52 protein-coding genes and 4 tRNA genes (2 of these 56 cut by a window edge) are annotated in these 57,671 nt (G+C 41.6%); 38 read left to right on the top strand and 18 right to left on the bottom strand.

Going from position 1 to position 57,671, the window contains the following annotated elements:
- Positions 1 to 247, top strand: the 3' portion of a protein-coding gene (gene cutA, locus ACOSVQ_RS11275; protein WP_491982659.1) for a divalent-cation tolerance protein CutA. Its footprint begins 71 nt before the window's first position; 247 of the gene's 318 nt are visible here — the last part of the coding sequence; the start codon falls outside the window, past its left edge; its stop codon occupies positions 245 to 247.
- Positions 248 to 261: 14 nt separating this feature from the next.
- Here cutA and ACOSVQ_RS11270 read toward each other — a convergent pair whose 3' ends face one another.
- Complete coding sequence (locus ACOSVQ_RS11270) at positions 262 to 867, bottom strand: DUF2238 domain-containing protein (RefSeq protein WP_491982658.1); 606 nt, start codon at positions 865 to 867, stop codon at positions 262 to 264.
- A 236-nt stretch (positions 868 to 1,103) separates the two neighbouring features.
- On the opposite strand from ACOSVQ_RS11270, the gene ACOSVQ_RS11265 reads away from it, so the two are divergent.
- Positions 1,104 to 1,724 (top strand): DNA-J related domain-containing protein, encoded by a 621-nt coding sequence (locus ACOSVQ_RS11265; protein WP_491982657.1) that lies wholly within the window; start codon positions 1,104 to 1,106, stop codon positions 1,722 to 1,724.
- A gap of 63 nt (positions 1,725 to 1,787) precedes the next feature.
- On the opposite strand, the gene ACOSVQ_RS11260 is transcribed toward ACOSVQ_RS11265, so the two are convergent.
- The 3 genes from ACOSVQ_RS11260 to tesA form a co-directional block, all read right to left on the bottom strand.
- Entirely contained in the window at positions 1,788 to 3,437 is a 1,650-nt protein-coding gene (locus tag ACOSVQ_RS11260) for a P-loop domain-containing protein (protein WP_491982715.1), read from the bottom strand.
- 211 nt (positions 3,438 to 3,648) lie between these two features.
- The gene (fabV, locus tag ACOSVQ_RS11255) at positions 3,649 to 4,854 is read right to left on the bottom strand and encodes an enoyl-ACP reductase FabV (RefSeq protein WP_491982656.1); all 1,206 of its coding nucleotides are present in this window, start codon (positions 4,852 to 4,854) and stop codon (positions 3,649 to 3,651) included.
- Positions 4,855 to 4,965: 111 nt separating this feature from the next.
- Positions 4,966 to 5,565, bottom strand: a complete 600-nt coding sequence (gene tesA / locus ACOSVQ_RS11250; protein ID WP_463597574.1) for a multifunctional acyl-CoA thioesterase I/protease I/lysophospholipase L1 — start codon at positions 5,563 to 5,565, stop codon at positions 4,966 to 4,968.
- Here tesA and ACOSVQ_RS11245 point away from each other — a divergent pair.
- From ACOSVQ_RS11245 to ACOSVQ_RS11235, 3 genes are all read left to right on the top strand, one after another.
- Positions 5,564 to 6,241, top strand: a complete 678-nt coding sequence (locus tag ACOSVQ_RS11245) for an ABC transporter ATP-binding protein (RefSeq protein ID WP_491982655.1) — start codon at positions 5,564 to 5,566, stop codon at positions 6,239 to 6,241. The genes tesA and ACOSVQ_RS11245 overlap by 2 nt on opposite strands.
- Positions 6,238 to 8,673 carry an ABC transporter permease gene (locus tag ACOSVQ_RS11240; RefSeq protein ID WP_491982654.1) on the top strand — a complete coding sequence of 812 codons (2,436 nt, stop codon included), beginning with the start codon at positions 6,238 to 6,240 and terminating at the stop codon, positions 8,671 to 8,673. Before ACOSVQ_RS11245 ends, ACOSVQ_RS11240 begins: the two co-directional genes overlap by 4 nt.
- A gap of 280 nt (positions 8,674 to 8,953) precedes the next feature.
- Complete coding sequence (locus ACOSVQ_RS11235; protein ID WP_491982653.1) at positions 8,954 to 10,417, top strand: FAD-dependent oxidoreductase; 1,464 nt, start codon at positions 8,954 to 8,956, stop codon at positions 10,415 to 10,417.
- Positions 10,418 to 10,471: 54 nt separating this feature from the next.
- Here ACOSVQ_RS11235 and ACOSVQ_RS11230 read toward each other — a convergent pair whose 3' ends face one another.
- Positions 10,472 to 11,212, bottom strand: coding sequence for a 5-oxoprolinase subunit PxpA (locus tag ACOSVQ_RS11230; RefSeq protein WP_491982652.1), 741 nt, complete (start codon positions 11,210 to 11,212; stop codon positions 10,472 to 10,474).
- Between the two features lie 156 nt (positions 11,213 to 11,368).
- On the opposite strand from ACOSVQ_RS11230, the gene ACOSVQ_RS11225 reads away from it, so the two are divergent.
- From ACOSVQ_RS11225 to galE, 4 genes are all read left to right on the top strand, one after another.
- Positions 11,369 to 13,387, top strand: coding sequence for a TonB-dependent receptor plug domain-containing protein (locus tag ACOSVQ_RS11225; RefSeq protein ID WP_491982651.1), 2,019 nt, complete (start codon positions 11,369 to 11,371; stop codon positions 13,385 to 13,387).
- Positions 13,377 to 13,874 (top strand): YfiR family protein, encoded by a 498-nt coding sequence (locus ACOSVQ_RS11220; protein ID WP_491982650.1) that lies wholly within the window; start codon positions 13,377 to 13,379, stop codon positions 13,872 to 13,874. Before ACOSVQ_RS11225 ends, ACOSVQ_RS11220 begins: the two co-directional genes overlap by 11 nt.
- Complete coding sequence (locus ACOSVQ_RS11215; RefSeq protein WP_491982649.1) at positions 13,871 to 15,847, top strand: sensor domain-containing diguanylate cyclase; 1,977 nt, start codon at positions 13,871 to 13,873, stop codon at positions 15,845 to 15,847. Before ACOSVQ_RS11220 ends, ACOSVQ_RS11215 begins: the two co-directional genes overlap by 4 nt.
- A gap of 72 nt (positions 15,848 to 15,919) precedes the next feature.
- Positions 15,920 to 16,936 (top strand): UDP-glucose 4-epimerase GalE, encoded by a 1,017-nt coding sequence (galE, locus tag ACOSVQ_RS11210; RefSeq protein WP_491982648.1) that lies wholly within the window; start codon positions 15,920 to 15,922, stop codon positions 16,934 to 16,936.
- A gap of 59 nt (positions 16,937 to 16,995) precedes the next feature.
- Here the strand turns inward: galE and ACOSVQ_RS11205 are convergent, their stop codons facing one another.
- Together ACOSVQ_RS11205 and ACOSVQ_RS11200 are read right to left on the bottom strand one after the other, a co-directional pair.
- Positions 16,996 to 18,420 carry a methyl-accepting chemotaxis protein gene (locus ACOSVQ_RS11205; RefSeq protein ID WP_491982647.1) on the bottom strand — a complete coding sequence of 475 codons (1,425 nt, stop codon included), beginning with the start codon at positions 18,418 to 18,420 and terminating at the stop codon, positions 16,996 to 16,998.
- A 233-nt stretch (positions 18,421 to 18,653) separates the two neighbouring features.
- The gene (locus tag ACOSVQ_RS11200; RefSeq protein ID WP_491982646.1) at positions 18,654 to 19,856 is read right to left on the bottom strand and encodes an aromatic amino acid transport family protein; all 1,203 of its coding nucleotides are present in this window, start codon (positions 19,854 to 19,856) and stop codon (positions 18,654 to 18,656) included.
- Positions 19,857 to 20,135: 279 nt separating this feature from the next.
- Between ACOSVQ_RS11200 and ACOSVQ_RS11195 the strand changes: the two genes are divergently transcribed.
- Together ACOSVQ_RS11195 and ACOSVQ_RS11190 are read left to right on the top strand one after the other, a co-directional pair.
- Complete coding sequence (locus ACOSVQ_RS11195; RefSeq protein WP_491982645.1) at positions 20,136 to 20,717, top strand: acyl carrier protein phosphodiesterase; 582 nt, start codon at positions 20,136 to 20,138, stop codon at positions 20,715 to 20,717.
- A gap of 101 nt (positions 20,718 to 20,818) precedes the next feature.
- Positions 20,819 to 22,087: a DEAD/DEAH box helicase gene (locus ACOSVQ_RS11190; protein ID WP_491982644.1), complete on the top strand. Its 1,269-nt coding sequence runs from the start codon at positions 20,819 to 20,821 to the stop codon at positions 22,085 to 22,087.
- Positions 22,088 to 22,149: 62 nt separating this feature from the next.
- On the opposite strand, the gene ACOSVQ_RS11185 is transcribed toward ACOSVQ_RS11190, so the two are convergent.
- The 3 genes from ACOSVQ_RS11185 to ACOSVQ_RS11175 form a co-directional block, all read right to left on the bottom strand.
- The gene (locus ACOSVQ_RS11185; RefSeq protein WP_491982643.1) at positions 22,150 to 22,893 is read right to left on the bottom strand and encodes a TetR/AcrR family transcriptional regulator; all 744 of its coding nucleotides are present in this window, start codon (positions 22,891 to 22,893) and stop codon (positions 22,150 to 22,152) included.
- A gap of 130 nt (positions 22,894 to 23,023) precedes the next feature.
- Complete coding sequence (gene ltaE / locus ACOSVQ_RS11180; protein WP_491982642.1) at positions 23,024 to 24,028, bottom strand: low-specificity L-threonine aldolase; 1,005 nt, start codon at positions 24,026 to 24,028, stop codon at positions 23,024 to 23,026.
- A gap of 26 nt (positions 24,029 to 24,054) precedes the next feature.
- Positions 24,055 to 24,570, bottom strand: coding sequence for an NUDIX hydrolase (locus ACOSVQ_RS11175; protein WP_491982641.1), 516 nt, complete (start codon positions 24,568 to 24,570; stop codon positions 24,055 to 24,057).
- A gap of 284 nt (positions 24,571 to 24,854) precedes the next feature.
- Here ACOSVQ_RS11175 and ACOSVQ_RS11170 point away from each other — a divergent pair, with 284 nt between their 5' ends.
- Together ACOSVQ_RS11170 and viaA are read left to right on the top strand one after the other, a co-directional pair.
- Entirely contained in the window at positions 24,855 to 26,519 is a 1,665-nt protein-coding gene (locus ACOSVQ_RS11170) for an ATPase RavA domain-containing protein (protein ID WP_491982640.1), read from the top strand.
- Between the two features lie 8 nt (positions 26,520 to 26,527).
- Positions 26,528 to 27,973, top strand: a complete 1,446-nt coding sequence (gene viaA / locus ACOSVQ_RS11165) for an ATPase RavA stimulator ViaA (protein ID WP_491982639.1) — start codon at positions 26,528 to 26,530, stop codon at positions 27,971 to 27,973.
- 92 nt (positions 27,974 to 28,065) lie between these two features.
- Here viaA and ACOSVQ_RS11160 read toward each other — a convergent pair whose 3' ends face one another.
- Positions 28,066 to 29,052, bottom strand: a complete 987-nt coding sequence (locus tag ACOSVQ_RS11160; protein WP_491982638.1) for an LLM class flavin-dependent oxidoreductase — start codon at positions 29,050 to 29,052, stop codon at positions 28,066 to 28,068.
- A 136-nt stretch (positions 29,053 to 29,188) separates the two neighbouring features.
- The gene (locus ACOSVQ_RS11155; protein WP_491982637.1) at positions 29,189 to 31,111 is read right to left on the bottom strand and encodes a methyl-accepting chemotaxis protein; all 1,923 of its coding nucleotides are present in this window, start codon (positions 31,109 to 31,111) and stop codon (positions 29,189 to 29,191) included.
- A 369-nt stretch (positions 31,112 to 31,480) separates the two neighbouring features.
- Here ACOSVQ_RS11155 and ACOSVQ_RS11150 point away from each other — a divergent pair.
- The 7 genes from ACOSVQ_RS11150 (at position 31,481) to ACOSVQ_RS11120 (ending at position 34,942) form a co-directional block, all read left to right on the top strand.
- A tRNA-Leu gene (locus tag ACOSVQ_RS11150) sits at positions 31,481 to 31,567 on the top strand.
- Between the two features lie 16 nt (positions 31,568 to 31,583).
- Positions 31,584 to 31,657: transfer RNA gene (locus ACOSVQ_RS11145), tRNA-Cys, on the top strand.
- 224 nt (positions 31,658 to 31,881) lie between these two features.
- Positions 31,882 to 32,406 carry a PAS domain-containing protein gene (locus ACOSVQ_RS11140; RefSeq protein WP_491982636.1) on the top strand — a complete coding sequence of 175 codons (525 nt, stop codon included), beginning with the start codon at positions 31,882 to 31,884 and terminating at the stop codon, positions 32,404 to 32,406.
- Positions 32,407 to 32,417: 11 nt separating this feature from the next.
- A complete protein-coding gene (locus tag ACOSVQ_RS11135) occupies positions 32,418 to 33,893 on the top strand; it encodes a methyl-accepting chemotaxis protein (RefSeq protein ID WP_491982635.1) in 1,476 nt (491 codons plus the stop codon).
- Positions 33,894 to 34,076: 183 nt separating this feature from the next.
- Positions 34,077 to 34,163: transfer RNA gene (locus tag ACOSVQ_RS11130), tRNA-Leu, on the top strand.
- A 16-nt stretch (positions 34,164 to 34,179) separates the two neighbouring features.
- Positions 34,180 to 34,253, top strand: a tRNA-Cys gene (locus tag ACOSVQ_RS11125).
- Between the two features lie 212 nt (positions 34,254 to 34,465).
- Positions 34,466 to 34,942 carry a LabA-like NYN domain-containing protein gene (locus tag ACOSVQ_RS11120; protein ID WP_491982634.1) on the top strand — a complete coding sequence of 159 codons (477 nt, stop codon included), beginning with the start codon at positions 34,466 to 34,468 and terminating at the stop codon, positions 34,940 to 34,942.
- Here ACOSVQ_RS11120 and ACOSVQ_RS11115 read toward each other — a convergent pair.
- Positions 34,931 to 35,104, bottom strand: coding sequence for a DUF2986 domain-containing protein (locus tag ACOSVQ_RS11115; RefSeq protein WP_491982633.1), 174 nt, complete (start codon positions 35,102 to 35,104; stop codon positions 34,931 to 34,933). The two genes, ACOSVQ_RS11120 and ACOSVQ_RS11115, sit on opposite strands and share 12 nt — an antisense overlap.
- A 107-nt stretch (positions 35,105 to 35,211) precedes the next feature.
- Here ACOSVQ_RS11115 and ACOSVQ_RS11110 point away from each other — a divergent pair, with 107 nt between their 5' ends.
- Positions 35,212 to 35,601: a nitrous oxide-stimulated promoter family protein gene (locus ACOSVQ_RS11110; RefSeq protein WP_491982632.1), complete on the top strand. Its 390-nt coding sequence runs from the start codon at positions 35,212 to 35,214 to the stop codon at positions 35,599 to 35,601.
- Between the two features lie 36 nt (positions 35,602 to 35,637).
- Here ACOSVQ_RS11110 and ACOSVQ_RS11105 read toward each other — a convergent pair whose 3' ends face one another.
- Both ACOSVQ_RS11105 and trxC read right to left on the bottom strand, forming a co-directional pair.
- Positions 35,638 to 36,798: an MFS transporter gene (locus tag ACOSVQ_RS11105; protein WP_491982631.1), complete on the bottom strand. Its 1,161-nt coding sequence runs from the start codon at positions 36,796 to 36,798 to the stop codon at positions 35,638 to 35,640.
- A gap of 196 nt (positions 36,799 to 36,994) precedes the next feature.
- Complete coding sequence (gene trxC / locus ACOSVQ_RS11100; RefSeq protein ID WP_491982630.1) at positions 36,995 to 37,429, bottom strand: thioredoxin TrxC; 435 nt, start codon at positions 37,427 to 37,429, stop codon at positions 36,995 to 36,997.
- Positions 37,430 to 37,625: 196 nt separating this feature from the next.
- Between trxC and ACOSVQ_RS11095 the strand changes: the two genes are divergently transcribed.
- The 12 genes from ACOSVQ_RS11095 to ACOSVQ_RS11040 all read left to right on the top strand — a co-directional run bounded on the left by ACOSVQ_RS11095 (position 37,626) and on the right by ACOSVQ_RS11040 (position 52,507).
- Positions 37,626 to 38,711, top strand: a complete 1,086-nt coding sequence (locus ACOSVQ_RS11095; RefSeq protein ID WP_491982629.1) for a ketoacyl-ACP synthase III — start codon at positions 37,626 to 37,628, stop codon at positions 38,709 to 38,711.
- Positions 38,712 to 39,163: 452 nt separating this feature from the next.
- On the top strand, positions 39,164 to 40,579 hold the full coding sequence (locus ACOSVQ_RS11090) for an undecaprenyl-phosphate glucose phosphotransferase (protein WP_491982628.1): 1,416 nt from the start codon (positions 39,164 to 39,166) through the stop codon (positions 40,577 to 40,579).
- A complete protein-coding gene (locus ACOSVQ_RS11085; RefSeq protein ID WP_491982627.1) occupies positions 40,563 to 41,858 on the top strand; it encodes an outer membrane beta-barrel protein in 1,296 nt (431 codons plus the stop codon). Before ACOSVQ_RS11090 ends, ACOSVQ_RS11085 begins: the two co-directional genes overlap by 17 nt.
- Positions 41,859 to 42,458, top strand: a complete 600-nt coding sequence (locus tag ACOSVQ_RS11080; protein WP_491982626.1) for a polysaccharide biosynthesis/export family protein — start codon at positions 41,859 to 41,861, stop codon at positions 42,456 to 42,458.
- A 1-nt stretch (position 42,459) separates the two neighbouring features.
- Entirely contained in the window at positions 42,460 to 44,634 is a 2,175-nt protein-coding gene (locus ACOSVQ_RS11075) for a GumC family protein (protein ID WP_491982625.1), read from the top strand.
- A 4-nt stretch (positions 44,635 to 44,638) separates the two neighbouring features.
- Positions 44,639 to 45,865, top strand: a complete 1,227-nt coding sequence (locus tag ACOSVQ_RS11070) for a lipopolysaccharide biosynthesis protein (protein WP_491982624.1) — start codon at positions 44,639 to 44,641, stop codon at positions 45,863 to 45,865.
- On the top strand, positions 45,862 to 47,253 hold the full coding sequence (locus ACOSVQ_RS11065) for a capsular biosynthesis protein (protein WP_491982623.1): 1,392 nt from the start codon (positions 45,862 to 45,864) through the stop codon (positions 47,251 to 47,253). Before ACOSVQ_RS11070 ends, ACOSVQ_RS11065 begins: the two co-directional genes overlap by 4 nt.
- Positions 47,246 to 48,244, top strand: a complete 999-nt coding sequence (locus ACOSVQ_RS11060) for a glycosyltransferase family 2 protein (RefSeq protein WP_491982622.1) — start codon at positions 47,246 to 47,248, stop codon at positions 48,242 to 48,244. The genes ACOSVQ_RS11065 and ACOSVQ_RS11060 overlap by 8 nt, the downstream gene beginning before the upstream one ends.
- Positions 48,241 to 49,452, top strand: a complete 1,212-nt coding sequence (locus tag ACOSVQ_RS11055) for a glycosyltransferase family 4 protein (protein WP_491982621.1) — start codon at positions 48,241 to 48,243, stop codon at positions 49,450 to 49,452. Before ACOSVQ_RS11060 ends, ACOSVQ_RS11055 begins: the two co-directional genes overlap by 4 nt.
- A gap of 1 nt (position 49,453) precedes the next feature.
- Positions 49,454 to 50,563, top strand: coding sequence for a glycosyltransferase family 4 protein (locus tag ACOSVQ_RS11050; protein ID WP_491982620.1), 1,110 nt, complete (start codon positions 49,454 to 49,456; stop codon positions 50,561 to 50,563).
- An 18-nt stretch (positions 50,564 to 50,581) separates the two neighbouring features.
- On the top strand, positions 50,582 to 50,986 hold the full coding sequence (locus tag ACOSVQ_RS11045) for a hypothetical protein (protein WP_491982619.1): 405 nt from the start codon (positions 50,582 to 50,584) through the stop codon (positions 50,984 to 50,986).
- 18 nt (positions 50,987 to 51,004) lie between these two features.
- A complete protein-coding gene (locus ACOSVQ_RS11040; protein ID WP_491982618.1) occupies positions 51,005 to 52,507 on the top strand; it encodes a DUF4832 domain-containing protein in 1,503 nt (500 codons plus the stop codon).
- 116 nt (positions 52,508 to 52,623) lie between these two features.
- Here the strand turns inward: ACOSVQ_RS11040 and ACOSVQ_RS11035 are convergent, their stop codons facing one another.
- The 3 genes from ACOSVQ_RS11035 to ACOSVQ_RS11025 all read right to left on the bottom strand — a co-directional run bounded on the left by ACOSVQ_RS11035 (position 52,624) and on the right by ACOSVQ_RS11025 (position 54,087).
- Complete coding sequence (locus ACOSVQ_RS11035) at positions 52,624 to 52,884, bottom strand: YgjV family protein (RefSeq protein WP_491982617.1); 261 nt, start codon at positions 52,882 to 52,884, stop codon at positions 52,624 to 52,626.
- Between the two features lie 315 nt (positions 52,885 to 53,199).
- Positions 53,200 to 53,616: a VOC family protein gene (locus tag ACOSVQ_RS11030; RefSeq protein WP_491982616.1), complete on the bottom strand. Its 417-nt coding sequence runs from the start codon at positions 53,614 to 53,616 to the stop codon at positions 53,200 to 53,202.
- A gap of 153 nt (positions 53,617 to 53,769) precedes the next feature.
- On the bottom strand, positions 53,770 to 54,087 hold the full coding sequence (locus ACOSVQ_RS11025) for a DUF496 family protein (protein ID WP_491982615.1): 318 nt from the start codon (positions 54,085 to 54,087) through the stop codon (positions 53,770 to 53,772).
- A 187-nt stretch (positions 54,088 to 54,274) separates the two neighbouring features.
- Here ACOSVQ_RS11025 and ACOSVQ_RS11020 point away from each other — a divergent pair, with 187 nt between their 5' ends.
- The 5 genes from ACOSVQ_RS11020 to ACOSVQ_RS11000 form a co-directional block, all read left to right on the top strand.
- Positions 54,275 to 54,472 carry a hypothetical protein gene (locus tag ACOSVQ_RS11020; RefSeq protein ID WP_491982614.1) on the top strand — a complete coding sequence of 66 codons (198 nt, stop codon included), beginning with the start codon at positions 54,275 to 54,277 and terminating at the stop codon, positions 54,470 to 54,472.
- 45 nt (positions 54,473 to 54,517) lie between these two features.
- Complete coding sequence (locus ACOSVQ_RS11015) at positions 54,518 to 55,168, top strand: YceH family protein (RefSeq protein ID WP_491982613.1); 651 nt, start codon at positions 54,518 to 54,520, stop codon at positions 55,166 to 55,168.
- Positions 55,168 to 55,470, top strand: coding sequence for a GIY-YIG nuclease family protein (locus ACOSVQ_RS11010; RefSeq protein ID WP_491982612.1), 303 nt, complete (start codon positions 55,168 to 55,170; stop codon positions 55,468 to 55,470). Before ACOSVQ_RS11015 ends, ACOSVQ_RS11010 begins: the two co-directional genes overlap by 1 nt.
- 128 nt (positions 55,471 to 55,598) lie before the next feature.
- Positions 55,599 to 56,750: a conjugal transfer protein TraF gene (locus ACOSVQ_RS11005; protein WP_491982611.1), complete on the top strand. Its 1,152-nt coding sequence runs from the start codon at positions 55,599 to 55,601 to the stop codon at positions 56,748 to 56,750.
- A gap of 290 nt (positions 56,751 to 57,040) precedes the next feature.
- On the top strand, positions 57,041 to 57,671 hold the 5' portion of the coding sequence (locus ACOSVQ_RS11000; protein ID WP_491982610.1) for an autoinducer 2-binding periplasmic protein LuxP. 458 nt of this gene lie beyond the right edge of the window; the window shows 631 of its 1,089 coding nt (coding positions 1-631); it begins with the start codon at positions 57,041 to 57,043; its stop codon lies beyond the right edge, outside the window.

The following is a 57,671-nucleotide window of genomic DNA, read 5'->3' as shown; positions in this document are numbered from 1 at the left end:
CTTACTATCTAATCAATTAGCAGCATGTATTCAAACTTTGCCAATCAGTAGCCACTACATATGGGAAGGCGAGGTGTGTAACGATGAAGAGATTTTGCTGGTTATCAAAACTCAGTCCAAGTTGTTTACACAAATAACAGAAGCGATCCAACAGTTTCATAATTATGAAGTGCCACAATTAGTACAGGTGCCGATTACTGACGGCTTCAACCCATATTTAGAGTGGATTGAAGCCAATACTCTCTAGGCTAAGTGTAGAATTTAGGCATTAAAACGATGGGGATTGATACGACATTGCACACTCAGCAAGATTAGAGAGGCTAGCGCACCTAACGTATCGCAAAGCATATCTTTTTGTGCGTCCCAAATATCGCCTTGAGATCCCAAGAAAGCGATTCCTTCATCCCCCCCAGCTAGAGCGGCATACCACCATTCGACAATCTCATAACCTGCTGCAATGCTCATAATACAAAAAAGAGCATAGCTTGAAGCCAGCCAAGGTTTTGCTTTTTGCTTTCGTATTAGTAGTTCGGCAATAGGATATGCATACAAGCCGATTGAGAAATGGGCTACGCGATCAAAATTATTACGTTCAGAACCGATGAGACTGTTAAACCAGTCGAACGGGACTTCTGCAAAAGTATACTTTGCACCTATCGTATGAAGCGTAAGCCAGATAAAGAACAGAATATAAGAAGTGGTGCTTAATGTTTGTTTTAAAGAGACCAACCATACAAGGGAAAGTATAAGCATTGCTGGAATGATTTCAGCAATCCATACGGCGCGTGAGGATGGATTTATCGCGGAAAACACAAATATGACAGCGTAAAGCAGACTCATCAACGATAGGCTTTTTGGGGCATTCATAGATCACTAATCCTTTACTCAATTTTTGTATCTATGGTTACATCATTAGAAACAGTGTTCAATTATGTTTTGGTAAAAATCGAGTAGATTAATCTTAGACGCGTTTAGAACTTAGCACTGTCTGAGCACTAAAAAATTGAATAAAGGTCAAAGCCTTAATAGTTTCGTCTTATTCTTACTCGACAAAAAGATGCTCATGGCTTTGAATAAAGAAAGGGAAGAATGAGAGAAAGACTATGACTGAAGCACAGCAATTGTCCGCATCGTTTCAAAACTATGTTGAAAATCCTTTATTGTGGCCAATTTTGGAAGTGTTAAAACGTCAACCATCTGGTTGGAAAGTGCATACGTTAGCTGCACATTTAAGTGAGTTGGAGCTAATGCCTGTTTTGGACGAAGCTCCAGAGAAAGACCTGTTCAAGCGTAACTTTCTCATGATGAATGCGCTATATCAGCTACAAGAAACCTTGTATCCCAAACAATGGCTGCAAGTCGAAGCAATGGACATCATTCTTATGCCTATGTTTCGCAATGCATCACATTACATCGATGTGGAAGATCCATTACGTGAATACTATTGTCAGTGGGAACATTACGAAGCGAGTGAAGGGGAAGTGAAGCGCTTGCTCAATGAGTTCTGGACTCGATATCGCAAGTTTGTGGGTGGCAGTAGTAAAGATCTCAATCGACAGCAAGCACTCAGACTGTTTGAGTTGAATGACAATGCCACGCATTTTGAGATTCGTAAAACATGGCGAAAGCTAGCGCTCAGATGGCACCCAGACCGAGATAACGGTAATGCTGAGAAGTTTAGGATTCTATGTGAAGCATGGAATATCCTTCGCCAAGAAGCTTAGGAAACGTAAGATGAAAAAACAGCGCGATTATTGCGCTGTTTTTGTTTGAAGCGTAATGAACTATCAGTTCTTGAACTTAGCTTTACGGAAACGGTTAAGAGCTGCCATAGTATCTAAGACTCGTGGTTTAGCAAGGTCGCCATGGTTTGGCATATTCTCATGCCAATTATCTCCAAGCATTGCTACTAAATCTTGCGCTGGATTCTTTGACCATCCTGGTGTTTGTGCCAGTTGGAACCACAGCCAGCCGATAGCATTGATTTCAGACGGTGACTCAATCTGCTCTAAGGCTGATAAGTCTGTAAACTCTTTACCAAAACGCAGTGAATCGGTGCCTTTTGCTGAAACTCGAAACTTACCCTCTGCCAGTATTGCTTGTAGAGCTATGCAATTTAATGAGCGAGGAGTAATGGTCTCCAGTGGCCTTTCACATTCATTTTTGCGCTCAGTAGGGTGAAGAGCAATAACTTGCTGCGCTTTCTCTGTTACATCGATAGCTTGGAAATCATGCATTTGAATCACGGTGTCTGCGACATCCAGATAATCACCTGAACCTCCCATAACCACTAAACTTGAGATACCCATTTCATCGCGTAGTTGTCCAATACGATCAACTAAAGGTGTAATTGGCTCATCCCCTTTGCTGACCAGTGCTTGCATACGTTCGTCACGAATCATAAAGTTTGTTGCTGATGTATCTTCATCTATAAGCAGAGTTGTTACGCCTGCTTCAATAGATTCTTGAAGCCAAGCCGCTTGAGAGGTTGAACCGGATGCATCTTGAGTGCTGAAATCACGGGTGTCTCTGCCTAATGGTAGATGGTTGATGTAGTTTGCGAGATTAAGGTTATGAACACAGCGTCCATCTTCGGCGCGAATTTTCATAGAATTGTAGTCTGAGACAATCCCTTCACGGCCATCGCCTGGAATATGGTTGTAGATCGAACGTTCTATTGCCGTCAATAATGTGGATTTACCATGAAAACCGCCACCAACGATCAATGTAATCCCTTTAGGAATGCCAAGACCGCGAACTTTTCCTTTATTAGGAGCAACCAACACTGTTTCCAATTCTTTTGGTGATTGGAATGCAACAGCCTCTTTCATTGGTAAATCACAGTTACCTGCAATACGCGGTAACACACTACCATTAGCAATAAAGGCAACTAAATTTTTATCTGCCAACTGTGAACGTAATGCTTCTTGATCTTCCACAACTTCACAGTGATGCTTTAGAGCTTCGATATCGAGCTCTCGTGAGCTTGTTGCTTTGCGAATGAACTTTGGCATGTGAAAAGTCAGTGTGTTCAATGCTTTTTTAGCCAGAATGTCGCGGCCTTCAGCTGGGAGTGACATACGAAAACGTAGTTCAATACCGTGCTCAGTAAATAGTACCGAAGTACTATCCATAACAGTTTGACCGGTAACGTGGATAGTCACAGAGTTTTCTTGCTTAGCAAACTCAGCAAATGATCGTGCGATAAAGTCTCTCGCGGCCATTTGATAGGCAGCAGACTTGTCTTTCAGCCATGCTAGACCAGTTAGTGACCAGGCTCTTGTTGCGCGTAAGCGTGAAGCAGACGCGAACGGATCTGACTGAACATAATCGATATACAGATTGTAATCACCGAAGTCATATTCGCCTTTGATTTGCTGATATGCGCGATAATTCTGCTTCTCGAGTTTTTTCAGTTTTGCTGTTAATACATCCATCACGACTGCTCTTGGAATAATAAAAAGGGGGCGATTATAGGTAGCCCTATCAAGGGAGTAAAGCCATGTGTTGCTTAATCCTTGTAGGATAAACAAAAACTGTACTCTATTTAGGAGTACAGTTTTAGTGTGAGTAGGGTATTTGTCAACACAGACGGTCTGTCTGATAGTGTCTTAAAGACGAATGTCCTTTAAGTTCCGACTTCTATTATCAGTTATCTTCAGTGACGAATTGTGTGAGATCAACCTGTTTGGAATAGTCGATAACTTCAAAACCAAAGCCGTTCAAATTTAGGAACTCTTGTTTGAATCCTTGGTAATCACCCAACTGCTTGAAATTGGTTTCGTTCATTTCTTTTAGAAGTAATGACACTTTTGCTTGAGTCTCTTCATTTAGCTCTAAGTCATCCATGCGAATTAGGCGTTCGTTATCTACAGGTGTAGTAACGTCCTCTCCTAGATAGAGTTTCTCGCTGAATAAACGCTGCATTTGCTCAATGCACCCTTCATGCGTTCCTTTCTCTTTCATCACTTGATATAGAGCTAAAATGTATGGACTTAACCCTGGAATAAATACGCTTGCTTTGGTTACCAAAGCTTTACATACAGAGGCGAATGCGCCGCCATTGTAATTAGCCAATTTCAGGTTCAGTGAATGGCTAGTCTGGTGAAGATCTACTTTTGCGTAACCCAGAGTGCCATCTAGATAGATAGGATGTGTGATTTCAGGACCTATGTACGAGAAAGCCACAGTTTTACAGCCTTCAGCGATAGAATCAGCATTGATCAGAGTATCAATCCAGTTTTCCCAATCTTCACCGCCCATTACTTTGATCGTGCTGGTGATTTCTTCGTCCGTTGCAGGTTCAAGCGTACTGTTTACCCAGCTATCGTTTTCGAGCAGGATCGTGGATCCTGATACAGCTTCACCGATAGGCCTAATAGCTGAACGCCAAAACTCGTTGCTGTCACCTTTACGTCTCATGCCGCTTGCAATGCTGTATACGACCAGATCTACTTCGCCTTCGAAGTAGGTTTCGATCGCTTCAATCACTTGATCGCGGATTTCCTTTGAAAAGACATCGCCATCAATATTTACCGCAACATTGCCGTTTTTTTCGGCATGCTTTTTAAAGAAATGGTTGTTGTAGTAACCAGCGCTGCCTACACCTTTTTCAGATGGACCTCGTTCCATAGAAACGCCGATAGTATCTGCGTTTGCTCCGCCGAATGTTAATGCGATACGTGCAGCTAACCCAAAGCCGGATGATGAGCCAAGAATCAAAACACGTTTGGGGCCGTGTTCAATTGGTTTTGCTGATTTAACGTATTGAATTTGTTTTAAAATGGCTTGTTCGCAACCGAAAGGGTGTGCGGTACGTGCAACCACACCCTGTATTACGGGTTCTATGAGCATTATTGGTACCTTTTGGTGCTAGGGGGCAGTAACAATATCGTAAAGCTAAGTAAAGTTTATTGAGCTGAGGCAACAGACCTACATATTTTTAGTCATAATGTAGGAAATGCTTTAAAGCAAAGGTTCTAACTGTTCCGCCATAAAGTCTGCTATCCAAGGTTGAGCATCAGGTTTTGGGTGAAGCCCGTCTTGCATCATCCATTCTGGTTTGACGATGACCTGTTCTAGGAAAAATGGAATGAGAGGAACCGATTTTTCACTGGCGATGGTTGGATAAAGTTGTGAAAACGCTTCGCTATAACGTTTCCCGTAATTTGGCGGAATGCGAATTTGCATCAGAATGACTTGGCTATTTTGTGCTTGTATGGTGTCGATCATCGTTTTCAGGTTGTTTTCAACCAATTTTGGAGGAAATCCGCGTAGACCGTCATTAGCACCAAGTTCAATTAAAACGGAGTCAGGATTGTGTTGTTTTAGCAAAGAAGGTAAGCGTGAAAGGCCGTTGCCTGTAGTATCACCAGAGATACTTCCGTTAATTACTGTTACAGATTTACCTTTGTTTTTTAAAGCATCCCCAAGCAAATTAGGCCAAGCTTGTTCAATGGACATGTTATAGCCGGCGCTCAAACTATCACCCAACACTAAGAGTGTGTTACTACTAGCGTTGGCCGAGAAAAGTACAACAAGAAGCAAGGAAAGTAGTTTAGTCATGCAATCATCCGTTATTTCAGCTCAATCTTTATCAAAAGTAGTCTCCACCAATCAGGAGCAATTAACAATCCTCAAAGAAGTGAATCTTGATATTCACCAAGGTGAAAGTGTCGCTATCGTAGGAACATCCGGAGCTGGCAAATCTACCTTGATGACACTTCTTGCCGGTTTGGACACTCCAACCAGTGGAGAAGTTCATCTTTTGGGCAAATCACTGACTGAGTTAGATGATGAGGCGAGAGCTGCTATTAGAAGTCAGTCTGTTGGGTTTGTATTTCAAAGTTTCTTACTGATTCCAAGTTTATCCGCGTTAGAAAACGTTACATTACCGTGTCTATTAAAAGGTGAACCTGAAGACAAGCAGCGGGCTGAAGCACTGTTAACGTCGGTTGGTTTGGAGCATCGAATTCATCATTCACCAAGTCAGCTGTCTGGTGGGGAACAGCAGCGTGTCGCTTTAGCGCGAGCATTTATGATTGGGCCGCAAGTGCTGTTTGCCGATGAACCTACAGGAAATCTTGATCAAGAAACTGCAGCAAAAGTGATCGATTTACTTTTTGAGCTCAACTCTCAACACGGAACGACATTGGTTTTAGTAACCCATGACCCTGTACTCGCGGCAAGATGTCAAAGACGTTTTCATATGACCGCTGGCATGTTGGAGGAAAGAGTATGACTGTTGATCCATCACTCAATAAACGCTTATTACGATGGAGTTTTAGTGAAATACGCCATGGACAACTTTGGCCAATTTCGATTGCTCTAACCTTAATTATTGCTTGTGTTTTTGCGCTAACGGCATTGGCAGATCGAATGGAGCAGGTGATTGTTAAGCAGGGTAAAGATGCCCTAACAGCAGACAGCGTTTTCGTATCGGCAAACCCGTTACCAACGCCGTTGCTAGAGCTGACGCAGAAAGATAAATTGCCAACATCAACGATGACTCGCTTTTCAACCATGGCATTTAGCGACAACGGTATGAAGTTAGTGACTGTTAAAGCTGTTGATAGTCAATACCCTTTGCGCGGCGATATCGAGTTATCGGACGGTCAAACCGTTACTCATCAAGTTGAACCAAATCAGCTGTGGCTTGATGAGAGAATTTTCAACGAGCTCAACGTTAATATAGGTGACAATGTCACTATTGGTGATGCTGACTTTGTGGTATCAGGGCGAGTGCTACAAGAACCGGGTTTAAGCTTTAATCCCTTTCAACAAATGCCTTCGGTATTTATTCATCTGTCTGATGTAGAACGCACGGGCGCGATTCAAATCGGTAGTCGAGTCCAATATCAGTTGTTCATTAATGCTGAAGAACCCACGATAGAAAAATTGAAGAACGCTATTACACTAACGCCGAGTGAACGTTGGAGAGATCAAGATAGCGGCAGTAGAACCAACGAGGTATTTGAAAGGACTCAGCAATATTTATCTTTAACGGTTGCTATCGTCATCATCATGGCTGCCACTACTTTGGTGCTGACTTGCCAGCACTATGTTTCGACGCGTCAGCGCACTATAGCAATGCTTAAAAGTTTGGGTGCAAGTAAACGATGGGTTGGGCGATGGCTGGCTATTCAGGTTGCTCTGCTACTTGGATTTGCAGCCGTTAGCGGTATTTTTATTGGTATGGGGCTGGAATATCTGCTCAGAATTCCATTAGTCGATTTGTTACCTACGCCTCTACCAAGCTACGGTTTAAAACCTGCTCTGGTTGCACTTATATCAAGTATCCTGATTGCGGTCCCTGCTTTAGGTATCCCGCTTGGACATCTACTAAATGTCAATGCGGCTAGCGTTATGCAAGAGAGTCAAAAGCAGAACCGAATGCGTTGGAATATCATATTAATACTCGTGCCTCTAGTACCAATGCTCACTGTCTATTGGCAAAACAAATTAGTGTGGATAGTAATTGCTGGTATTTCAGTGCTGTTTTTGATTCTTGCAGTGATCAGCGTGGTAGTGACACGCTCACTGGCAAAGCTGCCACTTAATACATCTATGAAGCTTGCTCTGAGCCGAATTAACCGTTCATCGGTTGCCACAGGTATTCAGTTTGGCGCCTTATCACTGTCATTGATGCTGCTTGCTGTAATGTGGTTAGTTCGTACAGATTTACTTTCAGACTGGCAGAAGACTCTTCCTGCAAACGCTGCTAACGCCTTTGCATTCAACATTGCGACATATGAAAAAGATGCCTATTTGGGAACGCTGGACAAAGCCAATATTGAACGTTCTGAAGCGTACCCAATTATTCGGGGGCGTTTAACACAAATAAATGACGTTGGAGCTAAAACTTATGCACATGGAGAAGGACGCAGTGACGCATTAAGACGTGAACTTAACTTTACATGGAGTGACACCCTACCGACTTACAACGATTTAATTGCTGGAGAATGGACGCATTCTAACGGTGTGTCGGTAGAACAAGACGTTGCGGAAGATCTTGGTCTGAAAATTGGAGATAAGCTGACTTTTGTTATCAACAGCCAATCGATAGAAGCAACCGTAAACACGATTCGTCATGTTGAATGGCGAGCGATGAAACCTAACTTCTACTTTATTTTTACCCCTGATTTATTCAAAGACATCCCAAGTTCGTGGCTAGTCAGTTTCAGAATTGAACAGCAACATGACGGAATACTTACTGAACTGTCTCGTAACCATCCAACGGTAAGTTTGATGGATATTCGCGCTATGGGAGCGAAAATTCAGGATTTGCTGACTCAAATCGTCTGGTCGATAACGGTTCTTGCCTTAATGGGCGTAATTGCTGGTATACTCCTGATTTTTACGCTATTACGCTTGAGCTTGAGTCAACGTCAGCAAGAAATTAGGCTTTATAGAACATTAGGAGCAAGTCGTCGTAGAGTGACACAGACGATATGGTCTGAATTTGGCTTAATGGCTTTGGTTGCAGGAATGGTTGCTGCTCTTAGCGCGGATGTAGTGGTTGCGAGTGTCATGAAATTTGGTTTTCAATTGTCACCATCGCTGCATTTGAATATGTGGTTGGTGCTACCAATCATCACTTTTTGCACATTAGCCGCCGTAGTGAATAGTTTGATTAGACGTTTGTTAGTTCCTATAAATAAAGCATTTAATTAGTGATTCCTTGAGTAAGTGAGAGAGTTATCCACAAAAACAGTGGATAAATGCTGGGATAACTCAACTCGCTTATACTATGTATTTCGTTGTTAGCCCCGTAGAACCGAAGACCGCAGACAGTTCGTTATGCACAAGGTTAGAAAAGCACCGATCACGAGATAGTGAGTCAAGAGATTTATTTGATTTTTTTGTATTGCAACTTTCATTCAGTCGATCTATAGCCGCGTAAAAAATGTGATTTTAATAACGTTTTATAAGCTTTAGAATGGGTTCAGTTTGAATGACTATCGGTAGCGAAATGTCACAGAATACTCAAAACTTTCCGTCGCCTCGTGTTGCTATCATTGGTGGCGGAGTGGCAGGAGCAACAGCAGCCGTTCACTTGGGTGAACTGGGCATTAATGTGCTCCTTCTGGAAAAAGGGCCTAGCCTAGTTAATGGTCCACCAATTTGCCATCTCCACGCTGGTGGCAATTTATACAGAGAAATTTCAGAACAGCAGTGTATTGAGCTATTGCGTCAATCGGTTGAAACGATACGTCTTTATCCACATACATTGAACAAACGTCCAACAGTGATTGCCATTCCTGATACCGACGCAGGTGAGCCACATGACATCATTCCTCGTTTGGAAAAGATACAGGCTTGTTATCAACAGTTGGTTGATGAAGATCCTCGAAACCAAATCATGGGTGAACCGAGGCAATACTATTCTCTCTATCAGAGAGAGCAGCTAGAACAACTTTCTCTGTTAGCTCAGCCAAAAGAGCCAGTAACAAGCGAAGAGTGGTTAATTCCTTTTGCTAAATACGCGGATTTAGATTCCATTAAATATCCGGTTGTCGTTGTTCAGGAGTATGGGTGGAGTGTCTTCCGCCTCGCCGCCAGTGCTGAATTAGCCTTAGGTTCTATGAATAATTGTCAGGTAATGACTCACGCAACTTTAGTCAGCGCGGAATATATCGGCAAATCTTGGCACCTAAGTTATGTAGATACAGGTGGACAAAACCACCGAATCGAAGCTGATTTTCTGATCAATGCTTGTGGATATGAAACAGGTAAAGTTGACGATATGGCACACTATCAGCGAAAGCGTATGGTTGAGTTTAAAGCTGCTTATGTGACTTATTGGCCTCAGTGTCAACATAAGTGGCCAGAAGTGGTGTTTCATGGCGAACGGGGTACACCAAGAGGAATGGCGCAATTGACACCGTACGCTGACGGAGTTTTCCAGTTACATGGTATGACTGAAGATATTACATTGTTCAAAGATGGCTTGGTGACGTCTGCGGAAAATTCGTCTCAACCTGTTCTTCCTAATTATCTTGAACAAAAAATCCTTCAAGGTTGGCAGAGCGACGCTCTAAATGAGCGAACTCAAAAAGCGATCGACCATATCAGTCAATTTATGCCGCAGTTTGAAGGTGCGAAAGTGGGTGGAAAACCGCTATACGGAGCCCAGCAAATACCTGGTTATGACGCTACGCTGCGAGCGGCAGATGTGACATTTGAGGATAACCATTACGCCCGTATGGAAGTCGTCAAAGGTTCATCAGCGTTAGAAGCTGTAAGAAAAATTGTTTCAACATGGCATTTAGCAGATCTTAATACTCAAAGTTCAATAGAAGATCAGCATCCGATCAGTATGTCGCTCACGGCAAGCGATATCGAGTTTAGAGCAAAGCAATTGGCTGATGAACGTGGTTATCCACAAGCATTGGCTAAGTTTGTTGGTATGAAATAGCAATAGATAGCCCCAGATACACGTAAGCATCTGAGGCTATTTTGTTTCACCTGATTAATAATCTAACTGCGCACGGATTTTGGCAATGAGTTCAATTGCCGCGTCATTGTCACCATGAACACAAATAGTGTCAGCCTCGATAGGAATGATTACACCGTCTGAAGTTGTTACTTTGCCATATTCCGCAATTTGTTTAATTTGGCTCAAAATCAAATCTTCACTGGTCAATACAGCGTTTGGCATAGACCGAGGCGTTAACTGTCCATTCGACAAGTACGTTCTATCTGCGAATGCTTCAAACAACAGTGGGACATCATAATTGTCTGCAATGTCTAAATAACGTTGATTGTTACCGGAAGCCAATATCATTAGTGGAATATTGAAACAGGAAACAGCATCAGCGACCGCTCGAAACACATCTTCATTTGCCATCATATCGTTATACAAAGCGCCATGTGGCTTCACATAACTGACCTCGGTATTTTTACTTTCACACAGAGCTTTAAGTGCTCCAATTTGATAAATCAATAACTCGCATATTTCTTCTTCTGAAAAAGACATCGAACGACGACCAAAGCCTTGCAAGTCTGGGTATCCGGGATGAGCGCCAATTTGAACATCGTGCTGAATGGCATAATCAATTGTACGGCTCATAACATGCGGATCTGACGCATGAAATCCACAAGCAATATTCGCCATATCGACCCATGGCATCACCATTTCATCATTGCCCATTCGCCAATGACCAAAACTTTCGCCCATGTCGCAGTTAAGTGTGATAGTCCGTTTTTTCACGTGAATCATCGTTCCTTAGTATTTAAGCTACTATAAAATACAGAATTAATTATAAATAAACAGCGATAAAGCTCATCGTTTATTGCATGGTTTGAAGGCCATTGGCGCTGAAAACTTCCCCCTACTGAATGCCAGAACACATGGAAGAAATCGTAAATGAAAAAAGCGACGTGTATTTATACAACGTTAGTTTTTATTTCATCAGCAGGATACGCTGACGACAAAGTTCTTGAACATCTTATGAGTCTCTCATTAGAAGAACTCTCTATGCTTAACGTTGAAATGGAGACGGCCACCAAATCCGCGCGGCGGCTAGCCGATATTCCATCATCAGTATATGTGTTGACTAACGAAAGGATTATTCGAAGTGGTGCTCGCACCATTCCTGACGCTCTCGCTTTAGTTCCGGGACTGCATGTATCGAAATTCTCTGACAGCGAATGGATTGTTTCCGCTCGTGGTTTCCATGATGGACTTTTCAATAAACAACTCGTGATGATTGATGGTCGAAGTGTCTATAGCCCGCTTTACGGCGGAGTCTACTGGGCTGATATTGATTATGTTTTGGAAGATATAGAACGTATAGAAGTTCTTCGTGGGCCGAGTGCAGCACTTTGGGGCGGCAATGCAGTCAATGGTGTAATTAATATCATTACAAAATCAGCTAAAGATACGCAGGGTACGTTAATTTCAGGCAGCTGGGCTGAGGGTGGCGACTACGATGCAACGGTTCGACATGGATTGGTCTTGAACGATGACGTCAGTGCGAGAGCTTTTTATAAAAGAAGGCAGCTTCGAAATGACCATACAAAGTCTTATCCTGACTGGACGTTGGAAACAGCAGGGATCGTAGCTGAATCTGCAACTGAGGATGAAGCTTGGGCATTTAGAATGGGCGGTGAACGACTTTCGTATAACCATGACTGGTATCAGTTTCAATACTCAGGTGGCTACTTAGATTCGATTGATCAAATTGAGCAGCAGGTCGATAGCTATTCTTTCTACTCACAGCTTGACTACGACAAACGACACTCGGATAAACTAACCGCAAACTATCAGCTATGGTTTGAACGAAATTCAAATGAAATGGCGGATGATGCTGGTTTGTCCAATACGTTTGATTTGGATGTTAACTACAACTATCAGATTACAGAAGATCATCTCATCACTTACGGCGGAGGATACAGACTGGTTGAAGTCGAGTTTTTCCACCCTTATCGCGGGATTGATTTTGATAATTTACCCTATTATCAACGCTATGCGGTTCAAGAGCGCGACGTAGACAGTATTGTGAATTTATATTTCCAATCTGAGAAATCGTGGAGTCGTTTATTCAAAACGGTAGCAGGGCTAAAACTCGAATATTTTGAACTTACTGAACAGTTTGAAGCATCGCCACAGCTACGAGCTTTAGTTTCACTCGATCCTAAACACACGTTGTGGACTGGGTATGGAAGAGCTTCGGTAGCGCCTTCCTACCTAACGTCGAACACTTATTTAGTCACCAACTATTACGATAGAAGCGATGACCGTTATTACGCTGAAGTTATGGTTCCAGAGTTAAACATGAAGCCTGAAAGCGTGAGTACTTATGAAATCGGTTATCGCTATGATTCTGCAAGCGGATTTGAGTTTGATTCGATATTGTTCCTAAGTCATCACAGCTATGTAAGAGGCAGAGATAATATCGATTTGGTTGGAGTGCCTGATCAAGTTGTTGGGGTTGCGGTTACTGATGATTATTCACTGGAGACTCACGGCATCGAACTTAGCGCAGGCTATATTGCATTAGAGAGCTTACGATTTTATCTCAGTTACAGCTATTTACATGCCAATGGTGAGTGGGATGGTGGTCAGTATTCCGATGGGGGTTCGAAAAGCTGGTACAACATTGATGCGCAGCACAATGCCAGCATACAAACTCTTTGGGATATAACGTCTCAGTGGAAGTTCGACTTTATCGTTCGAGGACACTCCATCGAATACGATGAGCAATATCCCCAGATTGAAAACTACTTTGCTTTTGATGCTCGTTTAGCATGGCAAGCACATGCAAAAGCACCACGCGTTGAACTTATACTGCAAAATATTGGTGAGAAAGATGGCTATAGAACCGATTGGATTAGCACTATTAATGAAGAAACTGGAGTTCTAAAGGCTTCTTATGAGTTTTAATTTACGCCACACTTGGATAATGATTACGCTGTTCTTATCAAGTGTTTGCTATGCAGCCTATGATCCCACTGATATTAAAGCTGTCTATATTTTTCGTATTGCCAATTTTATTCACTGGAACAGTGAAAGTGAGATGTTCAATATCGAATTCTGTATTGTCGGAAATGAGAAGATAGCAAGTACATTAGAAACAATTACACAGGATAAAACAGTTCGTCAGCTCCCTTTGACAGTTACTCCATTTTATAAAAAACAGTGCGATATTTTATTCGTTGATGCTCAAAGTGATATTAATGTTGGTGATGTCAGTCCTCACACCGTTGTCATTAGTGATAGTCAGGCGATAAGCTCTCAAGGCGGTGCGATTGAACTAGCTACATTAGAAGGGAAAGTTAAACCCAAAATCTATATGGATAACATTGGAAGTTATTCAATATCTGCCAGCTTGCTGCGTATCGCTATTATTGAAAAAGGGAGGAAAATATGAATTCTCTCTCTTTAAGGTTCAAACTCATTCTTCCTATATTTGTGTTGATGTCTTCTATCTTCTGTATTGCTCAGTGGTTTAGTTATGAAAAAGATATTGAGCAGAAAGAGAAGAGTCTTATTGAACGCGTTCATGTATTGTCAAAAGGCGTATCGTTTAACTTACAAGCCGCTATTCTGTTTGATGACCAGTTGATCGCACAGGACATTTTGTCTGCGTTTGCTGTGGATGAAGATGTCGTTCGCGTTAAGCTCTATGATCAAGAACGGCAGCTATTTGCTTTATATGTTCAAGAGGGCAGCGACGCTCCCATACCTAATGAACATCAGCGAGAAGAATCTAAACTTCATGAGTATGTCATCTCCGATAATTATATTTATCTGACTGTTCCTGTAGAAGTGGAAGGGCAAGTCGTCGCCTCACTGAGCGTGACTGTCTCTGCTAAGTCTCTTCGTGAAATCTATGAGACTGCTTTAAACGATGCATTGTTCTTTTTTACGGTGTTAACCTTCTGTGGTGTTGCTCTTTATCAATTAGTGCAAAGGCTGATTGTAAAGCCCGTGTATTCCCTGAATAGTGCGATGAAAGCCTTCATCGAAAATCATGAACGGAATATAGATTTAAATTGTGCTTCGAATGATGAAATTGGCGATTTGGTCAATGCATTTAATACCATGTTAGACACTATCGAAGCACATGAAGAGCAAGATCGTTTCACTTTAGCTAGGTTAGAGCAAGAAAAGTCATTTGCTAATGAAGTGGTTGATACTGTTCAACATTCGTTAGTAGTGGTCAATGGGAAAGGTGACATCATTATGTCTAATGGTGAAGCTAATAGAGTGTTCAACCATACTGCGTCTAGCTTGATTGGGCAAAATCTACGTCATGTTTTACAAACAGATAACGCTTCTATAATCGAAAGCGCGTTAAATGATCACAGGCAATTAGACGAAGAGTTAGTGGTTCTGACTAGAGAAGACAAAACTCAGCAAATTTTACGGGTGAGCAGTCGTTCTTTATCACGACCAGACGAAACCTTATTTGCGATTGAAGATGTGACTGAAATAGAGAATGCGTTACGTCGTCAACGATTAGCAGCAGGCGTATTCGAAAACAGCCAAGATGGTATCATTTTGCTTAATCACCAAGGGTTAATTACCGTAATCAATCCAAAAGTGACGCAGTTACTAGGATATACGAATGAAGTTGTGGCGAATAAACCCATTGACGAAGTTTTAGCATGGAATCAGTTCAGCTCATTGTTGCCGACTATTGAACAATCATTGGCGGAATTTGGTCAGTGGCAAGGTGAAGTTTGGGAAAAGCATCAAGATGGGCATTTAATTCCTTTGTTTGCCAAAGTTAATCGAATAGCGAAGTCAGATTTATCAAAAGGTCAGGACATGGTGATTATCATATCTGATCTTTCAAACGTGAAAGAGATGGAGCGTTTGGAATACCTCGCCCATCATGATTCACTGACAGGGCTTGCTAATCGCTCAAAGCTGTATCGTTTGCTTAATGACATCATTGCAGAAAATCAAACCTCGTTTCGGCCGTTTGCTTTGTTGTATCTTGATTTGGATGGCTTTAAGCAAATCAATGACACATTTGGTCATGCCGCTGGAGATGAAGTACTAAAGCAAGTATCACAACGTTTACTTTCACAGGTCCGCAGTCAGGATCTCGTTGCAAGGTTGTCTGGCGATGAATTCGTCATCGTCATTAACCCGAGCGAGCGACAGAGTGTAGAGCTAATGTCTCACAGGCTGATTAAGCTGATTGAACAAGATATTCAATATAAGCAACATAGTGTCAATGTTGGAGCGAGCATTGGCGTATACTTCATTGATAGTAAAGAAGACAATTTAGATGCGATGATTAAAATCGCCGACAACGCTATGTATAAAGCAAAAAGCTTAGGTAAAGGGCAGTTTGTTCTCATCGATAAAAAGACAGTAGAGACGTCTTAAATAGCTCTTTAAACATACAAATTTAATAAATGGTTAGGTAAGCAGTGGATTACCGCTTTTATGGAGAGATAAATGAACGTATTAGTAACTGGTGGCATGGGGTATATCGGTAGCCATACATGCATCCAGATGATTCAGGCGGGTATGAAGCCTGTAATCTTGGATAACTTATACAACAGTAAATCAACGGTACTTGATCGCATTGAGAAAGTGATTGGCGTGAGACCTGAGTTTGTACAAGGTGATATTCGCGACAAAGCACTGATGGTTGAGCTGCTAACAAAACATAAAATTGATGCTGTCATTCATTTCGCTGGTTTAAAAGCCGTAGGTGAGTCAGTTCAAAAACCACTCGAATATTATGACAACAACGTTAACGGAACTTTGGTATTAGTAGCAGCAATGCGTGAAGCCGGAGTGAAGTCGATTGTTTTTAGTTCATCTGCGACTGTATATGGTGATCCTGCTTCTGTTCCTATTACTGAAGATTTTCCGACCAGCGCAACTAACCCATATGGTCGCAGTAAATTGATGGTTGAAGAGTGTCTGACTGATTTCCAGAAGGCCAATCCAGACTGGAGTATTACGCTTCTTCGCTATTTTAATCCCGTGGGCTCTCATCCATCTGGTGAACTAGGTGAAGATCCTCAAGGGATTCCAAATAACTTAATGCCGTTTGTATCTCAAGTTGCGGTAGGGCGTAGAGAGTTTCTTTCTGTGTTTGGTAGTGATTATCCGACGAAAGATGGCACGGGTGTTCGTGATTACATTCACGTTATGGATCTTGCTGATGGGCATATCGCTGCTTTACAAAAAGTGGGGCTAAAAGCGGGTCTACACGTTTATAACTTAGGCACAGGTATTGGTTATAGTGTGTTGGAAATGGTTAAAGCATTTGAACAGGCTTCTAACAAGCAAGTACCTTACAAGCTGGTGGAAAGACGACCTGGTGACATCGCTGAGTGTTGGGCTGATCCGGCAAAAGCTGAAAAAGATCTGGGTTGGAAAGCATCGCGAACATTAGATGAAATGACGCAAGATACTTGGCGTTGGCAATCGAAAAATCCTCAAGGCTATCCTACTGTTTAACTGATTGAATATATTAAAAAAGCGGCTTGGTTAGCCGCTTTTTTCTTAAATACGTTTCATTAGTTAGTACGGTAACGACTGAGTGTCTCCACCAAGTTGCGTGTTGCTTGAGCAATGTTACGAATACCAATTGAAGATTGCTCCGCGACGCCACGAATTGTATTTGATTGATTACGGATATCACTGAGTTCTGAAGCTATATCGTTTGCAACACAGCTTTGTTCTTCCGCTGAAGTCGCGATTTGCACACTAAGATCGTTAATTAAACGTGCAGACTCTGCGATTTGATTTACATCGCCACCGATTTCAGTAACAAGTTGGCTACTGGTTTGAGCTTGATTGACTGTTTGATCCGTGATCTTCGCAATATTTTGAGTTTCACTTTGTAGTTTGCCAATCATGGTTTGAATTTCTACGGTAGCTGCTTGGGTGCGGCTAGCTAGAGTACGAACCTCGTCAGCTACAACAGCAAAACCTCGACCTTGTTCACCAGCGCGTGCTGCTTCAATTGCCGCATTTAGAGCAAGTAAGTTTGTCTGTTCTGAAATCGCATTAATGGTAGTGATGACGTCATTAATCTTGATGGCGTTTTCATTCAGTGTTGTAACCGAAGATGAAGTTTGAGCAATATAACTGGTCAATTGTTCAATTTCATTGATAGCTTGTTGAACTCGGTTATGGCTGTTTCTTACTTGCTTAGAGTCGTTGTCAGCTTGTTCAGTGGCTCTTAAAGCGATGTTTGAAACTTCATGAGCAGACGCTGTCATCTCTTCCATCGCTGTCGCAACTGAATCAAGAGAAGAGTATTGTCTCTGAATTTGCGTTTCGCTTTCTTTCATCTCTTCAGCGAAAGACGCAGACGTTTCACTCAAAGTCGTTGAGTTTTGTTTAACGGCAACCACTAGATCTGTCAGAGTATCCATCGCATTATCCAGTGCACAACCGATAGTGCCGAATTCATCACGGCCAGCATGGAATCCTAATCGAGAGGTTAAGTCACCTTCAGCGATTTTTTGAGTGGTAGTGTAAAGAACCCAAAGTGCACCTCCGATGAATGTTGCAACCCAATAAATGAAAACTGCAAACGGAATCACCCATAAGAATGAAAGTAAGAATGTGTTGAATGCTTCCGAGCGAGCGCTTTGCTCTTGTTTAGAAAAATTGCTGGTTAGTGAGTAGATCTTTCCATCAGCAGCTTTCGCGGTTGCCGTAACTACACCGTTGTTGTATTGAGTAGAGCTCAACGTTGAACGAGTGTCTAATCCAGCAATTTCATTGATACTTGACTGTGAAACGATGCCTTGAAGTTTGTATTCGACAGCAAGCTTCGACTGCATTTCGATATTATTCAAAGTATCAAAATAACGAGCGCCAGAGATACTTGCGATCGCTAGCAAAAACAGTGTGAAGACAACCCACATTTTATCGTTGATAGACATCTTGATGAACACTCTGTCTATTGTACGAAACTGAACTTCTTTCATTTTTACTCCGAAAAGCATTTTATAGTGATTCTAATATAAGCAATATCCTACTATTTATGTGCTGCTCGTCGTATTTATATTTGCAAAAAATGAAAAATAAATTTTAAAAATGAGATTTCGATCATTTGTTTTCTTTCTATAGAAAAAAGGCAAATACCGTAGTATTTGCCCTTGTAATTTTCTAACCCTAGACCAGCTTATTTCGAGTAGGTGATTGTTTTAAGTGGTTTCTGTTATCCCAGAGATGGGAGGATGCCAGCTGTAATCAGCAGTTGCGAACCGATAATGACAATACCTACAGCGCCTGTAGCGACAAGAGCGATATTACCACCACCTACTTGATAGTGTTCGTCTGTTGCTGTTTGTCGAACGCGTACAACCATTACTAAAGGAAGGAAAATAGCTAGGATTGCCAGTGCAATAGCAGCGTAACCTAATGCCATGATGAAACCTTGAGGGTAGTACAAAGCAAAAATTAATGGTGGCGTAAATGTAACAAGCGACGCTGCAATTCGGTTCATCCCGCCGTTCTTTTTACGAATCGTATCGCCCATAAATTCAAACAAACCTAAACTCACGCCTAAGAATGATGTTAGTAATGCGAGATCCGCAAAAATACCGATGATATTACCAAGATTCGATTGATGAACCGTTTGAGATAGAGTAGTGATTAAAGCACTAAGGCCTGCATTGTCGATAAGTTCAGGTTGGCTCACTACACCTAGAGTCACAATTTGCCAGAAAATGTATACAACCAACGGGATCGCAGAACCAATGACAATTGCTTTGCGTAAAGAAGGTGTATGACCATCTAAATAGTTAACAATGGCTGGGATGCTTCCGTGGAAACCAAATGATGTGAAAATCACTGGAATTGAAGCAACAATCAACCCTTGTCCAACTGGCATGCTCAGTAAGTAAGATTGAGTTACGTTTGGTGCTAAGAATGTCAGTACAACAACCATAGCAACAATTTTACCTGCAAATAGAAGGCGGTTTACTTTGTCTACAGTAGCAGTACCAATAGTCACAACCGCAGCAACGATTATCGTAAAAATCAGCGTACCGATTTGACCATTGATTTCCGCGCCAGTAAAACTTGCGATGCGGTTACTAAATTGAGCACCGCCACCAGCAATGTATGCAGCACACAACGCGTAAAACAAAAATAGCATAGCGAACGTCGCTACCCATTTACCTTTGTCACCTAGAATTTGCTTTGCAAGCGTGTGAAGGGTTGCATCTTTGTCCGCATATTGATGGATTTCTACCATTAGTAGCGCGGTAAAAGACATCAATGCCCACAGAGCAAGCATAATAATTAACGATGTTGAAAATCCAATTCCTGCGGATGCGAGTGGCAGAGCAAGCATACCTGCACCAATGGTGGTGCCCGCAATAATCAAAGTACTGCCCAAAAGCTTTGATTTCATCATTTTGTAAACTTATCTTTACTATAGTTATGTTATTTGAAGTATTGTTCGAATATTAAACAGAGAATATGGTTTTATTCGCTGATTTTGCGACATTCTGTAGAACTTAACTGTAAACGTCAATTGTTTTGTACACATTAAATTCCGGTAGTGTAAATATAAATATACACATTGGCGCAAGTTAATGTTTGAGCTAATAAACTTGGTGATTAGATTGAACAACCGAATGTGAATGAACATATAATCAAGCATACGAAGGAATGAGAGTTTAAGTGTTTTAAAATGAATTATCTCGCGCATTTACATATAGCCGAAGAATCTGACAGCAACTTACTTGGTAATTTACTGGGTGATTTCGTTAAGGGTGACCCAACGGAACAGTTCTCGGAAAATATAGTGCAGGGTATTAGGCTTCATCGCTGGGTAGATGCCTACACGGATAGCCATGAACTCATGCTCCAAGCGAAAAGTTTATTTCCAACGTCGACTCGTCGCTTTTCACCAATAGCGCTAGATATGTTTTGGGATCATTGCTTAGCTAAGAATTGGCATCATTTTCATGCTCTGTCCCTAAGAGAGTTTGTACGTAGTGCAGAGAAAAAAATTAGAGATGATCACTCCAGTTCACTACCTGAACGATACGTGATTGTGAGTGCCAAAATGTGGCAGGGTAGATGGCTAGAGTCATACTCTGATTTTGACAATATCGCTTTTGCTTTGCAGAGAATGTCTTTGAGAAGGGATAGAATGAAACCACTTGCTAATTGCCATGAGAATCTTGCCGACTCCTATCAGGAACTTGAAAGACTGTTTTTCGCTTTTTATCCGCAAGTTTTAGCGAAAGCAAAAACCATTCGCTTTTGATACAATCTGCCGCCCAAACTAAAAGCCAGTGTTTTTCAAGATGTGTCACTACACTTGGTCATTAGGTTTTGAACTTTATTCGCTGAATTAACTGGATTCCAATGTCTGAACAAATCTCTAATTTTGAACAATTAGGTATTCAACCTGCTCTAATTACAACGTTATCTGCTATTGGTATTGAAGTACCGACTGCAATTCAATCGCAAGCCATTCCACAAGTATTGGAAGGACGTGATGTGTTGGCGGGGGCTCAAACTGGTACGGGTAAAACGGCTGCGTTTGGGTTACCTCTTATCCAGCGTTTTATTAACAATCCAAGCGATGTAGAGAGAAAAGGTAAAGACATTCGTTCATTGGTTTTGGTGCCAACCCGTGAGCTTGCACAACAGGTTTTTGATAATTTGACTGCATACGCTAAAGGTCAAAACATCAAAATCGTAACGGCTTATGGTGGCACTAGCATGAAAGTGCAGGTCGACAATCTACGAGGCGGTGCCGACATTTTAATTGCGACACCGGGGCGACTGTTGGATCACGCCCATGTCAAAACACTCTATTTGGGTACGGTAGAAGTACTGATTCTTGATGAAGCGGATCGTATGTTAGACATGGGGTTCATGCCTGATATTCAAAGAGTGCTTAGAAAGCTTAACCGAGCTCGCCAAACTCTGTTTTTCTCGGCAACCTTTGACAAAAAGATTAAAGAGCTTGCTTACAAAATAATGCTAGATCCTGTTGAGGTTCAAGTATCTCCAAGTAACTCGACAGCGGCGACAGTTAAACAGATGGTTTATCCCGTCAATAAAAAGCGCAAAAGAGAGTTGTTGGCCTATTTAATTGGGTCTAGAAACTGGCAGCAAGTATTGGTATTTACTAAAACGAGGCAGGGTAGCGATGCGCTAGCAGCAGAGCTAAAGCTAGATGGTATTAAAGCAGTTTCGATAAACGGTGACAAAAGCCAAGGTGCGAGACAAAAAGCACTGGACGATTTTAAAAATGGAAAAGTGCGAGCACTTATTGCCACAGACGTTGCTGCACGAGGATTGGATATTGAACAGCTTGAACAAGTTGTAAACTACGATATGCCATTTAAAGCTGAAGACTATGTGCATCGAATCGGGCGTACAGGTAGAGCAGGTAAAGAAGGTTTAGCTGTTTCATTGATGAGCCAAGATGAAGAACCTTTACTGCATGCCATTGAGCGACTACTTGATCAGCGTCTACCTCAAGAATGGTTGCAGGGTTTTGAGCCAACAATTGAACCTGTATTTGATGACAGTCGCCCAGCGACTCGAAATAGCCGCTCTTCAGAGAAACGCAAAATGAAAGCGAAACTGAAAATTCATGCAAACCGCGGTAAGAAAAAATAGCTTCGTTACGCTTATCGAAGGGTTAAATAAGTTAAAGGGCTGCATACAGCAGCCCTTTAATTTTAGAGATTACAATTAATGCGTTTTTCGCATTCTTCTTCCCAGTCATAACGAACTTCATAAACGAGTTCTTTTACACTCGACGGGCGCAAGATATCTTGATCTTCGATGCGGAATTTGTGAACCATAATGTCGTTAAACAAAGACCATTGCTTAAGTAGACACACGTCTAGGTCCTTTGTCTCATCCGCCCAAGTTTCTTTCATAAACGGCGTTAAGCTTGCTGCGCCATGGCTGAACATGATCATTTGCCATTTTATTTCCCAAACTTTGATTGGGGTTTCGGGATATTCTTGATTGTACTGAGCGGCTAACCCTTCAATAAGAGATTCAAGTTCGCCAGCTGTGTCAATAAAGTAATCGAAGAGTCCATCTTCTTGTCGTACCGCGTCGGCAATAAACTGGATAGGTTGTTTGACAATAAGGCTATGTGCTAACACATACATTACAAACCGATAGAGCTTTACTTTCACTGCTGTATTTTCGGGGATCTCAGACAAAATCTTGCGAAGGTAAAATTCCATATAGTGATGCATACCATCACTAATGTAGTGCCAGATTTTTTCTTTGCTGCCAAAGTGATGACGAATCAAACTGTGTGAAATTCCAGCTTTATCACTGATATTGCGTAGCGACACGCGAGCATAGCCAAACTCACAAAATAAGTTTGTGGCTTCACGGAGAATATGTAGTCGAGTTTTATGGGCATCATCAGCACTTCGACGCCCTTGTTTTTTGTCAGTCATATCAAGAATTCATCGCTATCTATGGGCGATGTTTTACCAGAATTAATAAATTTTTTCACGGAAAAAGAGAGTTATCAATAATCCAAATGCACGATATACGTAGCAGAAATGGATTATTGATAAGGAAAAACTAAAGTAGAGAACTCAGTTTTTGTAGTAGAAGGTCAATATCTGCTCGTGTGATGTCTTTATGTGTAACAAAACGAATCGGATTTCCCGGAGAAATAACAATGTTGTCCTGTTTTAGCTGCTTTGCGATTGCGTGGATATCAACGGTTTCATCAAGTTTTGCAAACACAATATTGGTTTGTACCCATTCTGGATTTAAGGAGAAACCCGACAGTGCTGAAAGGCCGTACGCAAGATGTTTAGCGTTGTCGTGGTCAATTTTAAGTTGAGCTACTTGCTCAGTCAGAGCAAGTTTACCGGCAGCAGCCAAAATACCGGCTTGACGCATACCACCGCCCAGCATTTTTCGAATACGTCTTGCTTTAGCGATGTATTCTTTCGTACCGAGAAGTAGAGAACCTACTGGTGCACAAAGACCTTTCGACAAACATATCGTCATGGAATCAAAATACTGCGCTATGTTCTTTACATCTGTGTCTAGTGCAACTGCAGCGTTATAAACACGAGCACCATCCAGATGTAACTTGAGGTTATGTTGGTTGACAAACTCTCTTGCCTGTTTGAGATAGTCCAGTGGAAGGACTTTCCCGTTAATGGTGTTTTCCAAACTTAAAAGGCGTGTGCGAGCGAAGTGAAAATCGTCGGGCTTAATAGCGGCTTTGAGTTTTGCAAAATCAATGGTTCCATCAGGACTGTTCTCAATAGGTTGAGGTTGAATAGATCCCAGAACCGCAGCACCACCAGCTTCAAACATATAGTTATGAGCTTGTTGTCCACAAAGGTACTCATCACCGCGCTCACAATGCGACATCAAAGCCAGCAGATTTGCTTGAGTACCAGATGTAGTAAATAGTGCAGCTTCAAATCCATGTCGTTCCGCCGCCCAAGTTTCAAGATCATTAACAGTTGGGTCATCACCATAAACATCATCTCCCACATCGGCACGAGCCATCGCATCGCGCATCGCTTGGGTAGGTTTAGTCACTGTATCTGAACGAAAATCCATGTTAATTCCTTTTTAGCATTTTAATTTTATAGATAGCCGCATAACTTCGCTTTACTGAGACAAGCGATTGTTTTTGAGTCTGTTATTTCACCACTAATGATTTTCTGTTCTATCTCTTCTACCGACAGTGTAATGACGTCGATCACTTCATCATCGTCACAACTGTATCTCGACGTTTTCGATAGTTGTTTTGCGATAAAAAGATGCTGAATTTCGTCACAGAAGCCTGCTAGTGGAGTGAACTGACCTAAACTAATAAATGAATCGCTGCTGTAGCCGGTTTCTTCTTCGAGTTCTCTTTGAGCACAGACAAGTGGTGATTCTTGGTTCTCAATGGTTCCAGCTGGAAGCTCAAGTAACCATTTTTTTAGCGAAGGGCGGAATTGATTGATCATGACAATGCGATTGTCGTTAGTCACAGGAAGGATAACGGCAGCACCAGGATGCACAATCGTTGTGTGTGTGACTGAATTTCCTGTAGGAAGTACGACGTTTTCCTCTACTAGAGAAATGCGCTTCCATGTGTGTATGGTTTTGCTCATACAAATCTTTCTTTTAATGGAGGAGAGCCGTTTTGGCGTTGAACGCTTACCTTAGCGTATTTGTTTGCAAAATCTCAATCAGAAATACATTTAGCGCTGAATTTTCATACGTTTATTTTGAGTCTCACGTCGCATATGTGCAAACTATGATTACATCATTTTGCACATAAGGCAGATCTGATATAACAGTTCGTCCAAATTCGGATTATAGTTGTAACCAAATGATAACAAATGTATAAACTTTTATATAAGAACGAATTTAGGTATTGCTCAGGAGCGCTAGCATGATCAGTCCAAATCAAGCCTCTCATGGACAAAAAGCGTTATTGTCAGAACGTATAAATAAGCTCTCCAAAGCACTCTCTGACGGCGTTTATGAGAGAGAAAGTACAATCAAACTTTGTTTGCTTGCAGCTCTTGCAGGTGAAAGTGTATTCCTTTTAGGTCCCCCTGGTATTGCAAAAAGCCTTATCGCAAAAAGACTGATCCAAGCTTTTGATAACAGCAGTTATTTCGAATATCTGATGACACGTTTCTCTACACCAGAAGAAGTATTTGGTCCTCTTAGTATTCAAGAACTCAAAGACAATGGTCGTTATGTTCGTTTAACCAAGGGCTATCTTCCTACCGCTCAGGTAGTGTTTCTTGACGAGATTTGGAAAGCTGGCCCTGCGATTTTGAACACACTGCTTACTGTGGTGAATGAAAAAACGTTTAAGAATGGTAGCGACATTGAGCGTGTGCCGATGCGTCTGCTGATTTCAGCTTCGAATGAGTTGCCGGACGAAGATAGCGGGCTTGAAGCACTGTACGATCGCATGTTGGTGCGTGTATTCGTAAACCGTATTCAAAATAAGCAAAACTTCAAATCCATGTTAACTGTGGGTACGCCTCAGGAAGCAAGAATTCCAGAAGGATTGGCGATTACAGATCAAGAGTATCACTTGTGGCAGCAACAGTTAGACAGCCTGACTCTGGCCGATGAAGTGTTTGAAAAGCTCTATCAGCTAAAAAATATGCTGGAATCTGCGGTCGAAGATAGTTCCTTGTCCGTTCACGATATGTATGTGTCAGACCGTCGCTGGAAGAAAGCCGTAAAGTTATTGAAGGCCAGTGCTTTCTTTAATGGCCGAGATGCCATTAATCCACTCGATATTCTGCTTCTTCAAGATTGCCTGTGGAATAGCCCTGAATCTCGAGAAGTGGTTCATAATGTAGTGAAAGAATTCGCGCTACGGTATGCCTTTGACCAAATGGAAGTTGAGCATCAAATATCTTTGTGCCGAGAAGAGCTTGCTTCAGTTCAAGATGAGCTCGAATCGGAATTTGGCATGATGTTGTCGTTAGAAACTGCAGCCAGTGGGCTAATGAAGAAGAAAAAACTCATTAATCAGTACGACATCAAAGGTGCGAAAAGCTATAAGGTTGGCGCGGCTACTGAATTGGTTAAGTTAGTGCTACTGCAAAGCAATATGTCGGTTTCTGAATCAGAGAAAGGGGATAGCCGTTGGGTTTATGTACCGAAAAACGATTTGGAAAAAGTGATTAAAGAAGGCCAAGGTGATGTTTACGGCTACGTTAACCAAAACACCAATATGTGTCGTCTTAAATTCGACGTGGATGCGACTAACAACTTGGTTATAAAAGATATCGCGAACCGCTCTGTAATGGTCTCTTTGGTTACAAAAGAAGGTTTGGATGAAGGGCTTTATCAAGAATGGTTAGCCAAGACTGACCAAGCGATGGCGCAGCTGAAACACGCAGAACATCATTTGCGTAAAGTTCGCTCAACATTCCATGGCGCTTTGCCACATAACTTTATTGATCCAACGTTACCTACAGCAATGGAAGCAACACTGCACTCGTTGCAACAACAGTTGGAAGCGACACAAACCGAATGCGAGAAGAGCGCGCAGCGCTATAAGAATCTCGCTCAATTCTTTGAATAGGAGAGATCATGCTTGGTGCTGACGGGCTAAACCTTGCTCTCATGATTGCTGATAGCGGCATTATAGATACCGCTGTTAATGATCTCCTTGCGCGCTCTCAAGTTATGATGATGGCGGAAGACCGTGGTGTTCGTACTACGGTTAAAAACCACCTATTGAAATGGCGTGGTAGTGTGAAAAAACGCATTACCCGCGTTTGTGAAACAGAACGCTTCCAGCAAGAACTTGGTTACTATCAGGAAGTCATTCATTGGGATGAAGAGACGTTCTTCGATCGCATTGATGATGTGATTAAAAAGCTTGAATGGCATTCCGCGTTTTATCTGCAAGCCCGTCGCTTAATGGAGAAGAACAAGGGGATTCATAACCCAATGTTCCCTCATTTCTTTTGTGATCAATGGTACAAGTCGTTAAGTGACGCTATTAAACAAGCTCAGGTGATGGAGCTTGAAGTCAATAAAGAAAAGCTGCTGACGGATCTTTATCAGCGTATGGAAACCATGCGCAATATGGACAAGATTACCGAATCCGGTGATGAAAGCAGCGTTGGCAGATTATGGGATATGGCATCGGCTAAGTTAAGTCGTAGTGATTTAACCGTAATGAAGCGCCATGCTGAGTTTTTGAAAAAGCACCAAGCTTTGCAGGAAATCGCTGAGCGTTTAGGTCGTATGGCTAGTGATGTCGACGATCCGGATTTAAACCGAGCGCCAACCGAAGAGCCACAAATGGTAGAAGAGAAGTCAGATGAAGCGACCGATGACATTGTTGGCATTCATGAAAGTGATGATCTGAATAAAATGCTACCAAACGAAACCTTATTCCTTGCGTATCCAGAACTTGAAGTAGTTTTCTACAAACACTTAGTGGATAAGCGTTTAATGAATTACCGAATGCAAGGTAAGTCTCGTACGCTGCGTAAAGTTAGAGCACACAAGCCAAACAACAAACAAGCTGATATCGAAAAAGGGCCGTTTATTGTTTGTGTGGATGCATCGGGTTCGATGCACGGTTTCCCAGAGCAGTGTGCAAAAGCAATGGCCTACGCGCTAATGCAAATTGCACTAGCCGAAGATAGAGATTGCTATGTGATGCTGTTTTCGACGGAACACATTACTTACGAACTCACCAAACAGGATGGTTTAAGAGAGGTGAGTGATTTCTTAAGTTATTCGTTTCATGGCGGCACGGATTTAGAACCCGTTCTAAAAAAATCTGTAGAACTGATGTCAAACGGCACTTATAAAAATGCCGACTTGGTGGTAATTTCCGATTTCATCGCACCAAAGCAAAATGAAGCAATTCTGTCTCAAGTAAACCGACTAAAAGTGTCCAAGAACCGTTTTCATGCGATCAGTTTGTCACGCTATGGCAATCCTGAATTAATGAGCATGTTTGACCATTGCTGGCGCTATCATCCAAACATTTTCGGACGTTTGGCCAAACAGTGGTAATCAATAATAGGTTGATTAATAAAAGATTGTACAAAGGGAGGCTTAGCCTCCCTTTATCATTAGATCTAACGCTTGTCTTGTGGATTAACGTATTAACGAATTCCAGCCAATAGTTCGTATGAATGAAGTTTGTTTTCATGATCGAATATCATCGCGTTGACCATGATCTCATCTGCTTGAGTACGCTCTACTAAATCGAGAATCCGTGTCTTCACAGTTTCTGGGCTACCGTGAATTGATTCACGCAATTGCATTTGAATGTGATGTTTCTCATGAGGTAACCAGATAGGCTCCATACTCATAACCGGAGGCGACAGCTTGCTTCTTGCGCCTCTTATCATGGAAAGAAACTTCTGCTTTTCTGTCGTACCTAAGTATTCCGCTTCTCTATCTGTGTCAGCGACAATAATGTTTACACCTATCATCACATAGGGCTTATCGAGCTGGTCTGAAGGTCTGAAGTTGTCACGATAGATCTCTAGCGCTCGTAACATAGCATCAGGAGCAAAATGTGCTGCAAAAGCGAAAGGTAACCCTTTTATACCAGCTAAACGGGCACTGTATGTACTTGAACCGAGTAACCAAATAGGAACTTTTGAGTTATTTCCCGGATACGCTTTTACAGGCTGGTGAGTGGAAATCGGTCCCATGAAGAATTGCAGTTCTTCCAACAATTCATCGAAATCAGGGTCCATTCTTTCAGGCTCACGTCGAAGCGCATGCATAGTTGAATGATCTGTGCCGGGAGCTCGACCTAACCCTAAGTCAATACGATTAGGGTAGAGAGCTTCCAAAGTGCCAAATTGTTCAGCAATCACCAAAGGCGCATGATTGGGTAGCATAATTCCGCCAGAGCCTAAACGAATAGAGGTGGTATGCGCACCTACATGGCTAAGTAAGACAGATGTAGCGGCACTGGCAATGTCTGGCATGTTGTGATGTTCAGCCATCCAGAATCGTTCATATCCTAATTTTTCGGCGTGTTGTGCAAGTGAAACCGTATTTTTAAACGTAGTGTGAAAATCTGCACCTTCAGACACAGGTGCTAAATCTAATATTGAAAGCTTAGGCAGAGACATAACGAGCTTAATCTACAGAAAATTCATGTCTACACTATGCACCTTTCTGTATCCAATAAAAACCACGAGTTTTCGAAGGAAATGTTCAAAAAAGCCACCTGTGTTGGTGGCTTTGTAATTGAATGTAGTCTAGTGACTAAAGTTTGAAGCGACTAATAACTTCAACCAGACGTTTATTAATATTGTTTATATCACTCATTCCTTGCAGCGTCTTTTTGCCTGTCATATCAAGTTCACTAACAATTTCATTTAGTTCACTCATGCTTTTGCTCACACCGTGTGTCACACTGCTTTGCTCTTCCGCAGCAGTGGCAATTTGCATACTCAAATCATTAATTTCGTTAATGTAATTACTCATGACATCGAGGCTTGAAGATACGTTTTGTGAAGTTTCAGCGGTATCATGGCAGCGCTGTTTGGTGTCGGACATTGAATTCACGACCACTTCATTGCCTTTGAGCAGTTTCGAAATGGCATTCTCTATTTCTGCTGTGCTGTCTTTGGTTCGACTTGCCAGTTTGCGAACTTCATCAGCAACGACCGCAAACCCTCTTCCTTGCTCGCCAGCTCGCGCTGCTTCAATCGCAGCATTTAGGGCAAGTAAGTTAGTTTGTTCTGCAATGTCACTAATCACATTAAGTACGGAGTGAATGTTATGGGTTTCATCACTCATGTTTTGTACATGGAGCGATGAAGCTTCGACCCCTTCGATTAGTGCAGATACAGTAGCCTGAGAGCGCCCAACAATGTTGCGAGCTTCAATACTGCTGTCATGTGCCTGTTGTGTCAGATTCGATGTGTTTGAAGCGTCAGATGCAGTAGAACTGGCGGTTGAGTTCATCTCTTCAAGTGCTGTCACAATCTGTTCAGTTTCAACTACATGGCTATGAAGCATGGCAGAGTTATGCTCTGAGAGCGCTTTCATCTGCTCCACATTTCCTTGTAACGCTTGAGATGAGCTCTGAATCTCCAACATGATGTTTTGTACATTACTAATGAAGTGGTTTACGCCTTCAGCTATTTGCCCCAGATCGTCATTGGAATGAACTTCGAGACGTTGCGTTAAGTCTCCCTCGCCACTGGATAGATTTAAAATAGTTTTCTTTAAACTCAGAATCGGGCGATACAGTGTCTGAATAACAATAAAAGCGATGATCACACTAAGTATGGTCGCAGAAACCGCAATGATAATTGCCGACTGCTTTGATGCTGCCAGCTCTTCATATGCCACATCTTTGTTCTGTTCGATAACAAAGAACCAACTTTTGTCAGCGATATTTATTTTTCGCGAAAACAGGATTTTTTCTTGCCCATTGTTCAGATAGGTCAATATGGCATGCTCAGCTTTACTAATTTGTTGTGCGACATCTTTGTAAGCTTCTACTTTTGTGGCAATGTCACCAGCCTTCATCGCGGCGCTTTTAGAAGCGGCGATCACCGTGCCGTCATGATTAAGTATCATGGCATTCGAGCCTTTCAATGCTGTAGAGTTATCGACCAATTCATTTAGGAAACCGAGTTGCATGTCGACACCAATCATGCCGTCTTTCGCTTTTTGTACGATGCTGATCCAATAGATATTAGGATTTGATTCATCAGGGTAGGGATCGGTAATGGCAGGGGACATCGCTTTGCGACCATCCTGATAGTAACTCCTTGTACGCACATCCCCATTAAACTTGTGGTTTGGCCAAGCTTCAGCTATTTGGTTCCAGTAAGCGTCACCATTGGACTCAAAGCCGATAAATGAGCTACCTGTTGCCAACGCTGTGGCAAAAAGTTCGGTTAATGCGATGTACTCGTCTGCACTGTCTCCGGGGAAAGGCGTATCTTTGTATAAACGACCAATACCTGCAACGCCATTGATTTTTTCGTCAAGAAATGTCTTCACGAGTTGCGCTTTACCAGCAGTATATTGCTCACCAGAATCGGTGATCATAGTTGTGATCATTGAAGACTGTTTAATATAGGCAATGTAGCTGGTGATAGAGACTGAAGCTCCCACAAGCAGCATGACTGAAATTAATAACAGCTGTTTTAATCCAAATGTTTTTTTCATCTTTCCAAGTACCTTTGCGCAGTTCCGTTGCCCACAGCGATGTACTTCAATAACCATCTACAAAGCGACGAAAATTCCACTATTGAAATTTAGCGATGACGATATAAGTTTGATATTAAGTGTTTATTATTGAGAATAGCATCAATTAGAAACTTGGCCGTTTTAGAAGCATTTTCCAATATAAAACTAAGGAGAGATTGAACGACAGTTGCTCGTGTTGTCTATGTTCTGTTCGTGTAAGAGTGTTTCTTAGCCATTCAGTTGAAAAATATAGAAATTGTTATTGACCGAAAAAAAGAATCCGTTAAAGTACGCCTCGTTCTCAAAACAAAGCTGTGAACAGATGGTGTCGCCATCGCATTATGCGTTGCCCTGGTGGTGAAATTGGTAGACACAAGGGATTTAAAATCCCTCGATTTTCGAGTCGTGCCGGTTCAAGTCCGGCCCGGGGCACCATCAAACTTCCTATAAAGGCGCGTTAGCAGAGTGGTTATGCACCGGATTGCAAATCCGTGTACATCGGTTCGATTCCGGTACGCGCCTCCATTTTCTTCTCTATGTTTCCTCATCTAAACCTAATAACTAAATAATTTAAAAAGAATAAACCCTAATACTAATTGGGTATTTTGTTAACTCATTCCTTCGTTATTACCATGTGAGCTTTGTGACATACTCAACGCAACGCTTAAAACCCTCTTCAGTTACTTGCGATTCATTAATACACACATATAGTTATTTACTATGTGCAACGGTTAAGTTGGGATTCAAACATGAATTTAGCTGGAGAAAAGGAAGTCACATTTAAGAGTAGTGAACTGATCATTAGCAAAACGGATTTGCAAGGAAAGGTCACATATGCCAATCGAACGTTTATGAAGGTCGCCAATTACTCAGAGCGTGATCTTTTAGGACAAAACCATAACATCATTCGTCATCCTACTATGCCTCGTGGCGTGTTTTATGGATTGTGGAGCACTCTGAAATCCGGAAACGAATTTTTTGGTTTCATTAAAAATTACACCTTTGACAAAAACTATTATTGGGTTTTCGCCAATGTCACCCCTGATTTAGTGAACGGTAAAGCTGTTGGTTATTATTCCGTTCGTCGTACCCCGCCAAAGCAAGTTATTCCTGATATAGAAAAAGTTTATCGTCAAATGATCGAATTGGAGCAACGCACTGAACGTAGCAAAGCTTCAGAGACGTCATGGCAATGGCTCAACGACCTTATTCGTAAAGAGTACCACCAGAATTACGAAGAATTTGCGTTGAGCTTGTATAAAAAACATCGCTAAGAGGGAACGCTATGCGAACCAGTAATGTAAGTAGAAATGTACTTCTGCTTAAACACAAATTTATTGTGCTGTGCGTATTTTTTGTTTTCGCGACGATTTTGTTATCGGCCTACAACATCTATCGATACGGCTTGAACGCTATTGATGTTGTTATACCTATCATTGCTTTTATCTTTGCCATATACGCATACGCAGATCACCAACACCCCATTATGGTTTTGGATAAAATCCGCTATGCCCTGAATGAAGCGACTAAAGGCAACATTCACGTTCGCATAACTGATACCAAAGGATTGGGTGAAGTCGGGCATGTGGCTTGGGCTTTAAACGATTTACTCGATATTGTGGAAACCAACTTTAAAGAGTTATCAAATACCTTTCAAAGGACAGCAAAGCACGAATTTCACCGTAATGGTTTACATGATGGTTTACCGGGTGAATTTGCCTCTACGATGAAGAACATTAATGTAGCGGTTAATTCTATGCATGACGCTCATGTCTTTGCTCGTCAAAACCGATTGCGCAGTGCTCTGCATAAAATCAACACCAGTAATCTACTCATAAACCTCAAAGACAATCAGCGAGAGTTGGTGACCTTATCCGAGAAAATGGACGATGTTATTGCTATCGCAACGCAGAACCGAGATGGTGCAGAGCAAAGTCGCACGCTAGTGAAAGATCTGAACAGCGCATTGGACAGTATGAATACCCGAATGACACAAATGGGTAGCAGAGCACAAAAGCTTGGTAACGATAGTATTCGAATTTCAGAAACGGTCAGTATGATCACTGACATCGCTGAACAAACTAACTTACTCGCACTAAACGCGGCGATTGAAGCGGCGCGAGCAGGTGAGGTCGGTAGAGGTTTTGCAGTTGTGGCTGATGAAGTTCGCTTATTGGCAGACAGAACTCGTAAATCAACAGCGGAAATCAGCGGGATTGTCTCTTCTCTTACCAGTCAAATTGAAGAGATGGTAAGCCAGACTCTAGAAGTTGAGAAGCAAACACAGCACGTAGGTAATGCTGTGGAGAACTTCCATGTCAATTTCGATCAAGTGGCAAACTCGTCTCAGGAAACAATCACACTAGTGACACTCGCAAAAGATGTCTCCTTTGCTTCTCTGGTCAAGCTTGATCATATTATTTATATGCAAAATGGTTACATCGGCTTAGAGAACAGCGGTAGTGGTAATGAAGCTGAAGCGGTAAAAGTGACTCACCATAATTGTCGATTAGGTAAATGGTATTACGAAGGGCACGGACTGTCAGACTTTAGCCATGTCCCATCTTATCGACGCCTAGAGTCTTTCCATAAAGAAGTGCATGAATCGGTACAACATGCAATGACTCTAGTTAATCAAGATTGGCTTGAAGACGATCATGTGATGGATTCAATTGTAAAAACATTAGAGAAAGCAGAAAAAGCCAGCCATAACGTCATCGATTGTATTTCTGAAATGGTAAGAGAGAAACATCGGGCATAGCTATACCGACTGTGTGGGTTAATTAGACGATCTGTTGTTCATCTATACAATGGCGTCGTTTTATTCAGCAGTCGGTAATGCAATTGATAATTTTCTATTGACCTTAGTGCTGATTTCGCTAAAGTACGCCCCGTTCACACGATAAAGCTGTGAGCAGATGGTGTCGCCATCGCATTATGCGTTGCCCTGGTGGTGAAATTGGTAGACACAAGGGATTTAAAATCCCTCGACTTTCGAGTCGTGCCGGTTCAAGTCCGGCCCGGGGCACCATCAAACTTCCTATAAAGGCGCGTTAGCAGAGTGGTTATGCACCGGATTGCAAATCCGTGTACATCGGTTCGATTCCGGTACGCGCCTCCATTTCTCCCTCGAAAATCTTTAATTTCCTTACAGTTTCATCTCGGTCGACCCTAATCAACTCCATGTTTAGTTACAATGTCACAAAATAAGTTTTTGTCACAATGAAATCACTTTTACGTGCGTTGCTGTGATAAGGTCGCAGTTGCCGTTTGGTCGTTGTTTAAAGTCATTCGTAAAACCAAACGTATGCTTACAAAGGTACATACAACACTATGGAAAAGATCGCTATTCTCGTAGATGTACAAAATGTCTACTACACCTGTAAAGAACGTTATCAACTCAACTTTAATTACAATCGATTTTGGGAAAAGGTAACAAAGGATCGCACGGTTGTTAAAGCCAATGCATACGCTATCGCTAGCAAAGATACAGGACAACGGCAGTTCCACCACATATTACGTGGTATCGGATTTGAAGTGATGTTAAAGCCGTTCATTCAGCGTCGCGACGGTAGTGCCAAAGGTGATTGGGATGTTGGTATTACACTGGATGCCATAGAATTGGCTGAACAAGTTGATGTTGTGGTGTTGGTGTCTGGTGATGGCGATTTTGACTTACTTGCCAAACGCATTCAGCAAAGATTCGGCAAGCAAGTAGAAGTCTATGGAGTACCCGGTTTAACGGCAAACAGCTTAGTGGAAGCCGCTGACAGATACATCGCTATTGATGATGAGTTATTACTCTGGTGATTGAGTTTCACCTTCATTCGAGGCTTGTTGAGCTTCTTCAGCCTCTAACTTCGCGCGTTCAGCTTTTGAAATGTAGCGAGGCTTGTTGCTTTTATGCAGCTTCGAATTTTGCTGTTTAATCTTCTTTTTTAAAATTTGGTTTATTTTCTTTTTGCGGTTCATGATTTTCACATCTGAGGAACATGAGGGTGGGGAGCTTATAGGTTTTAAACACTAAGCTCAATAGTAAGTGAGAAATTAACCAAGTCGTCATTAAATAGGGTGCATGAATGACTAAGCCAAGTGATCTTTTGCTCGGTTCGCTTCAAACTGAATTCAAGACTGTATCGGCGATGGTGCACATTTATTGTCACAAACATCACTCTCCCCAAAGTGACTTATGTGAGAAATGCCAGTCACTTTTAGAATACGCTGAAGTGCGGTTAGACAGATGTCCGTACGGACAAAACAAACCAACCTGCAATCGATGCCCAATACATTGCTATAAACCTGAACCAAAAGAGAGTATGAGGTTGGTTATGCGTTATTCAGGCCCAAGAATGCTGTTGTCACATCCCATTCTTGCTATACGTCATTTATTGCACGAACGGAAAGATGCACCTACACAGATCGAAAAAGACGCTTCAAATCGTCACCAACGACTTAAAGCGTCCAAATAAGTAAAAGCAAAATACAAAACCGATGGTTTAGAGTGATTATTCTCCAGCGACCCATTGGCGTTTGGTTTTGACACTGGAAAGTAGCATATATAGACAAGTGGCCATTTGAATGACAAACAGATAGCCCAACAAACCTTGCCCGTTTTGGAAGAACCAATCAGCGATGACAGGCCCCAATACTGAACCTACGCTATAGCTAAATAACATCACTTGGGTTGCTGAAACAATATAACTCGCATCTAGCTTATCGCAGCCTAAGTTGATAGCAATTGGGTATAAAGCAAATGTAGCCATGCCCAAAACAAATAAGCTGATTGCTAAAACAGTAAGGCTTGTATTTAGGAATGGTAAAATCACAGCCGCTGAACCAATCAAACAAAACAGTGCCATTAACAAGGTGCGTCCAAGGTATTTTGAAAGCCAAGGAACACTTGGTTGAACAGCCATACCGCCTAGAATAACGAGTGCGAGTAGAGCGCCCATATTTGAGTGATCTAAACCTCTATTGTTTAGCTCTACAGGCATCAAACCGTAAATTGCACCTAGGGTTAGCCCCGAAACAATACAACCCATAATTGCTGCATGGTTTAACTTGGTCATTTGACGTAATGACAAGCTCGTTGCTTGCTGAGTCGCAGGTTGAGTAGATTTACCAAAGATCAACACAACAGAGGCTAATAGCAAAAGTGCTGATATGGTTAAAAATGGTACTGCGCCGTAAATGCCTAAATAGCTAATGCCTAATTGCCCAACCGCTGAACCGCCGTATAACGCAGCCATATAAATACCAAGGCGTTTAGCGCGACCAGATTCATCACCATGCAATAACCAAGATTCAACAACGACAAAGACCCCCGCAACTGCGATACCAGCAACGAAACGAGATACAAGCCAAATACTTGAGTAAGCCAAAAGCGGCAAAGTAATAATAGATGCAAGAAGCACCATCAGGAACACAATAAAGGCATTTCTATGGCCTAAACGATTTACGACAGGATCAACAAACATCGCACCGATGAGTAAGCCGGCGTAAAACACGCTCGCCAACCAACTGGCTAAGCTAGTTTCCAACTGATAATGAGGCAGCATGAGAGGGATCAAGCTCATTAAGTAACCTGACGCTACAGCATAGAAAGTTAACGCAATTACTGGAACAGAAATGCGTTGAGAAGAAGTTGATACCAACAAGTTGTCCAACGACGTCGCCTCAAAGTTATAGGGGGAAAGAAGAGAATTTGGGGCGAATATGAGACTTGAATTTAGAAAGGTAAAACTAATATTTATGATCTTTACGATTAATAACTTTAATTGATTGTGTAATCTATAAAAGTGTCAGTTAAGTTGGCATCTTAGCCTTAAATTTGCCAACTTAACTAGATATTTTTCAAATATATTACTTTGCTAAAGCTTGGCTCAACCATTGATTAAATTGAGACTTAGGAAGAGCACCATTAATTACATCGACTCTTTGACCATTTTTGAACACCATAATGGTCGGAATGCTACGAATTTGAAATTTTGCGGCTAGATTTTGCTGGCTTTCAGTATCTATTTTTACGAAACGAACGGATCCACTTCTCTCGTTCGCAACATCCGAAAATACTGGTGCGAAACCGACGCAAGGGTTACACCAAGGCGCCCAAAAATCGACCACAACAGGTTGAGAGCTTTTCAAAATCGCATCGAAGTTCGCTTCTGTTCCTTCTATTGGTGCACCATCAAGCAACGGAGTTTGGCATTTCCCGCAGTTTGGGCTTTCAGAGACTCTTTCATTTGGAACGCGGTTTAATCCATGACAAGACGGGCAGCGTGTATTGAAGGTAGACATAATTTCCTCTCAAATCGTGACTTGTATTTTAGGTCTTTACAGTTCTTTATGGTAAATGAGCGTATAATCCGCCCTTATGCCTAATGTTGGGGCAGTTGATTTAAATACAATAGACAATAGCAGTAATGAATTAATCTACGATTTTTGTTTAACTTATTACTGCTATTGCCATAACGATTATAGATTCGGAACGATAATGACCAAGTTTTACGCTGAAATTACAGGTTGGGGTAAATGTCTGCCGCCAGCAACTCTGTCAAACGACGACCTAAGTACATTTTTGGAAACCAACGATGAGTGGATTCGTACTCGCACAGGTATCGAAAATCGACGCATCAGTCATGTTAATACTTCTGACTTAGCTACTGTAGCGGCAAAGCACGCTCTAGCGTGTGCGGGACTTGAAGCAAGCGACCTTGATTTAATTATTGTTGCTACTTGTTCACCTGATACGTTGATCCCAAATATCGCGTCTCAAGTTCAGCTTAATCTGGGTAACAAAGGTGCTGCTGCTTTTGACATGAATGCTGCTTGTACAGGCTTTCTATATGGTTTAGAAACCGCAACTCGCCTTATCCAAGCGGGTAACTACAAACACGCACTGGTTATTGGTGCTGAACGTCTTTCTTTCTATTTAGATTGGACCAAGCGTGATACCGCTGTGTTGTTTGGTGATGGTGCTGGTGCAGCAATATTAAGTCGTACTGAAGAAAGACTAGGTTTACAGGATGCACAAATTGGTTGTGATGCGGAAGGGCGCGATATTTTAGCCGTACCTAAATTTGGCACAGCTATGGATCGCTTTGCTGCGGATAACGGTCATTGGGATTTCAATTTCATTGGCAAAGACATCTTCAAACGTGCAGTGCGCGGTATGGGTGCAGCATCTCAACAAGTATTACAGCGAAGCGGTTTATCAAATGAAGATGTTGACGTTGTAATTCCACACCAAGCCAACATTCGTATTATTCAAACGTTATGTGATGTATCGGGTATCAGCCAAGATAAAGCATTTATAAACATTCAAAACTATGGCAATACCTCAGCTGCAACAGTACCTATCGCTTTATGTGAAGCTTTAGAACAAGGCAAGGTAAATCCAAATGACAACATTTTAGTTGCGGCATTCGGAGCAGGCTTAACTTGGGGAGCAGGTCATATTAGATGGGGTCAGCGTGTTACGCCGATAAACACGAGTGACGCAGTGCTTCCTGAGTGTGATAAATCTGCACTTGAGATTCTGCATGATGCGATTGAATACTGTAAAAGCAAAATCGCATAACTGACCAACAATTAGTAAAAAGCAAATAGGAGCTAAGTGCTCCTATTTTTTTGTCTCAAAAATGGAACGCCTACAGATTGTCTCCAAATTGTATCAAATATAAGAAAAATCCTACTGATGTCGGCGTGGCAATGTGGGGCTCAAATAGGGATAATCTCTGCAAACGATTGAATGCTCAGCAAAATATATCTATATTTATATGCAACTCGTAGCAAATTTAATTTTTGCAACGTTTGCAATAAAGGTTCTAGATAAATAGGTGGCGGCTATTGATTGTCTCATTGGATAAACAGAAGTAATAAAAACAGCAATTTAGTCGCGTTTAACTATTCTTCTTCTAGAATTACTAAGAGTTGACGTAGAAGATATTAATATTCTTTAAAACAATGAGATGGCGCTATCGTTGCGCTAGGCATAGAACAATAAATTGTGACGTTAAAGGCGGTTGGGGTATGACACCAAGAAAAGTATTGAAGTTGGCGGATGATGGCTACGCAACGCTATTAAAAATGGTCGATTTCCTGCTTATCAATCTAATGTTGACGAGCATTATTGAGTCTTTAGGTGATCATGAAACAGCCATTGATATTCTTGCTGCCTTCATATTTTCCGTTATTTTTCTTCTCGTTGGTGAGTATTGCAAACTTTATAGCTATCGAACGCTACGTCGTATTCGTGCCTCCCTTTCTCGTTTACTCGCTACCTTTACGATCGCTGTTATTGCGATGGAGATAGTGAAGTTCAGCTTTAAGAATGTTGATGGCGTCACCATTACCAATTTAAATCCAACGGTTTTTGCATCTTGGTACTTGCTTGCCTTTGGAGTTTTGCTAGCCGCTCGTTTAGTTCCGATTGTTTCGGTTCGTCTATTTCGTCAGAAAATGAACCAGAAACAGCGTATTGCAATCATAGGTATGACACCGGCGGGAATCGCAATATCACGTTCATTGCTTAATGAATACCATCTCAATGATATTGACGTTTCTTATTATGACGACCGCGGTGAGCAGCGCTTTGGCTATCTCACTAAAATTCCGTACAACGGGAAAGTGGATGGTTTATTAGAAAAGGCACGTAATGGTGAAATTGACGAGGTCTATGTTGCTTTGCCTATGGTGGCAAAAGACCGTATTCGCCATTATTTGGAGCAGCTTTCCGATAGCACGGTGGATACTTATCTCGTCCCAGATTTGTATACCTACAACATTAGCATTTCGAAAGTGAAGTCAGTCAATGGTGTGCAAACCTTTAGTGTGTTTGGTTCTCCATTTGATGGCGTCGGTGCTGCAATAAAACGCATAGAAGACATCATTGTCGGTTCAATCATTACTCTGATGATTTCGCCTGTGCTTTTGGCTGTAGCTATTGGGGTGAAGATGAGTTCTCCCGGACCAATACTCTTCAAACAAGACCGCTATGGTCTGGGGGGTAAAAAAATCAAAGTGTGGAAGTTCCGTTCCATGAAAGTAATGGAAAACAGTGAAGTAGTTACACAAGCGACTAAAAATGACCCCCGAGTTACTAAGTTCGGTTCGTTTATTCGCAGAACTTCTTTAGATGAGTTACCACAGTTTATTAATGTCCTACAGGGTTCGATGTCGATTGTGGGGCCTCGCCCACATGCTGTTGCCCACAATGAGGAATATAGAAAAATTGTAGATAACTACATGATTCGCCATAAAATTAAGCCCGGTATTACCGGATGGGCACAAATTAACGGTTACCGTGGTGAGACTGAAACTGTCGATAAAATGGAAAAACGTATTCAATACGATATTCAATATATGCAGAACTGGACGTTGTGGCTGGATATTAAAATTATCTTTCTGACAGTTTTTAAAGGCTTCGTGAGTGAAACTGCATACTAATTTACTTTGTGTCAGTGCTTTATTGTTTCAAGTTTCTGCACATGCAGACTTAAAGCCTAAGTCACATATTGGAATAGCAGGTATCGATTTTCAAAGTAATGTTGGTACTGCATACGGAGTTGATGACAACGTTACTTATCAAATTGATGATGAAGACAGACTTGAGTCAAATTACTGGACTGTTTCCCCTGAGCTGAAGGCGATAGGTCAAAGAGGTGAAGACCAATACCTCTTAATGTACAAAGGGGATTACAACCGATATGAAGATTCCCATGAAGATGATTCAGACAGTCACTTTATGATGTTTGATGGCTATTGGCGTTATGGTTTAAAGCACGGGTTGAAATGGAATATCCAGCAAGGGTACGGGGTTGAACAAAGAGGTTTAGGCTTAACGGAGGGCTTTAATCAATCGCAAATGCAGCAATATGGTTTCGGTGAATCAGGGCTCGCTTTTTCTCAGTTTAATACCAGCCTTCGCTACAGCTATGGTGCACCTAAAGGGCGTGGGAAGTTGGATGTAATGCTGCAAACCAAGTCTTTTAATTACGATGACAAAGACCCTATACAAACAGCGGATAATGACTTTTACCAATACGTTTTGGAACAAGAGTGGCAAGAAACAACCGGTTTAATTGAGTTGTTTGACCAATACAGTGATGACACCCGATTTCGATACAGCTTGATTACTAACCGACGTCACTACGAAGCCAATAGACGAAAAGACAGTAACGAATACTACCTCTTGTTTGGTATTAAAAGCGTCCGAAGCGGCAAAACAACTATTGAAGCAGATGTCGCCGCTCTTTATAAGAATTTTCCTGAAAACGAAAGTTCAGAAAGTTTCTTAGGCGCTAACTGGAATGCAGCGTTGGAATGGAAGCCGTTAAAGCATGATATTTGGTCGCTGCATACATCTCAAAGAGTAAAAGATCCTAGGCAGGAAGGCGGATATATTCTTGATGGGATATACGGCATTTCTTGGAAACATTTTTGGTGGGTAGATCGTTTATCTACCACTTTAAGTTATGAATATGAGACGGAAGATTATCGTATGGAAGATAACAATCGATACGATAAAACCAAAACAGCGAAATTCGCGATTGGTTATGACTTCAGACCGTCCATACGGTTTGAGATGAACTACCAATGGAAAAAGTTCAGCTCAAATGAAGATATAGATGTACTAAACATCGGTGAATTTGATCAGTACTCAATTATTAGACGATTAGGTTATGACCAATCTTATGTTGAGTTGCAGTTAAAGGTGCAAATATAGATGCGTACATGGTTGGTATTTCTACTCGCATTCGCTATGTCATTACCATTAATGGCAGAAGAGTCGACGCAGAAAAAAGCAAATACGACGAATGATCAGCAGACTGCTGCTCAATCGGCAAAGCCTCAAGTGCATGAAAACTTAGATGACTATTTGTTAGGTACAGGCGATAGAATTGAAATCATCGTCTATGGTGAGCCTGATATGTCGATGAAGTTTAAGGTCAGTAAGTCTGGCGTCGTTAACTTTCCCTATATTGGTGAGGTAGTTATTGCTGGTCGAACTCCGAGCTCCATAGAAACCGAAATAGAAGAACGTTTAATAGGAGACTTCCTTCTAAACCCAATGGTGACCATCAATATGGAATCATTCAGGCTGTTTTATATCTTTGGTGAAGTGACATCGCCAAATGGTTATGAGTTCCAGCCTAGGCTAACTGTGGAACAGGCGATCGCAATCGCTGGTGGATTTACTGATCGTGCTGACCGAGATGACATTAGCATACGTTCAGGTACCACAAATGAAGTAATTGAAGACGTTGAGCTGACACATCCGGTGCAGCCTGGCGATACCGTAATTGTAGAGCAGAGTTTTTTCTAGTATGTCAGTAGGTATGATTGAAAGTGGCCAAAAGATGGAAAGCAGCATTGATTTTGCGCCGTTCATAAAAGCACTAAAGAAACACTGGTGGAAGATTCTGCTTTTCACACTTGTCGTCACTGGCGCTTGTTTCCCACTTATTTCTGGGATGACTTCCAAGTATGTTTCTACGGCTACTGTGCTTTTAAAAGCGCAGGAAGATAATGCGACGCCTATAGAAAACGTTGATGGCTACGATTCGACACGTTCACCGTACTACATCACTCAGCTTAATCTTATGAAATCACGGGTAGTGTTAGAGAAAGCGATTAGAGATTTAAAACTTAACGATGATGCTCGTTACAACGGCGGTGTAACGGTTGATGACAGCATAAGAGAGCTGCCTATGACCGAAGCTGATTTAATGAAAGCGACGGTTAAAAATATTCGAAAGAATCTCTCTATATCTGAAGTGCGTTTAACACAACTAGTTCATGTTTCATATGAAGCCGATGATGCTGAAGAGGCTGCACGTATTGCCGATGGTATTGCGCAAGCTTTTATAGATTATTCGGTCGATAACAAGATAGAGAAAACTAAAGCTGCGCAACAGTGGAACGAGCAGCAGATGGACGAGCTCCGTAACCAAGTAACCAAAAAGAAAAAGGAGATGGAACAGTTCCTCAGCAAAGAAGGTTTGATTACGTTTAAGGGTATCGACGGTTTTGAAACGCAACAATTAAGTATTATGACCGAGCGCCTAGCGAACGCGACTGAGCGTAGAATGCTTGCACAATCTCAGTATGAATTAGTGGTTCAGAACTTAGATGCACCACTTGAAGATCTTGCCTCCATTCCGGAAATCTCTAGTCATCCACAGTTACAAGACTTACGTATTGCGATGATTCAAGCTAAGCGAACCTTGTTTGATCTTCAGAATCGATACGGTCCAAAACACAACAAAATTCTTGAAGCTGAAGCGCAAATAAAGGCGATAGAACTGCAGTTCCGCAGATTGTTAGTGGAGCTTAAACTTGGTTTGTACAAAGAGTATCAAGCTCAGTTGGCGAAGGAGAATCGTTACAAGGCTTTGCTTAACGAGCAAAAGAACGGTTTTAAATCATTGGTCGCGAAACGTGACGCCTATGAAAGTATGCAGACTGATTTGCAGAAAACCGAAGATCTTTATAAAGACATGTTCTTACGCAGCAAAGAGCAGGAGCTTTCATCAAGCTATCGTGAGCCAGATGCGATTTTATATGACCCAGCAGCTGTAGCAAGAACTCCCGCAAAACCAAACAAGATATTGCTACTTGCAATGGTATTTATCATGTCATTTGCATTGTCGACACTGTATGTGATTATCCGTGCCGCAATGGATCAGAAAATTTATAACCTAACTCAGGTGCTGAAAAAGCTAGGTTTGAAGCCTTTAGCCGATTTACCAGAAATGGATCAAGCTGGAGAAAGAAGTGAACTGGTTAATCTTATTCGCAGCAATCAATATGCTATGGAATCTTTCCATGGAATGAAGACTGCGATTCAACTGGCTTCGCCATCCGCATACTCATTGGGGATCGTATCTAGCACTGAAAATGAAGGGGCGACTTTAGTATCTCAACTGCTAGCTGATAGTTTGAGTCGTAACCATAAGACTCTGTTGTTAGATCTCGATTTTCGAAGTGAAACAGGCTTATCAATTGTCACTGAAAGCCCATCAAATAATAACGATGTGAGCCCTCAAATCGATGAAGTTAAAGGTGCGGCACAATGGGGTAGCAGTGCTTCAACACCGAGCAATAGCGATCTCTTCATTAAGTTAAACGACAAGTTGGATTTTCTGCCTCGAGGCACGCTAGAACAGTCTCCTTTGGTCTATTTTTCGAGCGAGAAATTTCTACACATGATGCAAGAGCTACCTGCTCTTTACGAACGTCTTGTCGTGAATTTGCCGAGCCTGACAGACAGCAAAGATACCCAGTTGGCAGCGAAAACTCTCGACGGTGTTGTTGTTGTAATCCGCGCTGCTTTGAGGTCCGTTCCTGATATTCGTCAAGACATTCAGAAATTGAATCAGCCTGAGATCAAGACCATTGGCGCAGTATTGAACCGAGTTCAACCGGATAATTTACAAAGTGAAGAGAGTAGACAGTTTATCGCTCAAGGCAATTTTTCAGCTCTACTAGCTGAGGACTAATGTAATGGGGTTAATCAAAAGTATCTCGACTATTGCCAGTTCATCAATGCTTACTCAAGTTATTGGTGCGTCATCCATATGGTTTGTATCAAACCGATATGGCATGGATGAAGTCGGTATATACGCAATGGTGTATAGCATTGTGTTGATTGGTGCGCAGATCTGTACCTTTGCGTCACAGCTTTTGATTCCGAAGCAGCAAGATGAACATTTAGCTCAAAATATTGTGTTCTGTATTCTTCAGACGGTGATTTTGGCACTACCGTTTACTGGCATTATTGTTTGGTTGTTTGATAAACCCTTTGCCCTTTATTACTTGCTTACGCTGGCTCATGCTTGGATTTTGATTTCTGAGAACCTGCTATTACGTTACGAACAAATGAAGTTGCTAGCGTTTCAACGTTTAATGGCCTCTGCATTAGTATTGGTATGTGTGTTGACTACACCAACGGCCGAATTGCTTTATTGGAGTTGGGCTATAGCATTAATTGTTATCATGTTTATATGGCTTATTTCTTCACTTCCATTTAGAAAAATGAGCTGGAATCAGTGGTCTTGGGCGTCGAATCTAGCTTTTTACAAGCGAAATAAGCAGCATATTATGAACATTGGCAGTGCCGAAGTTCTAGCAATGGCGAACAGCAACTTGCCTACGGTTCTCATCAACTACTGGTTTTCATCGGTTACAGCAGGTTATTTCGCTATAGTTAGCCGTTTTTGCCTTTCACCAGTAGTGATAGTAGGGAATGCGGTTCGAAATTCGATTTTCTCTAAGTGGTCGTTAGACTTTCGTAACCAACGCTTTAATTACCCAGAGTTCCTTAAAGTTCGTAAACTCCTTTTCATATTAGGGTTAATCGCAACTGCTGGTGTGTTTATCTTTTATCCATTAGTCATGGAATTTGCTGCGGCGAGAGGATGGATTACGCATGAGTGGGTGGATTCGATTCCAACCTCTCGTTACATGCTACCTTATTTGTTTCCCGCACTAGCTATATGTCCTTTGACTGTTATCGAACTGGTATTTGGTTCGCCTAAATATTTCTTACGTATCCAAATTGAGCAGTTAGCGGTTGTCGTAGCTGCATTTGTTGTCTTGCCGTATTTCTATAACGACTATGCCTATTCTGTTGTGGCCTACGCGGTGCTGTCTGCAGTTCGTTATGGATTCATTTATTTAAAAGTGAACCAAAGAGCACGCTCAATGAAAGAAGGAATGGAAGCGAAGTGAACCTTAGTCTAAACAGTGGGCTTTACCTTCAGGTTGTGACACTGACTACATTGATATTCTGTGGAATGATTCAGTATTTCACGGGGATTGGTGCAGTCCTCTGGTTCCCTTTCTTAATGACTTGTTTAATGGTTCTGTTTCTACCCATGCAAACTCGCTACAGCACTTTTTATCTTGATAATAAGGAACGCGTGTTGCTGGTACTGTTTATCAGTCTGTTTGCTTTGGCAACAGTATCTACAGTCTTGCAAAGCGGAATAAAAGTGATGATCGTCGGTATGAAAAATGAGCTGGCCATCTCTCTCATTATGTTCTGTTTACTGATGGGCTTTGTACGTGAATCACAGATTTATCGCATAACTAAAGCGCTCTATTGGGTTTTTTACATACAGTTTCCAGTCATCTTGTATCAAATCCTCATTGTGGTGCCTAAACGTGTTGCGTTTCGTGGTGAATATGAAAAATGGGATGCGGTAGTCGGCACATTTGGTGGTGACCCAATGAAAGGCGGTAATACGGCTGCTATGGGACTTTTTTGCTTGTTGATCATGTTGTTGAAACTTTCAGAATATAAACATGGACTAGCGACGAAGTTGAATACCGGTGTACATATCATTGTCGCTTTCTTCCTATGTATATTGGGCGAAGTGAAGTTCGTTATTTTAATTTCCCCATTTTTGCTCGCCTTCGTTTGGTTTTCACCAAGTTATCTCGCAGGAATGAAACGCTTGGATCTGAAAACAGCATTGATGATCATCGGCGGCCTGTTTGGCCTTATCTCGCTAGCTATTATGATACTGGCTGCGTCATACGCATCCGCATTTGCAGGCAGTTCCGACAAAGGGGCTCTGGATATATTTATCGATTCACTGTCCTACGTTTTTGACCCCAATTACATCATGGTGGAAACCGGTGAACTGGGGAGGATGACGACCATATTCTTTTGGGGTGAACACAGTGATTTATGGGGGCTGCCCAGCCAATTATTTGGGTATGGATTAAATGCCACTAACCGAGGTAGTACCGTCGCGCCCGGTTTCCTTAATATCATCTTTAACGTATTTTTGGACTCTACTTCGTTAAGTATGTTGCTTTGGGAAATGGGTTTAGTTGGCACTTTATTGTTTTTAAGTGTGATTCTTTACGCACTTAGAATCGTTATGCCGAAACCGCTCATCCCTCGAACGACAATTACCGCAGAAGATGTACGACTTCTATCATTCCAGCCTGCATTCATTGCATTTGGTTTTGCGGGTTTGTTGAGCCTTCCATACAGTCAAACTTTGATGATAGTTCCGATGCTTCAGTTTCTGTTCTATTTTTCAATAGGTGCAGCATTAGTTATACGGAAGTCAGTATTAACAATAAGTGAGCCTACCTATGGGTGAAGAAATCAAAATCAGCGTCATTATCAAAACGTATAATGAACAGGCTGGGATAGCCAAAACCATTACCAGTATTCGTGAAAATTTAACTGATTATCCGCATGAGATTATTGTCGCAGACAGCCTGTCTTCAGATGATACCCAATCTATTGCTCTAGAAAATGGAGCAAAAGTTGCCACGTTAGTGAATGGTGAAGAGCGCTGCTGCGGTGTTGGGCATCAATTGGGCTACTTACATGCAAAAGGTGAATTTCTTCTTCTAATGGATGGCGATATGGAGCTCGCGCCAGGTTTTATTGAGCAGGGTATTGCGTATTTAGACACCCATAGAGATTATGCAGGCGTGGCTGGTATGGTTGAGATGGATGATGCACAAAGCTACGAATTTAAGTCACGCAAGCAGCGTATTCATAAGATCTATCCAGTTGGCGATACATCTCACCTTGGAGGTGGAGGTCTTTATCGTCGCTCTGCAATTGAACAATTAGGTTACTTAACAAACCGAAATCTACATGCGTATGAAGAGGCTGAACTTGGCATGCGCTTAAAACATGCCGGATATAAACTTCATCGTCTTGCAATTCCATACTTTTCTCATACTTCTTACGATATGTCTTCCATCGAATTGATGAAATATCGTTGGAGAAGTGGCTATTTGTTTGCGTCTGGCGAATTATTAAAAAGTGCTTGGGGTAAACCACATTTCAAAGACGCACTTAATGTTGTGAAAAACGAAGCAATTTTTACTTTGTACCTGCTAGCTTTGGCTGTGTCGATTCTAACGTTTCATGTAAAGATTATTTCTGTTGTGCTATTACCGCTCATTGCTTTTTTTGCTTTAAAAGCACTAAAAAACCGTTCATTAAGAGATGCATTTCAAAGTGTGATTAACTTAAGCGTCTTTTCTGCTGGTCTTATACGCGGACTCAGTTGTCGACTGAAAGATCCCTATCAGGCACCGGATAACCGACTTATCAAAGGAGGTGAGCAATGAAAATACTTTTAGTAAACAAGTTCTTCTTCATGAAAGGCGGAGCAGAAACCGTGTTCTTCCAAGAACGTGAAATGTTGGAAAGATCAGGGGCTACCATCGTTGATTTCTCTATGCAGCATGAAAAGAACACCTCATCGCCTTATAGCGATTATTTCGTTTCAAATGTGGACTATCACGATGGCAAACAAAGCCTATTTGGAAGTATTAAAACAGCGATTAACTTTATCCATAATAGCGAAGCATGTGAAAAATTAGCGGCTCTCATTAACAAGGAACGTCCTGAGATAGTTCACTTTCATAATATCTATCATCAACTTACACCTTCAATTATTAAAGTTGCCAAGTCTTTAGGCTGCAAAACGGTACTGACTGTTCATGACACCAAGGTAGCGTGTCCTAGTTACACCATGTATCGAGATGGGCATACCTGTGAAGCATGTTTACAGGGTTCTGTGTGGAATGCGTTTAAATATCGTTGCCAAGAAGGTTCGCTGTTTAAGAGTGCGTTATTGTCTTTAGAAGCCACATATCAATCGTTGGCGAAGAACTACCAAGCCGTGGATGTGATCGTTTCACCGAGTGAGTTCCTCGCAAACATCATTCGTCAAAAATTGCCGTATAACCGCATCGATGTTGTTGTGAATGGCATCGATGAACATGTTGATAGAAACGGTGTGAAAGATGGTCGGTATTTCCTTTATCTAGGACGACTAAGTGTAGAAAAGGGTGTCGCTACTCTGGCTGAAGCCTATCAGCGTTCAGAGCAGTTGATACCGCTAAAAGTTGTGGGTGATGGTCCCCTTTATGAGGAGCTAACGTCTCATTATGACAACATCGATTTTTTAGGCTTTCAAAGCGGCGACGCTTTACACAAATTGATAAAAGAGGCTAGCGCAGTCATTGTGCCATCTGAGTGTTACGAAAACTGTTCAATGTCTGTTATTGAAGCCATGGCTTATGGAAAACCGGTTATTGGAGCGAATATCGGTGGTATACCTGAGCAGATAAGAGAGGGTGTTGAAGGACGGCTATTTGAATCAGGAAACCCAGATTCGCTCGCGAAAGTGATGGATGATTTTGCTAGACACCCAGAGCAAGTAAATGAGTTCGGTCATCGTTCTCGTCAGCGTTTGGAAAACAAATATTCATTAGCGCGCCACGAAAATACGTTGATGAATCTGTACCAAGAATTACTAAGTGAGAAATAAAATGACAATGAAGATCACTGTGCTAGGTACCCGTGGAATTCCAGATGTGCTTGGTGGTGTAGAAACTCACTGTCAGCACTTATATCCAGAGATAGTGAAACAATCTGGCGCTGAAGTTTGCGTCATTGCTCGCTCACCTTATGTTCCGTATCAAAAATCTGAATATCTAGGCGTTAAAACTAAGTCAGTTTGGGCGCCTAAGAAAAAGTCTCTTGAAGCTATTTTGCACTCAACATTAGCGGCATTTTCAACACTGGCTGATGGTTCAGATGTGGTTCATGTACATGCTATAGGGCCAGGTTTAGTGGTTCCTTTGTTGCGTCTGATGGGAAAAAAGGTGGTTTTTACCCATCACGGTCCTGATTATGATCGTCAGAAATGGGGTGGTTTCGCTAAGAAAATTCTGCAATTAGGTGAAAGATTTGCTTCAAAGTGGGCTAGTGAAGTGATCGTTATATCGGATGTGATCAATAATATTATTAAAGACAAGTACCAGCGTTTTGATGCCAATTTAATCTATAACGGTGTGCTTGATGCACAGCCATTAGACGCTTCTGTCATCGGTAAGTATCTGACAAATCACGAACTCACCGCTAAACGATACATAGTGGCAGTGGGTAGATTTGTCGAAGAAAAAGGTTTTCATGACCTCATTGATGCTTATGCGCAGTCTGGTTTATCAATACCTTTGGTGTTGGTAGGCGATACTGATCATGAAACGGTTTATAGCTCGGAACTTAAGGCTAAAGCTCGCAATACGAAAGGTGTAAAGCTAACCGGATTTGTTAAAGGAGATGAACTTAAAGTTCTATTTTCGCAAGCCCGATTGTTTGTCATGCCTTCTTATCATGAAGGGCTGCCTATTGCATTGTTGGAAGCAATGTCGTTCTCACTTCCGGCAATAGTCAGTGATATTCCAGCCAATATTGAAGTTGGATTAAATCAGCAAAGTTATTTTCCGGTCGGTGATGTCAATGCACTTGCAAGTAAACTGACAGGCCTTCCTGAGCAGACTGAGGTTGATTATTCTCACTATTTAGAAAAGTATGACTGGAAGAAAATCGCCACTCAAACAATTGAAGTTTATAAAAAAGTGGTCGGCTCTAAGTAACTAGTGGGTAAATAATCAGTGTCGTCTAACAATCGGTCAGACAGAGTCATTAAGCAGTTTTATCACACTCTTGATAGTGATATTGCTGAGTCGTTAAGTGACGAACAAAAACGCGGAATTGAACATGCTGTGAAATCGATGGGGTTAGTTGCGAGACACTCTATTGATATCCGAGATACCGTACCTTGGTTTGGTAAGCGTTACTATTTTGTTTTTCTTTGTGGCAGAGACCACCGTAAACAGCTGCGTGAACGATCAAAGTTGGCTCACGTTATCATCACGCTGTTAGTGCTTGTCGGTGTGGTATCAATCTTCCTATTGGCAATGCTCGCTCTGTACTTAATAAAGTCAGCGCTTGGCATAGATATTTTTAAGGGATTTTCATTCGGAATATGGGATTGGTTTAAAGGACTATTTATGTAAATTAACCCCGAGGTTTTTATGAAAATGCAGCCTTACAAAGCTGTTGTTATGGCAATACTGACAATGTTGCCTCTAAGTTCAGGTATAGCAAAAAAGCCTGTAAACAATCCGTCAAATAACAAACATAATCAAGAATCTGAAACAACTACTGACAACGGTGAAAGTGAGTTAGTAGACTTGAACAACCAGATATTTATCACTGTTTATCCTACGGCGATTAACGGTCCTGTCACTAATCCTGGCATGGGTGTTGAAACATTTCACGACAACTGGGGCTCAACACTTAATAGCGATGATTATCCTGACGCAGGTATTGATTATTATCGTTTCTACTGGAGTGAAGTCGAACCAGAAGAGGGCAAATATGCCTTCGATATGTTGGATAAAATCCTTAGTGAAAACCGTCATGAAACGCCGCCTAAAATGGTCGCTATACGCTTTATGACAGCTGATGAACCAGAGTCTGGAAGTAAAGTTCCTCAATGGTTAATCGATAAAGGTATCAGCGGCTATTGGACCGAAGATCATAAAACATTTGTTCCAAATATTGATGACAGTTTGTATCTCTATTACGGTGAAAAACTACTCAAGGCATTTGGCAACCGCTATGACGGTAATTCCAACCTGAGTCATGTTGATATTGGTATGGTTGGCTCATGGGGCGAATGGCATAACAGCAATTTTTCAGGGTTGGAACCTTTACATCAAAAATACAGCGATGAAGATCTAAACAAATGGGTAGATTTGCACTTTGAAGCATTTCCAAAAACGCCCAAAGTTATGCTCATTGGAGGTGGACACAGTTTAGCTTACGCTACGGAAAAAGGTGCAGGTTGGCGAGCAGACTGTTGGGGTGACTGGCATCATTTCTCAACTACTTGGAGTCATATGAGAGATGATTACCCATATCGTATAGCACAAGCAAAATATGAAGATTCTAACTTCGATACAAGTTGGCAACGTGGACCAATAAGTCTTGAAACATGCGGGACAGTACAAGAATGGAAGTCAACGCAGGGCTATACATATGAAGAAGTAAAAGCAAGTTTGGATTGGGCTATTGAACATCACGCATCAACACTCAATTTAAAATCAAAGCCAATTCCGTCAGAGTACAGAGGTTTACTTGATGAAGCTCTAACAAAAATCGGTTATCGCATTCGTTTGGAAAAGCTTAATCATCAAGTTGAACTCAGCGCTGGTGGCATTCTTAACGTCAATGCGCTGTTTATAAATGTGGGAAATGCTCCACCATATCAGCATCGTTATTTAGCGTATCGATTAGTGGATGAACAAGGCAACAACGCATTTTTTGGCATATCAAACTATGATGTCCGTTCGTGGATACCGGGTGAATATGAAACACACAGCAGTTTAACTTTACCTAGCTCTCTAGTTGCAGGGCACTATTACTTAGAACTTGCGTTAGTAGATAGTCATGGCGACGCTCGATTGAATTTTGCCAACGTTGGTAAGCAAGAGTCGGGTTGGTATCGTTTTTCAGATTTAACTATTTTGTAAATGTGACAACGTAGCTTAGACAGTTTTACTACCGGAATTAACTAGTTGCAAAAATAAAAAAGCCCAAGTGATATAAACACTTGGGCTTTTCTTTTCAATTCAATTTTTAGCAAAAATTAAGCTGGGTTTTGAACGCCTTCTGCTTCTGCTGCTTTTTTCTCTTGATACATTTTCGCTAAGAAGTATACGTTAACAACAGCGATAAACGTGTTTGTTGCAACTACTGGTAGTGCGTCGATCATAAGACCGTAACCAGAGAATAGAGCACAACCGATAAAGTTCAGAATACGAAGCTTAACGATGTCTTTCATAGTTAGAGAAATAGCAACCATGATAGATGCTGCGTAACCCATAATTTCAATTGTTTGCATATCCATAATATAGACCCTCTTTAAATGCCGGACTTGGTATCACCGGTACCAATCTTCTCGTCGTGAGATAAATGAGGGAGCTCCGTGCCTCGAATGGTCTAAGTTGATTAACTGGCGCTAATATACCAAGAGTCAAAGTGTGATGAAACCCTCAATATTTAGGAAATAGAAGGTTAGCGATTACGCAAACGTTTTACGTATAAATAGCCGTTAAAAAGATCTAGTAAGGTAGTCAAAAATGATGAGCAATTGCGACGGTTGCGGGATAGATAGCCCTTAATACACTAGGTAAAAGGGCTGCTGTTTCAGATTTTTCTGATTTTATCTTTTAGCCATAGGGTGGTCTGGGTTTAGCTGTAATAGGTCCCACAAGTTGCCATACAAATCTTCAAATACAGCTACTGTGCCGTATTCCTGCTCCTGTGGATCTCTAATGAATTTTATACCAATAGACTTCATGCGTTCATAATCTCTCCAGAAGTCATCAGTGTTTAAAAACAAGAAAACCCGTCCACCAGCTTGATTACCGATAAAATCGTGTTGTTCAGGTTTTGATGCTTTAGCCAATAGTAATGTGACCCCGTGAGAATTTGGTGGAGCAACTACAACCCAGCGTTTATCTTGCTCAGGTTGGTAAGTGTCTTCTATAAGAACAAATTTAAGTTTATTAACATAGAAATCAATGGCTTCATCATAATCACGAACAACCAAAGCAATATGGACAATATTTTGTTTCATGAGTCATAGACCTCATTTACTACAGTTATGAGAACACTAGACAGTCTAACCACTATTTCAAACATAAGCAGTAGTGTTAAGAATGAAGAACAAGCGAATTTGAATAATAAAAAACCCGTCAAATGACGGGTCTAAAACAAATGCGTTTGAACCTTATTTTTTAGGTTGGTGCGCTTGTTTGTCTTGTTCAGTTAGCTCACGGATGCGGCGACTGATGTCGCGACGCTCTTTAGAGATTTCAGCGCTTTTGATGATATGGTCATCAACACGGTCTTCGTAGTCCGCTTTCATGTTTTTAACGATGGTCATGATCTCTTCTTGAGTCATTTCTGGCTTGATGTAATCAACCAAGTTTTCTAGAAGGTCAACACGTTTACGGTTGTCACGTACTTTCTTCTCGTTATCGATGAGTTCACGCTTAAGTTTGTTTTTACGGCGAGCCAAGCTCACAATTTCAAATACGCTGTTCATAGGTCCCTTTTCCTATCTGAATGCAACTACAGTGATTAAAGCACATCGTTGCAGCTCATAACAGACTTAAGATCAAACCTTACAACAACTTGTCCAATTATTAGCCAGTTGCACTCGTGCTTGATTGTACTTAACGTGACAAGAGCTATATGATGTGCCCAGTTAAACTCAACGTACTGAAATGATTATGCAGCCTTCTGAAATTGTTGTTTCTAAACTTAATGCAGCACCAGTTGAAGACCACAATAGCGCTAAAATTCGTCAAGCCTACCTTAGGGAGCGAAAGGTTATGGAGCATATTGATATTGAACTTAACCGTTCGAAAATCGTTATCATGGACGAGAATGGCAAGATTTTGAAATTTTCGATAATTCTCGAGCACTAAACTGTTTCTGTAGGCCTAGTCATTTCACAAATAAGGAAAATTAAAATGAATATAGAATTGAGTCCTTTAGAAGGCAGAGTTATTGGTTGCTTAATTGAGAAAGAAGTGACAACGCCAGACTACTATCCACTGACCTTAAATAGTTTGACTGCAGCTGTTAACCAAAAAAGTAATCGTGAGCCAGTATTGTCATTGAGTGATGCCGAAGTTCAGGATGTGGTTGACGGTCTTATTTCTCGTCGTTTGGTTAGTGATGAAAGCGGCTTTAATAGCCGAGCAAGCAAGTTCCAGCATAGATTCTGCAATACGGAGTTTGGTGATTTAAAGCTAAACCAACAAGAATTGGGCATTGTTTGTTGTTTGCTACTTCGTGGACCACAAACACCAGGAGAACTGAGAACTCGTACCAACCGACTATGCAATTTTAGCGACGTTAAAGAAACAGAGGCGGTACTAGAACGCTTAGCCGCGAGAGAATCGGGTGCATTAGTAGTTAAGTTGCCGCGTGAACCCGGTAAACGAGAGTCGCGTTATCAACATCTGTTTTCCGGTGAAGTTGACTTAGATTCATACGTCGTTGAACAGTCATTAGCTGGCGGTTATTCAAGCGATAAAATAGATGCCCTAGAAGCTGAAGTCGCTGAATTGCGCCAAGAAGTCGCCGACTTAAGAGCGATGATCGAAAAGCTCATTTAATGACTGTTTCAAAAAGCGAAGAAAAATTGTGGTGGGTGTATTTTGTGCGCACACCACAAAACTCTCTGTACTGCGGCATCACAACGGATGTTCAGCGCCGCTTTAATCAGCATTGTTTAGGCAAAGGTGCAAAGGCTCTTAAAGGCAAATCACCACTTGAACTTGTATGGTCACAGGAAATAGGTTCAAGCAAAGGAGAAGCACTTCGATTTGAATATCGGATTAAGCGCCTTTCCAAAAGTAATAAAGAGCAGCTTATCGCCAATCCGTCACTTTGGATTAGTTTATTTGAACATTCATAAACGCCTATCATTTATTCATGTTTACAAAATATCATTATGTTCTGAGATAACGATCATGTCGTTTCCTGTCAAAATTAGCTTTGTGTATTAATCTTCAATAGGGACTAATACAAAAGGTTGATATGGATATGAACTATACAACGAAATCATTATCTATCGCAGTGTTTGGATTAGTTGCAACATCAGTGAATGCAGCCAATACGGTTGCGGATGCTCGTGGTAATGGTATGGGCAATACAGGTGTTACAACAGCCGACTATCTTCTCGCTCCCTTCTACAATCCGGCTTTAGGGGCGATTTATCGAGACAGTGACACATTTGGGATTTTGCTGCCAGCGATCGGAGCAACAGCTCGTGACCCTGATGAGTCATTAACTACCATTGATGATTTACAAGACAGTATTGATCGCTTTGAAGCAGCAGGCACACCAACTCAAGACAACATAAACGAAATTAACAATTATCTCGACCAACTGTCAGACGACAAACCTTTGGGTGTTTCGGCTGGTGTCGGGATGGCTGTAGCAGTTCCGTTAGAAGCGGTATCCCTAAATTTTATTGCTCGCGGTTATGCTGAAGTTTTAGTGCGTACGGATATCGCAGCTTCTACCGGTAATCTTGAAGCGGATGCAAGAAATCGTTATGAAAATTCAAGTGTTGATCTTCTCGCTTTTGGTTACAGCGAATATGGCCTCTCATTCGCTAAAGCAGTAAATATCCAAGGTCAAGACTTTGCGTTTGGTGTGACCCCCAAGATTCAGCAACTCCGTACCTATAAACAGGTGGTTACTGTAGAAAATTTTGATCTCAGTGAATATGACAAAAGTGAGACTAACGATAACGCATTTAACTTAGACTTAGGTGCAGTCTGGATGTTAGATAACTATAGAGCTGGCATCTCGGTCCGAGATTTGTTTTCACAGGAACTACAAACTTATGATGGAGTCAATTCTTACCAGCTAGATACCCAAGTTACGGTATCAGGTGGCTACGTTACGGAACTGTTTACTGCCGCAATTGATATTGATTTAACAAAGCAGGAGCGGTTTGCGGGATATGAAGACAACACTCAATATGTGCGTTTTGGTGTTGAAGGTAATGCTTGGGGTTGGGCTCAGTTACGAGCTGGGTACGAGATCGATATAGAAGACACGTTAGACGATGCATTTACTGTCGGCGTTGGCATTAGTCCTGGAGATCTCGTTAGTTTGGATTTAGCTGGTAACTATGCAGGCGATGGGCAATTCGGTGTTTCAACCAACCTCGCTTTCACTTTTTAATTAATAAAACTGAACAATAGTTAGCCGAACACAGGTGCCTAATTGAAAATTTAGGTACCTGTACTATCAATTACTAAATATATGCTTAATAATCCCAATAGACTCGTTTAGCTTGGTTTTACAGTGTGTTAAGGCAATTCCATTGAAATCTCTGATGTACCAAGTTGTATCTGTTGAGCCTTTATGAACTATGTTTAATTAGTCTTGATTTAAACTGTTTCATAGACGGAGTCTGAAGGGCTCAATGTGTGAATAATGAATTTACAGCGTATAAGAAGAATGCAAATAGAATGAAAAGAGCCTTATTGTTATCTTTTATATTTAGTGCAGGACCTGCATTGTCGGCTCAAGTTCTAGATGGCTACTGGCATTACAAAGAATTCCTGAGTATCAATCCTGTAGAAAATGAGCTCACTAACTCATTGTCTGAAACAGTTCGTAATAATCCAGTTCCCATTTCCGTCGTACAAGACAAACCTGTCACTATTTCTGTTGTCTACCCTGGTCAGCAAATTTCAGATTACTGGGTTCGCAATATCAAAGCTTTTGAAAAGCGAATGGAAGAGCTGGGGATTAAATATCAGTTAAACCAAGTATTTACCAGACCAAACGTTGATATGCGACAACAGAGCTTGTCGTTAATGGAAGCAATTAAAAACAATACGGGCTATTTGATTTTCACACTAGATACAACACGACACAGAAAATTTATTGAACACGTGTTGAATTCCTCCGATACCAAACTGATTCTGCAAAACATAACAACACCTGTACAAGGATGGGAAGGGCGTCAGCCAATGATGTATGTTGGGTTCGACCATGAGTTAGGTGCACACCAAATTGCAGAGTACTACAAGCAACACATACCAGCACAGAGCAAGTATTCTGTTTTGTATTTCTCTGAAGGTTACATCAGTGATG

The sequence above is a fragment of the Vibrio sp. HM8-C genome, assembly GCF_058630515.1.
This window is presented reverse-complemented; position numbering and strand designations above follow the sequence as displayed.

Excerpts from the sequence above, each read along its gene's own strand:
- ACOSVQ_RS11270 (WP_491982658.1), bottom strand. The coding sequence starts at position 867 with ATGAATGCCCCAAAAAGCCTATCGTTGATGAGTCTGCTTTACGCTGTC.
- ACOSVQ_RS11265 (WP_491982657.1), top strand. The coding sequence starts at position 1,104 with ATGACTGAAGCACAGCAATTGTCCGCATCGTTTCAAAACTATGTTGAA.
- ACOSVQ_RS11260 (WP_491982715.1), bottom strand. The coding sequence starts at position 3,437 with ATGGATGTATTAACAGCAAAACTGAAAAAACTCGAGAAGCAGAATTAT.
- fabV (WP_491982656.1), bottom strand. The coding sequence starts at position 4,854 with ATGCTCATAGAACCCGTAATACAGGGTGTGGTTGCACGTACCGCACAC.
- ACOSVQ_RS11245 (WP_491982655.1), top strand. The coding sequence starts at position 5,564 with ATGCAATCATCCGTTATTTCAGCTCAATCTTTATCAAAAGTAGTCTCC.
- tesA (WP_463597574.1), bottom strand. The coding sequence starts at position 5,565 with ATGACTAAACTACTTTCCTTGCTTCTTGTTGTACTTTTCTCGGCCAAC.
- ACOSVQ_RS11240 (WP_491982654.1), top strand. The coding sequence starts at position 6,238 with ATGACTGTTGATCCATCACTCAATAAACGCTTATTACGATGGAGTTTT.
- ACOSVQ_RS11235 (WP_491982653.1), top strand. The coding sequence starts at position 8,954 with ATGACTATCGGTAGCGAAATGTCACAGAATACTCAAAACTTTCCGTCG.
- ACOSVQ_RS11225 (WP_491982651.1), top strand. The coding sequence starts at position 11,369 with ATGAAAAAAGCGACGTGTATTTATACAACGTTAGTTTTTATTTCATCA.
- ACOSVQ_RS11220 (WP_491982650.1), top strand. The coding sequence starts at position 13,377 with ATGAGTTTTAATTTACGCCACACTTGGATAATGATTACGCTGTTCTTA.
- ACOSVQ_RS11215 (WP_491982649.1), top strand. The coding sequence starts at position 13,871 with ATGAATTCTCTCTCTTTAAGGTTCAAACTCATTCTTCCTATATTTGTG.
- galE (WP_491982648.1), top strand. The coding sequence starts at position 15,920 with ATGAACGTATTAGTAACTGGTGGCATGGGGTATATCGGTAGCCATACA.
- ACOSVQ_RS11205 (WP_491982647.1), bottom strand. The coding sequence starts at position 18,420 with ATGAAAGAAGTTCAGTTTCGTACAATAGACAGAGTGTTCATCAAGATG.
- ACOSVQ_RS11200 (WP_491982646.1), bottom strand. The coding sequence starts at position 19,856 with ATGATGAAATCAAAGCTTTTGGGCAGTACTTTGATTATTGCGGGCACC.
- ACOSVQ_RS11195 (WP_491982645.1), top strand. The coding sequence starts at position 20,136 with ATGAATTATCTCGCGCATTTACATATAGCCGAAGAATCTGACAGCAAC.
- ACOSVQ_RS11190 (WP_491982644.1), top strand. The coding sequence starts at position 20,819 with ATGTCTGAACAAATCTCTAATTTTGAACAATTAGGTATTCAACCTGCT.
- ACOSVQ_RS11185 (WP_491982643.1), bottom strand. The coding sequence starts at position 22,893 with ATGACTGACAAAAAACAAGGGCGTCGAAGTGCTGATGATGCCCATAAA.
- ltaE (WP_491982642.1), bottom strand. The coding sequence starts at position 24,028 with ATGGATTTTCGTTCAGATACAGTGACTAAACCTACCCAAGCGATGCGC.
- ACOSVQ_RS11175 (WP_491982641.1), bottom strand. The coding sequence starts at position 24,570 with ATGAGCAAAACCATACACACATGGAAGCGCATTTCTCTAGTAGAGGAA.
- ACOSVQ_RS11170 (WP_491982640.1), top strand. The coding sequence starts at position 24,855 with ATGATCAGTCCAAATCAAGCCTCTCATGGACAAAAAGCGTTATTGTCA.
- viaA (WP_491982639.1), top strand. The coding sequence starts at position 26,528 with ATGCTTGGTGCTGACGGGCTAAACCTTGCTCTCATGATTGCTGATAGC.
- ACOSVQ_RS11160 (WP_491982638.1), bottom strand. The coding sequence starts at position 29,052 with ATGTCTCTGCCTAAGCTTTCAATATTAGATTTAGCACCTGTGTCTGAA.
- ACOSVQ_RS11155 (WP_491982637.1), bottom strand. The coding sequence starts at position 31,111 with ATGAAAAAAACATTTGGATTAAAACAGCTGTTATTAATTTCAGTCATG.
- ACOSVQ_RS11140 (WP_491982636.1), top strand. The coding sequence starts at position 31,882 with ATGAATTTAGCTGGAGAAAAGGAAGTCACATTTAAGAGTAGTGAACTG.
- ACOSVQ_RS11135 (WP_491982635.1), top strand. The coding sequence starts at position 32,418 with ATGCGAACCAGTAATGTAAGTAGAAATGTACTTCTGCTTAAACACAAA.
- ACOSVQ_RS11120 (WP_491982634.1), top strand. The coding sequence starts at position 34,466 with ATGGAAAAGATCGCTATTCTCGTAGATGTACAAAATGTCTACTACACC.
- ACOSVQ_RS11115 (WP_491982633.1), bottom strand. The coding sequence starts at position 35,104 with ATGAACCGCAAAAAGAAAATAAACCAAATTTTAAAAAAGAAGATTAAA.
- ACOSVQ_RS11110 (WP_491982632.1), top strand. The coding sequence starts at position 35,212 with ATGACTAAGCCAAGTGATCTTTTGCTCGGTTCGCTTCAAACTGAATTC.
- trxC (WP_491982630.1), bottom strand. The coding sequence starts at position 37,429 with ATGTCTACCTTCAATACACGCTGCCCGTCTTGTCATGGATTAAACCGC.
- ACOSVQ_RS11095 (WP_491982629.1), top strand. The coding sequence starts at position 37,626 with ATGACCAAGTTTTACGCTGAAATTACAGGTTGGGGTAAATGTCTGCCG.
- ACOSVQ_RS11090 (WP_491982628.1), top strand. The coding sequence starts at position 39,164 with ATGACACCAAGAAAAGTATTGAAGTTGGCGGATGATGGCTACGCAACG.
- ACOSVQ_RS11080 (WP_491982626.1), top strand. The coding sequence starts at position 41,859 with ATGCGTACATGGTTGGTATTTCTACTCGCATTCGCTATGTCATTACCA.
- ACOSVQ_RS11075 (WP_491982625.1), top strand. The coding sequence starts at position 42,460 with ATGTCAGTAGGTATGATTGAAAGTGGCCAAAAGATGGAAAGCAGCATT.
- ACOSVQ_RS11070 (WP_491982624.1), top strand. The coding sequence starts at position 44,639 with ATGGGGTTAATCAAAAGTATCTCGACTATTGCCAGTTCATCAATGCTT.
- ACOSVQ_RS11060 (WP_491982622.1), top strand. The coding sequence starts at position 47,246 with ATGGGTGAAGAAATCAAAATCAGCGTCATTATCAAAACGTATAATGAA.
- ACOSVQ_RS11055 (WP_491982621.1), top strand. The coding sequence starts at position 48,241 with ATGAAAATACTTTTAGTAAACAAGTTCTTCTTCATGAAAGGCGGAGCA.
- ACOSVQ_RS11050 (WP_491982620.1), top strand. The coding sequence starts at position 49,454 with ATGACAATGAAGATCACTGTGCTAGGTACCCGTGGAATTCCAGATGTG.
- ACOSVQ_RS11040 (WP_491982618.1), top strand. The coding sequence starts at position 51,005 with ATGAAAATGCAGCCTTACAAAGCTGTTGTTATGGCAATACTGACAATG.
- ACOSVQ_RS11035 (WP_491982617.1), bottom strand. The coding sequence starts at position 52,884 with ATGGATATGCAAACAATTGAAATTATGGGTTACGCAGCATCTATCATG.
- ACOSVQ_RS11030 (WP_491982616.1), bottom strand. The coding sequence starts at position 53,616 with ATGAAACAAAATATTGTCCATATTGCTTTGGTTGTTCGTGATTATGAT.
- ACOSVQ_RS11025 (WP_491982615.1), bottom strand. The coding sequence starts at position 54,087 with ATGAACAGCGTATTTGAAATTGTGAGCTTGGCTCGCCGTAAAAACAAA.
- ACOSVQ_RS11020 (WP_491982614.1), top strand. The coding sequence starts at position 54,275 with ATGCAGCCTTCTGAAATTGTTGTTTCTAAACTTAATGCAGCACCAGTT.
- ACOSVQ_RS11015 (WP_491982613.1), top strand. The coding sequence starts at position 54,518 with ATGAATATAGAATTGAGTCCTTTAGAAGGCAGAGTTATTGGTTGCTTA.
- ACOSVQ_RS11010 (WP_491982612.1), top strand. The coding sequence starts at position 55,168 with ATGACTGTTTCAAAAAGCGAAGAAAAATTGTGGTGGGTGTATTTTGTG.
- ACOSVQ_RS11005 (WP_491982611.1), top strand. The coding sequence starts at position 55,599 with ATGAACTATACAACGAAATCATTATCTATCGCAGTGTTTGGATTAGTT.